This window comes from Pseudomonas sp. PH1b (genome assembly GCF_000633395.1).
Classification (GTDB): domain Bacteria; phylum Pseudomonadota; class Gammaproteobacteria; order Pseudomonadales; family Pseudomonadaceae; genus Aquipseudomonas.
Window position 1 is genome coordinate 508,579 of sequence record NZ_AYMU01000002.1, and the last position, 55,672, is coordinate 564,250.

Annotated in this window: 51 protein-coding genes and 1 pseudogene (2 of these 52 running past the window's edge); 27 read left to right on the forward strand and 25 right to left on the reverse strand. The window is 62.6% G+C overall.

Annotation, left to right across the window (positions count from 1 at the left end; genetic code table 11):
• Window positions 1–209, reverse strand: the start of a protein-coding gene (locus U873_RS0104940; RefSeq protein ID WP_025127175.1) for a PilZ domain-containing protein. The gene continues 226 nt to the left of window position 1, outside the view; 209 of the gene's 435 nt are visible here — the first part of the coding sequence; the start codon lies at window positions 207–209; its stop codon lies off the left edge, out of view.
• On the opposite strand from U873_RS0104940, the gene U873_RS0104945 reads away from it, so the two are divergent.
• The 5 genes from U873_RS0104945 (at window position 208) to cysB (ending at window position 4,168) form a co-directional block, all read left to right on the forward strand.
• Complete coding sequence (locus U873_RS0104945; protein ID WP_025127176.1) at window positions 208–594, forward strand: co-chaperone YbbN; 387 nt, start codon at window positions 208–210, stop codon at window positions 592–594. The genes U873_RS0104940 and U873_RS0104945 overlap by 2 nt on opposite strands.
• Window positions 594–1,550: a putative 2-dehydropantoate 2-reductase gene (locus U873_RS0104950; RefSeq protein ID WP_025127177.1), complete on the forward strand. Its 957-nt coding sequence runs from the start codon at window positions 594–596 to the stop codon at window positions 1,548–1,550. The genes U873_RS0104945 and U873_RS0104950 overlap by 1 nt, the downstream gene beginning before the upstream one ends.
• 30 nt (window positions 1,551–1,580) lie before the next feature.
• Complete coding sequence (locus U873_RS0104955; RefSeq protein ID WP_025127178.1) at window positions 1,581–2,486, forward strand: 5'-nucleotidase; 906 nt, start codon at window positions 1,581–1,583, stop codon at window positions 2,484–2,486.
• Between the two features lie 95 nt (window positions 2,487–2,581).
• On the forward strand, window positions 2,582–3,082 hold the full coding sequence (locus tag U873_RS0104960) for a universal stress protein (protein WP_025127179.1): 501 nt from the start codon (window positions 2,582–2,584) through the stop codon (window positions 3,080–3,082).
• Window positions 3,083–3,193: 111 nt separating this feature from the next.
• Complete coding sequence (gene cysB / locus U873_RS0104965) at window positions 3,194–4,168, forward strand: HTH-type transcriptional regulator CysB (protein WP_007931387.1); 975 nt, start codon at window positions 3,194–3,196, stop codon at window positions 4,166–4,168.
• A 12-nt stretch (window positions 4,169–4,180) separates the two neighbouring features.
• On the opposite strand, the gene U873_RS0104970 is transcribed toward cysB, so the two are convergent.
• Together U873_RS0104970 and U873_RS0104975 are read right to left on the reverse strand one after the other, a co-directional pair.
• A complete protein-coding gene (locus U873_RS0104970; protein WP_025127180.1) occupies window positions 4,181–4,663 on the reverse strand; it encodes a GreA/GreB family elongation factor in 483 nt (160 codons plus the stop codon).
• A 2-nt stretch (window positions 4,664–4,665) separates the two neighbouring features.
• Complete coding sequence (locus U873_RS0104975) at window positions 4,666–5,061, reverse strand: hypothetical protein (RefSeq protein WP_025127181.1); 396 nt, start codon at window positions 5,059–5,061, stop codon at window positions 4,666–4,668.
• A gap of 124 nt (window positions 5,062–5,185) precedes the next feature.
• On the opposite strand from U873_RS0104975, the gene earP reads away from it, so the two are divergent.
• Together earP and U873_RS0104985 are read left to right on the forward strand one after the other, a co-directional pair.
• On the forward strand, window positions 5,186–6,319 hold the full coding sequence (earP, locus tag U873_RS0104980; protein WP_025127182.1) for an elongation factor P maturation arginine rhamnosyltransferase EarP: 1,134 nt from the start codon (window positions 5,186–5,188) through the stop codon (window positions 6,317–6,319).
• Between the two features lie 48 nt (window positions 6,320–6,367).
• A complete protein-coding gene (locus tag U873_RS0104985; RefSeq protein ID WP_025127183.1) occupies window positions 6,368–6,940 on the forward strand; it encodes an elongation factor P in 573 nt (190 codons plus the stop codon).
• Window positions 6,941–7,011: 71 nt separating this feature from the next.
• Here the strand turns inward: U873_RS0104985 and U873_RS0104990 are convergent, their stop codons facing one another.
• From U873_RS0104990 to U873_RS0105000, 3 genes are all read right to left on the reverse strand, one after another.
• Window positions 7,012–7,431, reverse strand: a complete 420-nt coding sequence (locus U873_RS0104990) for an organic hydroperoxide resistance protein (RefSeq protein ID WP_025127184.1) — start codon at window positions 7,429–7,431, stop codon at window positions 7,012–7,014.
• A gap of 216 nt (window positions 7,432–7,647) precedes the next feature.
• Window positions 7,648–8,109 (reverse strand): MarR family winged helix-turn-helix transcriptional regulator, encoded by a 462-nt coding sequence (locus U873_RS0104995; protein ID WP_025127185.1) that lies wholly within the window; start codon window positions 8,107–8,109, stop codon window positions 7,648–7,650.
• 76 nt (window positions 8,110–8,185) lie between these two features.
• A complete protein-coding gene (locus U873_RS0105000) occupies window positions 8,186–9,136 on the reverse strand; it encodes a LysR family transcriptional regulator (RefSeq protein ID WP_025127186.1) in 951 nt (316 codons plus the stop codon).
• A gap of 106 nt (window positions 9,137–9,242) precedes the next feature.
• Between U873_RS0105000 and U873_RS0105005 the strand changes: the two genes are divergently transcribed.
• The gene (locus U873_RS0105005) at window positions 9,243–9,992 is read left to right on the forward strand and encodes a sulfite exporter TauE/SafE family protein (protein ID WP_025127187.1); all 750 of its coding nucleotides are present in this window, start codon (window positions 9,243–9,245) and stop codon (window positions 9,990–9,992) included.
• Here the strand turns inward: U873_RS0105005 and U873_RS0105010 are convergent.
• The gene (locus tag U873_RS0105010) at window positions 9,982–10,836 is read right to left on the reverse strand and encodes a LysR substrate-binding domain-containing protein (protein WP_025127188.1); all 855 of its coding nucleotides are present in this window, start codon (window positions 10,834–10,836) and stop codon (window positions 9,982–9,984) included. The genes U873_RS0105005 and U873_RS0105010 overlap by 11 nt on opposite strands.
• A 78-nt stretch (window positions 10,837–10,914) precedes the next feature.
• Window positions 10,915–11,478, reverse strand: coding sequence for a peroxiredoxin (locus U873_RS0105015; RefSeq protein WP_025127189.1), 564 nt, complete (start codon window positions 11,476–11,478; stop codon window positions 10,915–10,917).
• A gap of 416 nt (window positions 11,479–11,894) precedes the next feature.
• On the opposite strand from U873_RS0105015, the gene U873_RS36890 reads away from it, so the two are divergent.
• From U873_RS36890 to U873_RS0105040, 5 genes are all read left to right on the forward strand, one after another.
• Window positions 11,895–12,062 carry a hypothetical protein gene (locus tag U873_RS36890; RefSeq protein WP_177330230.1) on the forward strand — a complete coding sequence of 56 codons (168 nt, stop codon included), beginning with the start codon at window positions 11,895–11,897 and terminating at the stop codon, window positions 12,060–12,062.
• A 345-nt stretch (window positions 12,063–12,407) separates the two neighbouring features.
• Window positions 12,408–13,967: a hypothetical protein gene (locus U873_RS0105025; protein WP_177330231.1), complete on the forward strand. Its 1,560-nt coding sequence runs from the start codon at window positions 12,408–12,410 to the stop codon at window positions 13,965–13,967.
• On the forward strand, window positions 13,964–14,866 hold the full coding sequence (locus U873_RS0105030; RefSeq protein ID WP_025127191.1) for a hypothetical protein: 903 nt from the start codon (window positions 13,964–13,966) through the stop codon (window positions 14,864–14,866). The genes U873_RS0105025 and U873_RS0105030 overlap by 4 nt, the downstream gene beginning before the upstream one ends.
• Before the next feature lie 130 nt (window positions 14,867–14,996).
• Complete coding sequence (locus tag U873_RS0105035; RefSeq protein WP_025127192.1) at window positions 14,997–15,218, forward strand: DUF1127 domain-containing protein; 222 nt, start codon at window positions 14,997–14,999, stop codon at window positions 15,216–15,218.
• 64 nt (window positions 15,219–15,282) lie between these two features.
• A complete protein-coding gene (locus tag U873_RS0105040; RefSeq protein WP_025127193.1) occupies window positions 15,283–16,497 on the forward strand; it encodes a winged helix-turn-helix domain-containing protein in 1,215 nt (404 codons plus the stop codon).
• Window positions 16,498–16,564: 67 nt separating this feature from the next.
• Here the strand turns inward: U873_RS0105040 and U873_RS0105045 are convergent, their stop codons facing one another.
• On the reverse strand, window positions 16,565–17,911 hold the full coding sequence (locus U873_RS0105045) for a class II 3-deoxy-7-phosphoheptulonate synthase (protein WP_025127194.1): 1,347 nt from the start codon (window positions 17,909–17,911) through the stop codon (window positions 16,565–16,567).
• A 161-nt stretch (window positions 17,912–18,072) separates the two neighbouring features.
• Between U873_RS0105045 and U873_RS0105050 the strand changes: the two genes are divergently transcribed.
• Entirely contained in the window at window positions 18,073–18,828 is a 756-nt protein-coding gene (locus U873_RS0105050; protein WP_025127195.1) for a spermidine synthase, read from the forward strand.
• A gap of 73 nt (window positions 18,829–18,901) precedes the next feature.
• Here the strand turns inward: U873_RS0105050 and U873_RS0105055 are convergent, their stop codons facing one another.
• Complete coding sequence (locus U873_RS0105055) at window positions 18,902–19,693, reverse strand: crotonase/enoyl-CoA hydratase family protein (RefSeq protein WP_025127196.1); 792 nt, start codon at window positions 19,691–19,693, stop codon at window positions 18,902–18,904.
• Between the two features lie 386 nt (window positions 19,694–20,079).
• Between U873_RS0105055 and U873_RS0105060 the strand changes: the two are divergent.
• A pseudogene (locus tag U873_RS0105060) lies at window positions 20,080–21,787 on the forward strand (DEAD/DEAH box helicase).
• A 72-nt stretch (window positions 21,788–21,859) separates the two neighbouring features.
• Here the strand turns inward: U873_RS0105060 and U873_RS0105065 are convergent.
• Window positions 21,860–22,627, reverse strand: coding sequence for a class III extradiol ring-cleavage dioxygenase (locus U873_RS0105065; RefSeq protein ID WP_025127198.1), 768 nt, complete (start codon window positions 22,625–22,627; stop codon window positions 21,860–21,862).
• 102 nt (window positions 22,628–22,729) lie between these two features.
• Between U873_RS0105065 and U873_RS0105070 the strand changes: the two genes are divergently transcribed.
• Window positions 22,730–23,395, forward strand: a complete 666-nt coding sequence (locus tag U873_RS0105070; protein ID WP_025127199.1) for a thiopurine S-methyltransferase — start codon at window positions 22,730–22,732, stop codon at window positions 23,393–23,395.
• Window positions 23,396–23,465: 70 nt separating this feature from the next.
• Here U873_RS0105070 and htpX read toward each other — a convergent pair whose 3' ends face one another.
• Both htpX and U873_RS0105080 read right to left on the reverse strand, forming a co-directional pair.
• Window positions 23,466–24,353 carry a protease HtpX gene (gene htpX / locus U873_RS0105075; RefSeq protein WP_025127200.1) on the reverse strand — a complete coding sequence of 296 codons (888 nt, stop codon included), beginning with the start codon at window positions 24,351–24,353 and terminating at the stop codon, window positions 23,466–23,468.
• A 303-nt stretch (window positions 24,354–24,656) separates the two neighbouring features.
• The gene (locus tag U873_RS0105080; protein WP_025127201.1) at window positions 24,657–25,868 is read right to left on the reverse strand and encodes a pyridoxal phosphate-dependent aminotransferase; all 1,212 of its coding nucleotides are present in this window, start codon (window positions 25,866–25,868) and stop codon (window positions 24,657–24,659) included.
• Between the two features lie 224 nt (window positions 25,869–26,092).
• Between U873_RS0105080 and msrB the strand changes: the two genes are divergently transcribed.
• The 3 genes from msrB to U873_RS0105095 all read left to right on the forward strand — a co-directional run bounded on the left by msrB (window position 26,093) and on the right by U873_RS0105095 (window position 27,531).
• Window positions 26,093–26,485 carry a peptide-methionine (R)-S-oxide reductase MsrB gene (msrB, locus tag U873_RS0105085; protein WP_025127202.1) on the forward strand — a complete coding sequence of 131 codons (393 nt, stop codon included), beginning with the start codon at window positions 26,093–26,095 and terminating at the stop codon, window positions 26,483–26,485.
• Window positions 26,486–26,587: 102 nt separating this feature from the next.
• Entirely contained in the window at window positions 26,588–27,073 is a 486-nt protein-coding gene (locus U873_RS0105090) for a glutathione peroxidase (RefSeq protein ID WP_025127203.1), read from the forward strand.
• The gene (locus U873_RS0105095) at window positions 27,070–27,531 is read left to right on the forward strand and encodes a MarR family winged helix-turn-helix transcriptional regulator (protein ID WP_025127204.1); all 462 of its coding nucleotides are present in this window, start codon (window positions 27,070–27,072) and stop codon (window positions 27,529–27,531) included. Before U873_RS0105090 ends, U873_RS0105095 begins: the two co-directional genes overlap by 4 nt.
• Here U873_RS0105095 and U873_RS0105100 read toward each other — a convergent pair.
• Window positions 27,515–29,836 carry a response regulator gene (locus U873_RS0105100; protein WP_025127205.1) on the reverse strand — a complete coding sequence of 774 codons (2,322 nt, stop codon included), beginning with the start codon at window positions 29,834–29,836 and terminating at the stop codon, window positions 27,515–27,517. The genes U873_RS0105095 and U873_RS0105100 overlap by 17 nt on opposite strands.
• A 165-nt stretch (window positions 29,837–30,001) precedes the next feature.
• Here U873_RS0105100 and U873_RS0105105 point away from each other — a divergent pair, with 165 nt between their 5' ends.
• Window positions 30,002–30,892 (forward strand): ATP-binding protein, encoded by an 891-nt coding sequence (locus U873_RS0105105; protein WP_025127206.1) that lies wholly within the window; start codon window positions 30,002–30,004, stop codon window positions 30,890–30,892.
• On the forward strand, window positions 30,889–31,371 hold the full coding sequence (locus U873_RS0105110; RefSeq protein ID WP_025127207.1) for a GAF domain-containing protein: 483 nt from the start codon (window positions 30,889–30,891) through the stop codon (window positions 31,369–31,371). Before U873_RS0105105 ends, U873_RS0105110 begins: the two co-directional genes overlap by 4 nt.
• A 6-nt stretch (window positions 31,372–31,377) precedes the next feature.
• Here U873_RS0105110 and U873_RS0105115 read toward each other — a convergent pair whose 3' ends face one another.
• From U873_RS0105115 to U873_RS0105160, 10 genes are all read right to left on the reverse strand, one after another.
• Window positions 31,378–34,326: an HD domain-containing phosphohydrolase gene (locus U873_RS0105115; protein ID WP_025127208.1), complete on the reverse strand. Its 2,949-nt coding sequence runs from the start codon at window positions 34,324–34,326 to the stop codon at window positions 31,378–31,380.
• Window positions 34,327–34,506: 180 nt separating this feature from the next.
• Window positions 34,507–36,234 (reverse strand): response regulator, encoded by a 1,728-nt coding sequence (locus U873_RS0105120; protein ID WP_025127209.1) that lies wholly within the window; start codon window positions 36,232–36,234, stop codon window positions 34,507–34,509.
• Window positions 36,235–36,277: 43 nt separating this feature from the next.
• Window positions 36,278–36,904: a response regulator transcription factor gene (locus U873_RS0105125; RefSeq protein ID WP_025127210.1), complete on the reverse strand. Its 627-nt coding sequence runs from the start codon at window positions 36,902–36,904 to the stop codon at window positions 36,278–36,280.
• A gap of 239 nt (window positions 36,905–37,143) precedes the next feature.
• Window positions 37,144–42,102 carry a hemagglutinin repeat-containing protein gene (locus tag U873_RS0105130; RefSeq protein ID WP_025127211.1) on the reverse strand — a complete coding sequence of 1,653 codons (4,959 nt, stop codon included), beginning with the start codon at window positions 42,100–42,102 and terminating at the stop codon, window positions 37,144–37,146.
• 101 nt (window positions 42,103–42,203) lie between these two features.
• Window positions 42,204–43,871 carry a ShlB/FhaC/HecB family hemolysin secretion/activation protein gene (locus U873_RS0105135; RefSeq protein ID WP_256244282.1) on the reverse strand — a complete coding sequence of 556 codons (1,668 nt, stop codon included), beginning with the start codon at window positions 43,869–43,871 and terminating at the stop codon, window positions 42,204–42,206.
• A gap of 806 nt (window positions 43,872–44,677) precedes the next feature.
• Window positions 44,678–46,009, reverse strand: coding sequence for a deoxyguanosinetriphosphate triphosphohydrolase (locus tag U873_RS0105140; RefSeq protein WP_025127213.1), 1,332 nt, complete (start codon window positions 46,007–46,009; stop codon window positions 44,678–44,680).
• 187 nt (window positions 46,010–46,196) lie between these two features.
• The gene (locus U873_RS0105145) at window positions 46,197–47,360 is read right to left on the reverse strand and encodes an EAL domain-containing protein (protein ID WP_025127214.1); all 1,164 of its coding nucleotides are present in this window, start codon (window positions 47,358–47,360) and stop codon (window positions 46,197–46,199) included.
• 156 nt (window positions 47,361–47,516) lie between these two features.
• Entirely contained in the window at window positions 47,517–47,858 is a 342-nt protein-coding gene (locus tag U873_RS0105150; RefSeq protein WP_025127215.1) for a hypothetical protein, read from the reverse strand.
• Window positions 47,855–48,244: a phage holin family protein gene (locus U873_RS0105155; RefSeq protein WP_025127216.1), complete on the reverse strand. Its 390-nt coding sequence runs from the start codon at window positions 48,242–48,244 to the stop codon at window positions 47,855–47,857. The genes U873_RS0105150 and U873_RS0105155 overlap by 4 nt, the downstream gene beginning before the upstream one ends.
• A 1-nt stretch (window position 48,245) precedes the next feature.
• Window positions 48,246–48,560 (reverse strand): YqjD family protein, encoded by a 315-nt coding sequence (locus tag U873_RS0105160; protein WP_011062506.1) that lies wholly within the window; start codon window positions 48,558–48,560, stop codon window positions 48,246–48,248.
• 336 nt (window positions 48,561–48,896) lie between these two features.
• Here U873_RS0105160 and U873_RS0105165 point away from each other — a divergent pair, with 336 nt between their 5' ends.
• Entirely contained in the window at window positions 48,897–50,105 is a 1,209-nt protein-coding gene (locus U873_RS0105165) for an ammonium transporter (protein ID WP_025127217.1), read from the forward strand.
• Between the two features lie 62 nt (window positions 50,106–50,167).
• Here the strand turns inward: U873_RS0105165 and U873_RS0105170 are convergent, their stop codons facing one another.
• Complete coding sequence (locus U873_RS0105170; protein WP_025127218.1) at window positions 50,168–52,123, reverse strand: monovalent cation:proton antiporter-2 (CPA2) family protein; 1,956 nt, start codon at window positions 52,121–52,123, stop codon at window positions 50,168–50,170.
• Window positions 52,124–52,364: 241 nt separating this feature from the next.
• On the opposite strand from U873_RS0105170, the gene U873_RS0105175 reads away from it, so the two are divergent.
• From U873_RS0105175 to U873_RS0105195, 5 genes are all read left to right on the forward strand, one after another.
• The gene (locus U873_RS0105175) at window positions 52,365–53,459 is read left to right on the forward strand and encodes an acyltransferase (RefSeq protein ID WP_025127219.1); all 1,095 of its coding nucleotides are present in this window, start codon (window positions 52,365–52,367) and stop codon (window positions 53,457–53,459) included.
• A 36-nt stretch (window positions 53,460–53,495) separates the two neighbouring features.
• On the forward strand, window positions 53,496–54,467 hold the full coding sequence (locus U873_RS0105180; RefSeq protein ID WP_025127220.1) for an acyltransferase: 972 nt from the start codon (window positions 53,496–53,498) through the stop codon (window positions 54,465–54,467).
• A 70-nt stretch (window positions 54,468–54,537) separates the two neighbouring features.
• Entirely contained in the window at window positions 54,538–54,774 is a 237-nt protein-coding gene (locus U873_RS0105185; RefSeq protein WP_025127221.1) for a glutaredoxin family protein, read from the forward strand.
• Between the two features lie 111 nt (window positions 54,775–54,885).
• Window positions 54,886–55,332: a S24 family peptidase gene (locus tag U873_RS0105190; RefSeq protein ID WP_025127222.1), complete on the forward strand. Its 447-nt coding sequence runs from the start codon at window positions 54,886–54,888 to the stop codon at window positions 55,330–55,332.
• A 41-nt stretch (window positions 55,333–55,373) separates the two neighbouring features.
• Window positions 55,374–55,672 carry the 5' portion of a hypothetical protein gene (locus U873_RS0105195; RefSeq protein ID WP_025127223.1) on the forward strand. Its footprint extends 22 nt past the window's final position, so the window shows 299 of its 321 coding nt (coding positions 1–299); it begins with the start codon at window positions 55,374–55,376; its stop codon lies beyond the right edge, outside the window.

Below are 55,672 nucleotides of genomic sequence, written 5' to 3' on the forward strand. Positions count from 1 at the left end.
CACCAGGCGACATAACCGTTGTAGCGGGCATTCTCGCCCAGCGTCGGCATATAGACCTCCAGCGCCGTGCCGCGGCGCCAGGCCCGATGGTAATTGCATGCCATACCGCCGAGGCTGATAGTGTGCAACCGCTGGTGCGAGATACAGGCGTACTGGCGCAGAGTCAGTTCAACCGGAACATCATCAGGATGAGGCAGAAAACGTCCCATGACCGCAGGCTCCAAGTGTCGTCCAATTGACATTGTCTCCCCCAGTATAGTGGTCGAATTGGAACTGACCGACTTCGATATCGACCAGCAATTGCTGAGCCTGGACGGCGTTTCTCTGGTGGTTTTCACCAGTATTGGCTGTTCCGGCTGTCGTTGGGCGCGGGCGCAACTGCCCGCTCTTGAGCTGCCGGTCGATCGTTTGTGCTGGATCGATGCGGGCGAGAACGGCGGTGCGGTGGAGCGTTATCAGGTATTTCACCTGCCCGCCCTGTTTGTGGTGCGCAATGGCGAGTTTCATGGCGCTCTGCAGTCGCGGTTGACGCAAGTGGAGCTCATTGCAAACTTGCGTCAGGCGCTTAACCGAATACCAGAGGAGTTGCCTTGATGGATGCAGGCCGTAAACCGCGTGTGGGCATTATCGGGACCGGAGCGATCGGAGGTTTTTACGGCGTGATGCTGGCCCGAGCCGGCTTCGATGTGCACTTTCTATTGCGCAGCGAATATTCGACCGTGGTCGAACAGGGCCTGCATCTCAACAGTGCCCAGCATGGGGCGTTGAGCCTGAAGCCGGTGCAGGCCTATGCCCGTGCCGAAGACATGCCGCCCTGTGACTGGCTGTTGGTGGGGGCCAAGACCACCAGCAATGTCGAACTGGCTCCGGCGCTTATCCAGGCAGCGGCCCCCGATGCCAGGATCCTGGTATTGCAAAACGGCCTGGACGTGGAGGACAGCCTGCGTGCGGTGCTTCCCGAGTCGCTGCACCTGTTGGGAGGGCTGTGCTTTATCTGTGTGCATCGCGCCGGTCCGGGGCAGATCGAGCATCAGGCCCTCGGAGCTGTGAACCTGGGCTATCACAGCGGTCCAGCCAGCGCAGAGCCGGGTCTAAGCCAGGCCATTGTCGAGGAGGGCGCGGCACTGTTTCGCGAGGCCGGGATCGCTTCCCAGGCCATGAACAACCTGCATCAGGCTCGTTGGCAGAAGCTGGTGTGGAATGTGCCGTACAACGGTTTGTCGGTGCTGCTCAAGGCCAGCACTACGCCGCTGATGGCTGATCCCGGCAGTCGCGAGTTGATTCAGGACCTTATGGAGGAAGTGCTGCAGGGCGCAGCGGCCTGCGGCTACGAGATCCTGGCGGTGTATGCACAGCAGCTGTTCAAGTCCACCGAACAGATGCCCGACTATTGGCCGAGCATGTACCATGATTTTCTGCACCAGCGGCCCCTGGAGCTGGCGGCTATCTATGCCGCTCCTTTGGCGGCGGCGCGGGCAGCAGGGTGTGAGTTGCCGAAAATCCGGGCGCTGTACCAGGCCTTGAGTTTCATCGACCGGCATCACGCTTGAGCTGAGCTCATCACCTGAAGGGGACGGAATATGGCCAAGGGCCTGGATGGCAAACTGGTGGTGGCGATTTCGTCACGGGCGCTGTTCGACCTGAGCGACAGCCACAAGGTCTATCTAGCCCAGGGGGTCGAGGCCTATCGGCAGTACCAGATCGAACATGAGGAAGAGACACTCGAACCGGGCGATGCATTTCCCCTGGTGAAAAAGCTGCTCAGCCTGAATGCCAGCCTGGGGCGAGCACGGGTCGAGGTGGTGCTGGTGTCGCGCAACAGTGCCGACACCGGCTTGCGGGTTTTCAACTCGATCGAGCACTACGGCCTGGCCATTTCCCGCGCCGCGTTCGTTGGCGGGCGCAGTCCCTACCCTTATCTGGCGGCTTTTGGCTGCGACTTGTTTCTCTCCACGCATGCTGAAGATGTGCGCAGTGCGCTGGAGGCCGGGTTCGCCGCCGCGACCATCCTCTCCGGCGGCGCTCGGCGTGCCGAGAACGGCGAGTTGCGCATTGCCTTCGACGGTGACGCCGTACTGTTCTCCGATGACTCGGAGCGGGTCTACCAGTCGGGCGGCTTGGAAGCCTTCCAGGCCAGTGAGCGGCAAGCCGCTCGGGAGCCATTGCCGGGCGGACCGTTCAAGGGATTCCTGGCGGCGCTCAACCTGCTCCAGGGCGAGTTTCCCAACGACGCCTGCCCGATCCGCACCGCCCTGGTCACCGCGCGCTCGGCACCGGCTCACGAGCGGGTGATCCGCACCTTGCGCGAGTGGGATATCCGCCTCGACGAGTCGCTGTTCCTTGGCGGGCTGGAAAAGGCCGCCTTCCTCGAAGCCTTCGCCGCCGATGTGTTTTTCGACGACCAGGCTGGTCATTGCGAATTGGCGCGCGAGGTAGTCGCCACCGGTCATGTTCCCCACGGCATCAGCAACGAAGCCAGAACCTGAGCCTTCAAGTTCAGGGGCTGGCGTCGAACCTCCCACAGTTCCAGGCACTGCTAAGCTGAATCAATCTCCGCCGTATTGGCAGTTGAGGAGGTCATATGATTCGTTCGATGCTGTATGCCACCGACCTCGGTCTGTATGCGCCTTTTGTAATGCAGCATGCCCTGGAACTGGCTCGAACGTTCAATGCCGACTTACATGTAGTGCACGCCGTGGAACCCATGGGACTGTTCGCCGAATCGGTGCTGCAGAGCTACCTGGATGAGCAATCGCTGAACGAGTTTCATCGCCAGGGGTTGAGCACGGTGATGGCCAATATCGAGCAGCGGGTGCTGGACAGCTTTCGCGAAGAGTTGGGGGAGGGCTTGCAGGACCTGACCTTGATCCAGTCGGTGCGGGTCCTTCAGGGGGATCCGTCCCAGGTGATTCTGGACCAGGCGGCGAAACTCTCGGTGGATTTGCTGATCGTAGGAAGTCACAGCCACGGGGTCGGAGCGCAAACCCCTTTGGGGCGTACGGCAGCGCGGGTTTTGCAGCTGGCCAAAGTGCCGGTTTACCTGGTGCCTCTGGTACAGCGTCGACGCCAGGAGGATGTCTGAAGGCGGAATGGAAAATTCTGAATAAAAGTTCTAGATTTATTCTCCTGACCATTAATATAGTTATATACCGTCGCTGATACCCGTGGCGTCTACCTGCTTTGAGGGATTCATATGAAGCTTCAACAATTGCGCTACATCTGGGAAGTGGCGCACCACGACCTCAACGTCTCCGCTACCGCGCAAAGCCTTTACACCTCGCAACCGGGTATCAGCAAGCAGATCCGTCTGCTGGAGGACGAGCTGGGGGTCGAAGTCTTTGCCCGCAGCGGCAAGCACCTGACCCGCGTGACCCCGGCAGGTGAGCGGATCATCACCACGGCAGGCGAGATCCTGCGCAAAGTCGAGAGCATCAAACAGATTGCCCAGGAGTTCTCCAACGAGAAGAAAGGCACCCTGTCCATCGCCACTACCCACACCCAGGCAAGGTATGCGTTGCCGCCGGTGATCAGCAGCTTCATCAAGCAGTACCCGGACGTGGCCCTGCACATGCATCAGGGCTCGCCGATGCAGATCGCGGAAATGGCCGCCGACGGCACGGTGGATTTCGCCATTGCCACCGAAGCACTGGAACTGTTCGGTGATCTGGTGATGATGCCCTGCTACCGCTGGAATCGTTGCGTGGTGGTGCCTCAAGGCCACCCGCTAACCAAGTTGCCGAAGCTGACTCTGGAAACCCTGGCTGAGTACCCGATCGTCACCTACGTATTCGGTTTCACCGGTCGCTCCAAGCTCGACGAAGCCTTCAGTCATCGCGGCCTGACGCCCAAAGTGGTGTTCACTGCCGCTGACGCCGACGTGATCAAGACCTATGTACGCCTGGGCCTGGGCGTAGGCATCGTGGCCAAGATGGCGGTCGATACCAAGCTCGACAGCGACCTGGTGGTGCTGGATGCCAGTGAGCTGTTCGAGTCGAGCATCACCAAGATCGGTTTCCGTCGCGGTACTTTCCTGCGCGGCTTCATGTGCGACTTCATCGAGAAGTTCGCCCCGCACCTCACCCGCGAAGTCATGGCCAAGGCAATTCAGTGCCATAACAAGCAGGAGCTGGAAGAACTGTTCGACGGTGTCGAACTGCCGGTCCACTGATACTGCCCTCGATTACCGGACCTCGGTGACAGTGAACTGTTGCCGAGTGCCGGCCACCACGATCTCCACCTCATCCTCCTCGAACTTGCCCAGCAGGCTGTTGCCCAGCGGGGAGCGCGGGGTGATGACGGTCACCAGTTGGCCCACCACATGGACTTTCAGTCCTGCTCCATCGGGCCCCAGGAACAGCCATTGCTCGTGGCCGTCTGCATCTTCCAGCCCCAGTAGCGTGCCGACTTGAATCCCGGATCGAGCGTCGTAGGGACGCAGGGGCAGATTTTGCCAAAGATTCAGGGCCAGGCGGATTTCCTCCACCCGCCGAGCCTGGCCTGCCGCCAGGTAGGAAGCTTCCAGTCCTAAGGTGTCGTACTTGTTCTCGGCAATATTCTCTTCGTGAGTGGCGGTTTCGTAGGCGGTCTTGGCGGCGCGCACGGCAATCTCCAGGTCATCCTGAAGCTGTTGCAGAATCAGTTGGCAGACAGACTGTTTATTCATGATCAATTACAGAATTGCAGGACATTGGCCCGGCTCTTGTCGTTGGGTGCCGTCTGGTCCTGCTGCAGCCAGAACTGGCACTTGGGATTGTTCAGGTTGCGCGGGTTGCTGCGGGCGTTCTCCAGAGATTGCGCCTCTTCGTTCTTGCGCAGGTTTTCCTGATACTGCTCGAACAGTCGGTTGGGCGGTTCTGGCGTGGCCACTGGCGGTTTGGCCAATTGCTGCACGGCCTGGGTCACGGGCGCCAATTGCTCGCTGAAGAGAAAATGCATGGCCAGCCAGCAGGTCAGGGCAATTGCCAGAAAGCCCAGCCACAGGCCCAGGGCGATGCTGGCACAGAGCGCCAGGGCATTGAACCTGATGCGCAAGGGGCGACGGGCGGGCGGGCGATGGGGCATGGTTGCCTCCGGGCGGGCAGTAGTGGGCGAGGGCTGATTGTCGCACGAAGATTAATCGAGGTTGGCCCTTCTGCGCAGGCGCATTTATGCGGACAATCGGCGCCTTTGCCAATCGAGGACTGGAATGAAAGCCTCCTGGGACATTTTTTGCAGCGTGGTCGATAACTTCGGTGATATTGGGGTGACCTGGCGTCTGGCTCGTCAACTGGTGGCCGAGCATCAGTGCGTGGTGCGCTTGTGGGTCGATGACCTGCGGGCTTTCGAAAGGATCTGCCCGCAGATCGATGCCCGGCAGGCACGCCAGTTCCAGGATGGCGTCGAGGTGCGGCACTGGCCCGCCGAGTGGCCGGCTGAAGCGGCTGCCGATGTGGTGATCGCCGCTTTTGCCTGCCAGTTGCCCCATGGCTACATGGAGGCAATGGCCGACCGTGAGCGTGCGCCGTTGTGGTTGAACCTGGATTATTTGAGCGCAGAGGACTGGGTTGGCGGGTGTCACGGACTGCCTTCGGTGAAGTTTCGCGGGGTGCAGAAGTACTTCTTCTTTCCCGGATTCAAGGCCGGTACGGGAGGTTTGTTGCGCGAGGCTGGACTGCTCGAGCAGCGGCGGAATTTCCAGGCTGATCGCCAGGCCCAGGTGGACTTTCTCCAGGGGCTGCGGGTCGCGCCCGCCGCCGGTGCACGGCTGATGTCGTTGTTCGCCTATGAAAACGCCGGCCTTGGCAGCTGGCTCCAGGCCCTGGCGAGTGACGTCCAGCCGACTCACCTGCTGGTGCCCGAAGGACGCATCCTGGGTGATGTCCAGCGTTGGCTGGGCGTCGAGTCGCTGGCCGTTGGCAGCCTGCAGGTGCGCCAGTCCCTGACTGTCCAGGTCCTGCCTTTTGTGCGCCAGGAGGATTACGACCGCTTGCTGTGGTGCTGCGATTTCAATGCGGTGCGGGGGGAGGATTCCTTCGTGCGGGCACAATGGGCCGGGCGGCCGATGCTCTGGCATATCTATCGCCAGGACGAAGACACCCACCTGGACAAGCTCGAAGCCTTTCTCGCGCTGTATACCCAGGCTCTTTCGCCCGCTGCCAAGGCCGCGGTTCTGGCCTTGTGGCGGGCCTGGAATACCGAGGCGCAGATGGCCGAAGCCTGGAAAAACCTGCTGCAGCACTGGCCGGAAGTCTCCGCACACGCCGAACAATGGTGTCTGGAACAAGGCTTGCAGGCCGATCTTGCCGCAGCGCTGGTGCAGTTTTACCTAAATTGGATATGATACGCGGCCTAGATTTTTGTAAATCCCATCCAAATTCGGATATTCGCAATGAAAACTGGTAAAGAACTCAAACCCGGTACCGTGATCCGTATCGACAACGATCCTTGGCTGGTTCAGAAAGCTGAATTCACCAAGTCGGGTCGTAACAGCGCGATCATGAAGACCAAGCTGAAGAACCTGCTGACCGGTTACAAGACCGAAACCGTTTACGGTGCGGACGACAAGCTGGACGACGTGATCCTGGATCGCAAAGAAGCGACCCTGTCGTTCATCAGCGGCGACACCTACACGTTCATGGACACCACTGACTACACCATGTACGAGCTGAACGCTGAAGACATCGAAGCGGTTCTGCCGTTCATCGAAGAAGGCATGACTGACGTTTGCGAAGCCGTGTTCTTCGACGACCGTCTGGTTTCCGTTGACCTGCCGACCACCATCGTGCGCCAGGTTGACTACACCGAAGGTTCCGCTCGCGGCGACACTTCGGGCAAGGTCATGAAGCCTGCCAAACTGAAAAACGGTACTGAGCTCAGCGTTGCTGACTTCATCGAGATCGGCGACTGGATCGAGATCGATACCCGCGAAGGCGGTTCCTACAAAGGCCGCGCCAAGGTTTAAACCTGGTTCGCCTTTGCAGATGAAAAAGCCCGACCTTGAGTCGGGCTTTTTTATGCCTGGGATTTGGCCTTTCAGACGCTGACGTGCAGGCGCACCTCGACATTGCCACGGGTGGCATTGGAGTAAGGGCAGACCTGATGCGCCGCATCCACCAGGCTTTGTGCTTCGTCCTGGGCCAGGCCGGGCAGGCTGACATGCAGGTCGATGTCCAGGCCGAAACCGCCAGGAATCTGGCCGATACCAACGTGGGCGGTGATCGAGGCGTCGTCCGGGATCTTGCGTTTGCTCTGGCTGGCGACGAACTTCAGGGCGCCGATGAAGCAGGCCGAGTAGCCGGCGGCGAACAGTTGTTCCGGGTTGGTCGCCTGCCCGCCGGCACCGCCCAGCTCCTTGGGAGTGGCCAGCTTGACGTCGAGGATGTGATCGCTGGAAACCGCGCGGCCGTCACGGCCACCGGTGGCGGTTGCAACTGCGGTGTAGAGAGTCTGCATGGTGGAAAACCTCGTGCTGGTGATTTTTGCGCTAATTGTTTGCGCGCCAAGTAAGTGCGAAATAAATGTATCGCGCTAATATTTAGTGCGCAAGATAAATGATTCGACAAAACTCGCCCTATGCTCAAAATCAAGGCCAGGTCGTTGATTTAAAACAAGATATTTTTTTGTTAAAGACGGCTGTCGTCCCTGGCGGGTGGAGGCGCCAGGGCTACCTCAGAGGCTGTCCTGCAAATGCCTACGCAGTACCTGCAGGTCCGCTTGCAACTGTTGCAGTTGCTCCACGCTCCGGCCGCTGGCGCCCAGGATGCACTGTGGAATATCCCGGGCCTGCTCGCGCAGAGCGCGGCCTTGTTCAGTCAGCTCGACGATCACTACACGCTCGTCCTCACGGCTGCGGGTGCGGCTGAGCAGGCCCTCGGCCTCCAGGCGCTTGAGCAAGGGGGTCAGGGAGCCGGGATCGGTCAACAGGCGCTGGCTGATCTCGCCGACCGTCAGCCTGTCCTGTTCCCAGAGCACCAGCATGGCCAGGTACTGCGGGTAGGTCAGCCCCAGCTTCTGCAGCAGCGGTTTGTACACCTTGGTCATCAGCAGTGAGGTGGAGTGCAGGGCGAAACACACCTGGTTGTCCAGCAACAAGTGATCGCAAGGGGGCTGGGAAGACTGCTCGGTGGTCATGGTAAATGCCTTGATCGTTGATGGTCATGAATCTAGCGGGCGAGTCTTTAATGCGCTAGACAATTTTCGTCCTGGGTTAGCCCATTGCACTCTGCAGTGCCAGGTCCCAGGGCGGAATCGGGCTGAAACGGCTCTTCAGGTATTCCAGCAGCAGACGGCTGCGAGCATTGGGGTGCTGCTCCATGCGCAGCGCATAGATGCCGGCGGTTTCCGGTTTGGGCAGGCCGGCGTCGCAGAACAGCGGTACCAGTTCCCCCCGCAGCAGGTATTCGCTCACCAGCCAGGTGGGCAGGTGGGCGATGCCCAGGCCGGCCAGAGCCCCGGAAAGCAGGGCTTCGGCATTGTTGGCGCCAAGGCGGATGCGTTGCGGGCGATGGCTTTGCACTTGGCCGTCGAGTTCAAAGCGCCAGGCGAACAGAGGGGCCAGGCCGTCCCAGTCGAGGCCATCGTGCTGGCTGAGTTCGGCAGGGTGAGTCGGGGTGCCACGGCTTTTCAGGTAGGACGGGCTGGCGCAGGCGATCCGCACGATGCTGGCTAGGGAGGTGGCGACCATCCGGGTATCTACCCGCTGCCCGGCGCGCAGCACCAGGTCGACCTTGCCCAGGTGGGAGCCCTGCATGTCGACGAAACTGTCGATCAGGTGCAACTGCACATCCAGGCCCGGGTAGAGCGCCAGGAAATCGGCAATGGCCGGCGCCAGGTGGCGGCGGCCGAAGGCGGCCGGGGCGTCGATGCGGATCAGGCCTTCCGGCGCATGGCTCAAGGAGACGGCCTCCGCCCGGGCCAGTTGCAGTTCGGCGACGATGCGCCGGGCTCGTTCGGCAAATGCCTGGCCGGCCGCGGTGGCCACCACGGCGTGGGTGGTGCGCATGAACAGGGTGGTGCCCACGGCGCTTTCCAGGCTGTCGATGCGCCGGGCCACGGCCGAAGGAGTCAGCGGATGACGGCGAGCCGCGGCAGAGAAGCTGCCCGACTCCAGTACATCCAGAAACAGCCCAAGTTGTTCGGTGAGGGTATTGGGGTTCATGGTCAGCTCGCTTGTGCGAAATCGGCAAAGCCATTGTGCGCTGCTGTGCGTTTCCGTGCCAGGGCGGACTGCGTAGCATGCAAGGCCTGAGGTAAGGAGAGCGGCTTTGATCGAGTTGATGATGTATCTGTTGTTGGGCGCGGCCCTGGGCACGGTCGGTGGGTTGTTCGGTATTGGCGGCGGCCTGATCGCGATTCCGGTGCTGGGTGTGCTGTTCGGCCTGGACCAGCAGATTGCCCAGGGCACGGCGCTGGTGATGGTGGTGCCGAATGTGATGCTGGCGCTGTGGCGCTATCACCAGCGCAACCGTATCGAGTTGCGCCATGCCTTGCCCTTGGCGCTGATGGGTTTCTGTTTTGCCTGGCTGGGGTCGATCTGGGCCGTGGGTATCGACGCGCAGAAAATGCGCATCGGTTTTGTCGTCTTTCTGCTGGTGCTGTCCGCCTACAACTTGTTGCGCATGTTCATCGCCAGCGCCCCGGCCAGTGCGCAGATGCGTTATCCCTGGCCGTGGCTCGGGGTGCTTGGCGCTGCGTCCGGGGCCATGGGCGGGCTCTTCGGGGTCGGTGGTGCGGTGGTGGCAACGCCGGTGCTGACCAGTGTTTTCGGTACTTCCCAGGTAGTGGCGCAAGGCTTGTCCCTGGCATTGGCCCTGCCCAGTACCGGCGTGACCCTGGTGACCTATGGCTTTCACCATCAGGTGGACTGGATGATCGGCCTGCCCCTGGCCGCAGGTGGCCTGTTGAGCATCAGTTGGGGAGTGAAGGTCGCCCATGCCTTGCCCGAGCGACTGCTGCGTGCCTTGTTCTGCGGTTTTCTGGCGATCTGTGCGGTGATGCTGGCCTTCAAAGTTTGAAGCCTTCGACAATATGTTCCGCCAGACACTCGGTGATCGGCGAAGGGGTGTTGAGGTTGCGCAGCAGCATGATGCTGGCTTCCGGCAACTGGGGCAGCCCTTCGTTCTCGCCGAGAATGCGCATGTCCGGGGTGATCAGGCTTTCCAGTTGCGCGGTAACCGCCAGCCCAGCGCTGACCACCGCCATGATCGCCGCCAGGCTGGAGCTGTTGTAGGCAATCCGATAGTCGAGGCCGGCGGCGTCCAGGGCATTGCAGGCCCATAGCCGGCAGAAGCAGTCGCTGTTGAACATCGCCAGGGGCAGGGGCGTCTGTTCATGGGGAGTGAAGCACTGGGCCACGGCCCAGACGAAGCGCTCCTTGCGCAGCAGTTGGCCGATTTCGCTGCCCGGCTCGCGGGTGACGATCGACAGGTCCAGGTCCTGGCGCTGCAGCAACTGCTTGCTCGACTCGCAGTGCACCTCGATCTGGATCAGCGGATAGCTCTGGGCAAAACGCGAGAGGATCCCCGGCAGAAAGCGCATCACGTAGTCATCCGGCGTACCGATGCGTACCAGGCCCACCATGTGCGGTTCGCGCAGGGTGTTGAACACCTCGCTGTGCAATTTCAGGATGCGCCGGGCATAGCCCAGCAGCACCTGCCCCTCGGCGGTCAGCTTGACCTGGCGGCCATCGCGCTGGAATAGCTGGCGCTGCAGCACATCCTCCTCCAGGCGCTTCATCTGCATGCTCACCGCTGACTGGGTGCGGTTGACCCGCTCCCCGGCCCGGGTGAATCCACCTTCATCGGCAATGGCGACGAAGGTGCGCAGCACTTCGGTGTCGATGCTGGGGAACTGGGACATTGATCAAATCCTGAGATGCATGAGGTGGAAGGTATTCCTGGGCTTGATCTTATTCCCCGAAGGATCGCCGCGTCACCCTTATCCTTGGGCCTGCAGCCAGGCCAGCACCTGCCGGGCATTCTGGTCCGGTGGAAACACCGGATAGAACAGCTGTTCGACCCGCCCCCTCTTGAGAATGAGGGTCAGGCGTTTCAGAAAGCGGCTTCCGTTCAACTCGAATACCGGCAACGCCAGAGCCTCACTCAGTTGCCCCTGGGCATCGGAGAGCAGGGCGAACGGCAGGTGCAGCCGCTCGACGGCTTCGCGCTGATAGGCGCTGTCCTGGTTTGACAGGCCGAACAACTTGTCCACCCCGGCTGCTGCGAGCTCTTGTGTCAGGTCGCGAAAGCCACAGGATTGCGGAGTGCAACCGCGGGCGCCGGGCGTCATGTCCCAGCCCTCCAGCAGTGGCAAATCCGGCCGTCCCATGCGCGGATAGACATACACCAGGGTTCTGCCGGGCAAGGCCGAAAGGTCGACCGCTGCACCCGAGGTGGAGGGCAGCAACAGCCTGGGTAAGTGCAGGCCTTGCAGGTGGCGGGCTGCACCATCGTCCTGGGGAGCCGGGATACGCGACCAGTCCACGCTCAGCATGTCTCTCATGACGCTTCCTCCTGATCAGTAGCATTGGGCAATTGCAGCAGGGAGTGCTGGATACACAGAGTGTCGGTAGTGCTCATCCAGTTCAAGTAGTGGGGTGGGTAATTGATGCTCTGCCTGCTAATGAATGATCTCAGGTTTATTGGTTTGCTCTCTAACTTTTATTGCGGATGACGTATTGGTAATAAGAGTTATCGGCGATGGCTATAAGTTGTTGGAAAGTTTGCCGGTTGTTGGCTATAGATTGCCGATTGCTAATTTCGCTGCGCGATAAGAATGCCTGAATATCCCATATGCCGATTAATGGTCAACTTTATGGTTGTTTGAGTTTGCCTAAAGAAACTTCCGATACTAGTGTTGCGTTTGCCATGTACAGATGGTCTGTACTGGGATTGTGACCAACTTTGGAGGGTCCTTTCATGAACGTGAAAGCGGAACACAGTGAGCCAACCACCGCCGAGCTGACACAGCTCAAGACCAAGCTCAAAGCCGGCAAGCTGGCGCCTGAAGACCTCAAGGCGCTGGTAGGCCTGGTGGAGCGCACGGAGAAGGCGGCGAAGCAACTTAGGGCAGCCATCGTCGAGTAAATAACGCTAATACTTTGGAGGGCAGGATCAGAAATGGACCTCACTACTCGAACTAATCATATCGATATATCTGAACCGTTGCGCAGCCCTCCATTTTTAGCGCGTAGTACTATCGGTAACCACTCGATACTGCTGCTGGGGTGTCTGGAAGCCCCCGTTTCGACACTCAGTGATAACGCTTTCATTGTCGAGCGCATAGCCCAGAGTCTCAACTTGTCGACACTGGGAAGCCAATTTACGGCGGAGGAAGTTATCTTTCTGCTGAACGAGCAATATACCGCCGCAGAAGAGTTTGTTTATGGTCACCCGATCTGGAGAAAGATAAGAGAGGGCGATCAAGCCGCGTTGTATGCCTATATCCTGGAAACCCGGCATTACCTGGCTGCCGCGGCGTCGAGGATGTGCCCCTCGGTCAGTCCGGGCATAGGGTTGTCGCCGATTTCCCTGATGCTGTCCAAGCATGCGCTGGAGGAGTGGGACCATGCGCAGTTCTTCAATGAAGCCCTGGACCTGATCGGCTGTTCCGGCGACATGGTCAGGCTGGCTCGGCCCTTGCCCGCGACCCTGGAATGGATTCACCTGTCCCGGCAGATCGCGGCCATGGGCGAGCTGGTGTCGGCGGCCTGCTCCGGTTTCATGGAGCATTCCTCGGTGGAACAGGAGGCGGTGCTGGGCTGGCATGAACTGCTGGTGGGCCACAACCTGTTGAGCCGCAAGGCCACGGACAAGGTCCTGGGCCATTTCGCCACCGACCTCGAGTACGGGCATTCGGACAACTGGAAGAAGGCAGTGCGCACCCAGGATTGTCACCCCGCGCCGGCGGTGGCCACTGTGCTTAATGCCGTCTGCAGCCTGAGCGAGATGATCTACCGTTGGCTGTCCGCGCTGGAGCAGGGGTGTGCCAGCTCCATCGTCACCGCCGCGCAACTGGTGGCCGAGGAGGGGCTAGACCCGCTGTTGCACGCTGTCGATTCACCCCAGGAGGTGGAGATTTTCCAGGGCTTGCCAGTCTGGCCCTCCAGCGTGATGAGCCTGATCAACGGCGAGCGGTCCGGCGATGACAACCCGGCGGATACCGTCGTCGCGTCCTGCTATGCCCTGGGGCAGCGGATGTCGCAACTGGTCATGAGCCCGACGCCTTTTGGCGCGCTGATCAGCCAGGTCCATGAGCAGTTGCTCAACGGCCAGAGCTTCGGCGCCGACAGTGTACTGGCCATCGAGCAGATGACCACCGACTGGCTGGTGTCGGTGGACGGCCACGCCCTCTGGCAGCAGATGACCGATGGCTGCACGGATGAGCTGATCATTGGCTACATGCTGGAGAACTATCACTACCTGGCTTCGGCTACCCGGCATGTCAGCCCGGCCATCGCCGCCTGCCAGGATGCGCGAATCCGCCAGAACCTGTTGCAGCACTTGCAGGATGAGCTGACCCACTGCGATATCCTCAAGCCCAGGTTGCGCGAGCTGGGAGTTCGGCGCCCGCAAGCGATGCGGCCCTTGCCGACCACCACGGCCTTTGTCGGTTATCTCAGCGACCTGGCACGGCATGACTGGAAGGGCTACCTGATCGGTTCGACCTACCTGCAAAAGAGCCTGAGCGAATGCCGTGGCGATGATCGTCACTTGCGTTTCTACTCCCAGGTTTCCGCCAACAACCCGCGTTGCGCAGCGTTGCTGCGGGCCATGGCAGCCCATGATGAACTGGATGACGAACTGGGCCACGATCAGCGGCCGTCGCTCAATATCGAGTACCTGCTGGCGCGGGGCGAGGTGGGCCACGACTCGGTGGCCCGCGCGGCCATGTTGCCATCGCTGGCCTGGAGCTTTCTGGATGGCATTCGCCAGCACTATTGCACCGGCAAGGACGCGGTGCTGCAACGCCAGGGCTGGAGCGCAACATGAACCAGCCCTATTTCCAGAGCCTGGAGCCCCTGGCGCCGTTGCACCAATTGCTGTTCGAACGTGATGACTTCGAGGCCCTGGCCCGACGCTTGCCGGAACCCAGGATGGCCCTGGAGAAATGGCGCGATGTACTGCACAGCGAGCTCCTGTCGCTGTTTCGCTGGGGGCTGATTCGCGCCAAGGAGAGCCTGGATGACCAGGGGGCGGTCCACGGCTATGGCCAGGAAGTCCTGTGCCTGCTGCCCTATTACGGCTTTTGCCTGCATGCAATCCGCCGTGCCGCGCCCTTTGCCTTGATGGGCATACCCACCACGGTGTCGGTGCGTGACGACCGTTATCAAGAGGCCAGTGCAGTGATTGCCGAGTTGGCGGCCGTGCTTGGCGTACAGGACTGGCTGCGGGTCAGCGAGGAATCCTCGGCAGAGCTGGTGCGGCAGTTTCATGGGCGCGATGGCCTGATTGTGCTCACCGGCAAGCAGTCCACCTACACCAGCCTGCGAAACCACTACCCGAATGCGCGGATCATTGCTGCAACCGGTTGTTGCGGGGTGGTCCTGTCGGTGGAGGAGCAGCCGGCCCGAGTCATCGAGGAACAGCGCCAGGAACACCGATTGCCGGTCAGTTGCAGCAACCATGGCTACACCGTCCTTGCCGAAGCCCTGACCCCGCAGGCGGCGGTGCTGGCCATCAACGGCGCCCGGCCCGCAGTCAGCAGCACGGTGCAAGAGTTGCTCGGGCAACTGCACCCGTCCATTGTGCTGACCCCTCCTTCGGCTCTGCCGCTACCCGATGATCTTGGCGGCTACAGCCTGCTGGCCTGTGAAGAGTCGGCGGCGGCCAGCCTCGATGGTTTCGGTCGCGACCCACTGGGCGGCTGGCCGGGGGATTACCGGATCTGAAAGCGCACCCTGGAAACGTCGGCGAGGAATCAAGGCATCAAAACCTGAGATGTATTGCATAAGAAACATTCGTTGGATTGATCCTTGTTCGGGGAAGAGACTGTGTTCATCCCCACTGGAGGACAGGATCATGAAAGCGCAAAAGGGTTATCTGCTGGTTCACAAACTGCCAATTCAGGCGTTGTCGTTACGTGCACTATGGCGCCAGGTGGTCCGCTGGCACGCGTTGGCGCAGGAGCGCCGGATGCTTGCCGGCCTGAGCGATTCGGCCCTGCATGACCTGGGGCTGAGCCGGGCGGATGTGGAGCATGAAGCGGTCCGCCCGTTCTGGGACGACCCAATGCACAAATAACCCGTTGGCCACTACACAAGCCGGGCCAGGGTGCGCTAGCGTGCGGGCAGACAAGGAGACGCCCATGCCCGCACTACCTTCTTTCTCGCTCAAGCAGGCACGCCGGCTGGCGCTGGCCGCCCAAGGCTTCGGCGGGCGCCAGCCGCCGGCCTCTATCAAGGCCTCCCGACTCAATCAGCAGATCGAGCGCCTGGGCTTGTTGCAGATCGATTCGGTCAACGCCCTGGTGCGCGCCCATTACTTGCCGCTGTTTTCCCGTCTTGGCAGTTATCCACAGCAGTTGCTCGATCAGGCCGCCTGGAGCCAGGGGCGCCAGCGCACCTTGTTCGAGTACTGGGGGCATGAGGCCTCGCTGCTGCCGATGTCCATGTACCCCTTGATGCGCTGGCGCATGCAGCGCGCACGCCAGGGGCAGGGTATCTACTCGCAACTGGCGCGTTTCGGCCAGGAACGCCAGGCCACTCTGCGCCGGGTGCTGGCGGCCGTGGAGGAGCAGGGCGCGCTGGGGGCCGGCAGCCTTTCCACCCGCGAACAACGGGCCGGCCCATGGTGGGACTGGAGCGATGAAAAGCATGCCCTGGAATGGCTGTTCGCCGCCGGTGAGGTGACGGTGTCCGGCCGTCGCGGTTTCGAGCGCCTGTATGACTTGCCGGAACGGGTGATCCCGGCGGCGATCCTCCAGCAGATGCCGTTGGAGGAAGCCCAGGCCCAGCGCCGGTTGCTGCTGCAGGCGGCCGGGGCATTGGGGGTGGCCACGGAAAAGGACCTGCGGGACTACTTTCGCCTCGATCCCGGCGATAGTCGCGCGCGGCTTGCCGAGTTGTGCGAGTCCGGCGAACTGATGCGTTGTGAGGTCCAGGGCTGGAAGCAAAGTGCCTATTGCCTGCCCGAGGCGCGGGTGCCGCGCAAGGTCGAAGCCAGCGCGCTGTTGTCACCTTTCGATTCCCTGATCTGGGAGCGCAGCCGCACCGAGCGGCTGTTCGATTTCCGCTACCGCCTGGAGATCTACACGCCTCAGCACAAGCGGGTCTATGGCTATTACGTGCTGCCGTTTTTGCACAACGAGCGGATTGCCGCCCGGGTCGACCTGCGGGCGGAGCGGACCCAGGGGCGTCTGGCGGTGCATGCGGTGCATGAAGAGCCATTCGGTCTGGACGAAGAGGGCGTCCGGGCATTGGCCCTGCAATTGCGAAAGATGGCCGACTGGCTGGGGTTGGAACAGATTCAGCTCAATTGCCAGCGTGATGGTGCGCAACGCCTGCGTGAGGTGCTGGGGTGAAGAGCGTTGCGGGCAAGCCCGCTCCTACATCCGCCTGGTAGGAGCGGGCTTGCCGGCGAAAGCGTGCTTAGCGCTTGACCTGTTTCAGGGTCTCGGCAATCAGGAACGCCAGTTCCAGCGACTGATCGGCATTCATCCGCGGGTCGCAGTGGGTGTGATAGCGGTCCGACAGGCCGTCTTCGGTAATAGGTCGCGCCCCGCCGATGCACTCGGTGACGTTCTGCCCGGTCATCTCGATATGGATACCGCCGGCATAACTGCCTTCGGCCTGGTGCACCTGGAAGAACTGCTTCACCTCGGTGAGGATCTGCGCGAAGTCCCGGGTCTTGTAGCCGCTGCTGGCCTTGATGGTGTTGCCGTGCATCGGGTCCGAACTCCAGAGCACTTGCTTGCCCTCGCTTTCCACCGCACGGATCAGTCGCGGCAGATGATCGCCCACCTTGTTGGCGCCCATGCGCACGATCAGGTTGAGGCGGCCTGGGTCGTTGCTCGGGTTGAGGATGTCGATCAGGCGGATCAGTTCCTCGGTGTTCATGCTTGGGCCGACCTTGACCCCGATCGGGTTGTGCACCCCTCGCAGGAACTCCACATGGGCGCCGTCCAACTGCCGGGTACGGTCGCCGATCCAGAGCATGTGGGCGGAGCAGTCGTAATAGTCGTTGGTCAGGCTGTCACGGCGGACAAAGGCCTCCTCGTAGTTGAGCAGCAGCGCTTCGTGAGCCGTGAAGAAGCTGGTCTCGCGCAGTTGCGGCGCAGTGTCCAGGCCGCAGGCGCGCATGAAGGCCAGAGTCTCGTCGATACGGTCGGCCAGTTGGCTGTACTTTTCCGCCAGGGCCGAGTTGGCGATGAAGTCCAGGTTCCACTTGTGCACCTGGTGCAGGTCGGCGAAACCGCCCTGGGCGAAGGCCCGCAGCAGGTTGAGGGTGGCGGTGGCCTGGTGGTAGGACTGCAGCAGGCGGTCCGGGTCCGGCCCCCGGCTTTTCTCATCGAAACCGATACCGTTGACGATGTCGCCGCGGTAGGCCGGCAGAGTCACGCCGTTGATGGTTTCGTCGTTGGCCGAGCGCGGCTTGGCGAACTGACCGGCCATGCGGCCAACCTTGACCACTGGGCAGCCGGCGGCAAAGGTCATGACAATGGCCATTTGCAGCAGCACCTTGAAGGTGTCGCGGATCTTTGCCGCGGAAAACTCGGCGAAGCTCTCGGCGCAATCGCCGCCTTGCAACAGGAAGGCGCGGCCCTGGGTCACCTCGGCGAACTGACGGCGCAACTCTCGGGCTTCCCCGGCAAACACCAGGGGCGGATAGCTGGCCAGGGCCTGCTCGACCTGTAGAAGGTGCGCTGCGTCGGGGTAGTGGGGTTGTTGCTGGATCGGCAGGGCGCGCCAGCTGTCAGGGCTCCAGGGTTGGCTCATCACGGACTCGAGTGCTTTACGGTGGGAGGGGCATGTTAGCAGTAAATTAGTACGTGACCTGCTCCTCTTGCTTGGCCGACAATCGCGCCTTTCCCGCTCGCTGCCGAGTGGTTGGTTTCTCGCGCCGGCAAGGTTCTTGGCTTGCGCGACTAGGAGATGAAATGACTGAGGAGCGCGTCGAGCGTGTGCTCGCCGAAGTTCACGACGAGTTCGGCATGATCCGGGTATTGGAAGTGGCGGATTACCGCTTTCTCGAATTCGGCGATGCCATCGAGCAAAGCTGCGTGTTCACCGCCGACCCCAGTTGGCTGGAGTACGACTACACCCGGGCGATGCTGATCGGGGCCTTGTGCCATGAGGCCCCGGACAGCGCGCTGTTTCTCGGTCTGGGGGCCGGGACCCTGACCCAGGCCTGCCTGAAGTTCCTGCCCCTGGAAGATGTCGAGGCCATCGAGTTGCGTCCGGATGTGCCGCGCCTGGCCATCCAATACCTGGGGCTGGATGACGATCCACGGCTCTATATAAGAGTCGGCGATGCCCTGGAGTTGCTGGACAGTGCCGAATCCGCCGACCTGATCTTCGTCGACCTGTACACCGATGTCGGTCCGGGGGTCGGGCATCTGGCCTGGGGCTTCCTGGAAAACTGCCAGAAACGCCTCAACCCCGGCGGTTGGCTGGTGATCAACCAATGGGCCACCGATGACGGCAAGCCCCTGGGCGCGGCGTTGTTGCGCGGGCTCTTTCACCGCCATTACTGGGAGCTGCCGGTAAAGGAGGGCAACGTGATCCTGATCATCCCGGCCGACCTGGACCAGGAGCTGGACCTGCCGGCGCTGATTGATCGCGCCGAGACGCTGGCACCGCGCCTGGGGTATTCGCTGCAGCCGCTGATCAAGGCGCTGCGCCCGGCGACCTGAGCCTTTGCAAGCCTGTTGCCGCCCGATTCCGGCGTCGGCGGCAGGCGATGGGGGCAACCGGCTAGCCGCTGGCTCAGCAGCCCTTGAACTCCCCCGGGCGTTTTTCCTGCATGGCCCGCACACCTTCCCTGGCGTCGTCGCTGTTCATCAGCTTGTGCACCAGCGCTGGCAGGCCCTGAGCCGCCACGGTTTCCCCCTCCAGCCGCGCCTGGCGTGCCGACTGCAGCGTGGCCTGGACCCCAAGTGGCGCCTGCCGGGCAATGCGCTCGGCCAGTTCGATGGCTCGCGGCAGCAGGTCTTCGCTGGCCATGACTTCCTGCACCAGCCCCAGGCGCAGTGCCTCATGGGCATCGAACTCATCGCCGGTGAGCAGCCAGCGCATGGCGTTGCCCCAGCCTGCCAGTTGGTGCAGGCGCAAGGTTGCGCCGCCGAAGGGAAAGATCCCGCGCTGCACTTCCATCTGGGCAAAGCGGGTGTTGCTGGCGCAGAGGTTGATGTCGGCGGCCAGCATCAATTCGATACCGATGGTCAGGCAGTAGCCCTGCGCCGCGACGATCACCGGCTTGCTCACCCGTGGCCCGGCGAACACGCCCCAGGGATCGCAACCGCCGGGTGGTGCCTGCCAGCCCTGGGCCAGGGCGGCGCCGACATTGGCCAGGTCCAGTCCGGCGGTAAAGTGCTCGCCATGGGCGAACACCACTGCCACCCGCGCTTGGGGGCTGGCTTCGAATTCGCCGTAGGCCAGGCTCAGTTGATTCAGCAGTTCAAGATCGAAGGCGTTGCGCTTGGCGACCCGGTCCAGGCCAATGAGAAACAGATGACCGAGTGCTTGGCGACTGACACAGTTGGCATTGGGCGGATTCATTGAGACTGTCCTCGGCTAGCAAAGGGGGCGTTTGCAGGAGCGGTTTCGAGAATAAAGGTGAACCGTTTAAGCGTTCTGACCCGCAGTGCCGGGCCTGAGCAAAATAGCGCGCCGCCCAAGTCTCTGCAAAGCCCGTGACAATCGGCTGTTCAGCGGACTTTTCCGATAAAAAAAACTCCCTTTTTTGAGTAATTCCGGTATAGTGCGCGCCGGCCTTTAGCCAGGCCTCGTTTAGGTGATGCAATTCCCCGAAGTCAGCTTCGGCTGCTTGTCCGCTGCGCGGACTATCCTTGACGTTCATTTCTTTCAATCGTTTTCGCAAATCCCCGCCGACAAAGCTGCCAGGGTGACTCTTGAGTCTTACACGGCATGCGCAGCTTTGGAGCATGGGTCTTTGCGGATGCACTTAGAGGCAGACCCATGACCCAGGAAATCGGCGGCTTCGCCGCTCTTGAACTTCATCCCAATATTGTCGCTGCAGTAGTCGCTACCGGCTATGAAGAGCCTTCGGCCATTCAGCAGCAGTCGATCCCGATCATCCTTGCCGGTCACGATATGATTGGCCAGGCGCAAACCGGTACCGGTAAGACCGCTGCCTTTGCCCTGCCTATCCTGCACCGCATCGATCCGTCCAAGCGCGAGCCGCAAGCTCTGATCCTGGCCCCAACCCGTGAGTTGGCGCTACAAGTTGCAACCGCTTTCGAAACCTACGCCAAGCAAATGCCGGGCGTGACTGTTGTGGCTGTCTACGGCGGCGCGCCGATGGGCCCGCAACTGAAAGCAATCCGTAATGGCGCACAGATCGTTGTCGCCACTCCGGGCCGTCTGTGCGACCACCTGCGTCGCGACGAAAAAGTCCTGGCCACCGTGAACCACCTGGTTCTCGACGAAGCCGACGAAATGCTCAAGCTGGGCTTCATGGATGACCTGGAAGTCATCTTCAAGGCCATGCCTGAGTCGCGTCAGACCGTACTGTTCTCGGCGACCCTGCCGCAGTCGATCCGCGCCATCGCCGAGCGTCACCTGAAAGACCCGAAACACGTCAAGATCCAGAGCAAGACCCAGACCGTCACCGCGATCGAGCAGGCTCACCTGCTGGTTCACGCCGACCAGAAGACCTCTGCCGTTCTGAGCCTGCTGGAAGTTGAAGATTTCGACGCCCTGATCATGTTCGTGCGCACCAAGCAAGCGACCCTGGACCTGGCCAGCGCCCTGGAAGCCAAAGGCTACAAAGCCGCTGCGCTGAACGGCGACATCGCCCAGAACCAGCGTGAGCGCGTGATCGACTCCCTCAAGGATGGCCGTCTGGACATCGTTGTGGCGACCGACGTAGCCGCCCGTGGCCTGGACGTACCGCGCATCACCCACGTGTTCAACGTGGACATGCCGTACGACCCGGAATCCTACGTGCACCGTATCGGCCGTACCGGCCGCGCCGGTCGCGAAGGCCGTGCGCTGCTGCTGGTGACTCCACGTGAGCGCCGCATGCTGCAAGTGATCGAGCGTGTAACCGGTCAGAAGGTTGCCGAAGTTCGCCTGCCGGACGCCCAAGCCGTTCTCGATGCGCGCATCAAGAAGCTGACCAACAGCCTGTCGCCGCTGGTGGCTGACGCCGAAGCGACCCACGGTGATCTGCTGGATCGTCTGACTGCCGACATCGGTTGCAGCCCGCGTGCCCTGGCCGCGGCCCTGCTGCGCAAGGCCACCAACGGCCAGGCGCTGAACCTGGCGGCGATCGAGAAAGAGCGTCCACTGGTGCCGAACAGCGCCCCGCGTGGCGATCGTCCAGAGCGTTCCGGTGATCGTCCTGATCGTGGTGACCGTGAGCGTCGTGCGCCAATGCCGCTGGGCGAAGGCCGTGCGCGTTGCCGCACTGCCCTGGGTGCCCGTGACGGTATCGCTGCCAAGAACCTTCTGGGGGCGATCCTCAACGAAGGCGGCCTGGCCCGTGAAGCGATCGGTCGCATCCAGGTGCGTGATAGCTTCTCCCTGGTAGAGCTGCCGGAAGATGGCCTGGAGAAACTCCTGGCCAAGCTGAAGGACACTCGTGTTGCCGGTAAGCAGTTGAAGCTGCGTCGCTATCGCGAAGATTGATCGGCCCTCGGGCTGATTGATCAGGCATAAAAAATCCCCGACTGGTTCGGGGATTTTTTTGCCTGCGATATTTCAGTCGAAGCGATAGATGTCCATGCCCAACGCGCCCAGGGTGAAGCCCTGGTGGGCGACGCTGAAGTCCCCACCCGCTCCCCGGGCGAAGTACAACGGCAGCAGGTGTTCATCGCTGGGGTGGCTGCGCACGGCGTGGGGTGCCTGGTGGCGATAGTCGTGCAGGGCTGGCTCATCGTTGGCCGCCAGTTTTTCGATCATCCAGTCACGAAAGGCCTTGGCCCAGGGCTCGACGCTCTCCGGGCCGGCGTGCCAGTCCAGTTCTCGCAGGTTGTGGGTGATGCTGCCGGAGCCGATCAGCAACACACCCTGTTCCCGCAGGCTGGCCAGGGCGTGGCCGATGCGGGTCTGCAGGGCTGGCCCCTGGCGGCTGGGCAGTGACAGCTGAACGACCGGGATGTCCGCCTGCGGGTACATCAGTGACAACGGCACCCAGGTGCCATGATCGAAAGGCCGTTGGTTGTCGAGTTGTGCCGGCAGGCCGTCGGCCTTGAGCAGTTGCACCACCTGCGCCGCCAGGTCGGGGTTTCCCGGGGCTGGGTATTGCACGGCGAACAGGGCCGGCGGAAAACCGCCGAAGTCGTGCCAGGTTTGCGGGTGTGGGTGGGCGCTGACCCGCAGATCCTGGCTTTCCCAGTGGGCCGAAACCACTAGGATCGCCTTGGGGCGGGGCAGTTGCGCTGCCAGGCGAGCCAGTGCCGGGCCGCTTTCACCGGGTTCCAGGGCCAGCATGGGAGAACCATGGGAAATGAACAGGCTAGGGAGCATGAAGGGCGTCCTGAAGGTTAAGATGCGCCATCTTCAATCAGATCATTGATCTAAATCTAATATAAGTTTTAGCGCTTTTTGATCGAAATTTAAGGACAACTCATGCAAGCGGACTTTTGGCACAAGCGCTGGGAACGCGATCAGATCGGCTTTCACCAGGCAGAGGTGAATCCCTACCTGCAACAGTACTGGCCGGCTCTCGGCCTAGCGGCGAATAGCCGGGTGCTGGTGCCCTTGTGCGGCAAGAGCCTGGATCTGCTCTGGCTCGCCGACCAGGGGTTCAGGGTGCTGGGCATCGAGTTGGCGGAAAAGGCCGTAGAGGATTTCTTTCTTGAGCACGGTCTGCAGCCACGGATCAGCCAGCAAGGGGTCTTCAAGGTCTACGCCCATGGTCGAATCCAGCTTTGGTGTGGCGATTTCTTTGCCTTGACCGCCGAGGACATTGCCGATTGCACGGCGCTGTACGATCGTGCGGCGATGATTGCCTTGCCGCCAGACATGCGCCAGCGCTACGCCGCCCATGTGAATAGCCTGCTGCCCGAAGGCAGCCAGGGGCTGTTGATCGTTCTGGACTACGATCAATCCAGGCTGGACGGACCGCCGTTTGCAGTGCTCGACGATGAGGTCGAGCGGCAATTTGGCACTCATTGGCAGCTGACTGTCGAGGTTGAGCGCGACATTCTCGACGAGAGCTGGAAGTCTCTTCAGGCCGGGCTCACGCGACTGGTGGAGCGGGTCTATCGGCTGGGTAGGAAAGGCGTCCGCTAAGCGTACGTTTATCCGTGGCCATGCAAAAGGGCGACTCGCGTCGCCCTTTTGGGTGTTGCCTTATGGCTGGTCAACCGCGACGACGCAGGGCGTCGATACGCTCTTCCAGCGGCGGGTGGCTCATGAACATGCGAGCCAGGCCCTGCTTGATGCCACCGTTGATGCCGAAGGCATTCAGGGTGTCGGGCATGTGTACCGGCAGGCCCTGTTCCGAACGCAGGCGCTGCAGGGCGCCGATCATCGCGTTGGTGCCGGCCAGGCGGGCACCGGCTTCGTCGGCACGGAACTCGCGTTTGCGCGAGAACCACATGACGATGGCGCTGGCGAGGATGCCCAGGACCAGTTCGGCGAAGATGGTCGCTACGTAGTAGGCCATGCCCTGGCCTTCTTCGTTCTTGAAGATCACCTTGTCGACGAAGTTGCCGATGATCCGCGCGAAGAACATCACGAAGGTGTTCACCACGCCCTGGATCAGCGCCAGGGTCACCATGTCGCCGTTGGCGACGTGGCCGATCTCGTGAGCCAGCACCGCTTTCACTTCATCGGGTGAGAAGCGCTCCAGCAGGCCCTGGCTGACCGCCACCAGGGCGTCGTTCTTGTTCCAGCCGGTGGCAAAGGCGTTGGCCTCGTAGGCTGGGAAAATGCCCACCTCGGGCATCTTGATCCCGGCTTCGCGGGACAGTTGCTCAACGGTTTGCAACAACCACTGCTCATGGCGGGTGCGCGGTTGAGTGATGATCTGCGTGCTGGTGCTCATCTTCGCCATCCACTTGGAGATGAACAGCGAGAACAGCGAACCGGCAAAACCAAAGACCGCACAGAAAATCAGCAGCTGATTGAGGTTCAGATCAACCCCATTGGCCGCCATGAACCCGTTGAAGCCGAAGAGGCTCAGGGTAATGCTGGCAATCAGCACGACCGCAAGGTTAGTGGCCAAAAACAGCAGGATTCGCATCATGGTTGTAGAAATCTCCTCAAGCTAAAGATGTCGCGTACTGCGGGGTATATAAGGTGCGGCAACGGGCTATTCAATACGGCTTCTATTTCAAACTGTGTCGCATAGGCCGAGTCTAGACGCTTGCATTGCAGCGTCATGACCAATCGCGAGACGCCGTCATCCCCTGGCTGCCGTGCAGACCTTGTGACAGTGGGGTGGACGGAAAGTGCAAGCTTATAGAAGGGGGCTGGGGCAGGGCAGCGAAGATGTGTTGCTGAATTAATCGCAGTGCGATCGTTCAAGGATCGCACTGCGATATCGGGGCTATTGGCGGTAGGACTTGAGGAAGCTGCCGATCCGGCCGATGGCCTGCTCCAGGTCATCCACCCGCGGCAGGGTGACCACGCGGAAGTGGTCCGGCCACGGCCAGTTGAAGGCGGTGCCCTGTACCACCAGGAGTTTTTCCGACAGCAGCAGGTCAAGGACGAATTTCTCGTCGTTGTGGATCGGACAGACCTTCGGATCGATCCGCGGGAAGGCATACAGCGCGCCCATGGGTTTCACGCAGCTGACGCCGGGAATGTCGTTGAGCAACTCCCAGGTGCGGTTGCGTTGCTCCAGCAGCCGGCCGGGCGGCAGCACCAGGTCGTTGATGCTCTGGTAGCCGCCCAGTGCAGTCTGGATTGCATGCTGGCTCGGCACGTTGGCGCACAGGCGCATGTTGGCCAGCATGTCGATGCCTTCGATGTAGCTCTGGGCGTGGTGCTTGGGACCGGAGATCGCCACCCAGCCGGAACGGAAACCGGCCACTCGATAGGACTTGGACAGGCCGTTGAAGGTCAGGCACAGCAGGTCCGGGGCCAGGGAGGCGGTGCAGATATGCACGGCGTCATCGTAGAGGATCTTGTCGTAGATCTCGTCCGAGAACACCACCAGGTTGTGCTGGCGGGCCAGTTCCAGCATGCCCAGCAGCACTTCCTTGGGGTACACCGCACCGGTGGGGTTGTTCGGGTTGATGATCACCAGGGCCTTGGTGTTCGGGGTGATCTTGGCCTTGATGTCGGCCAGGTCCGGCCACCAGTTGGCCTGCTCGTCGCACAGGTAGTGCACCGGGTTGCCGCCGGCCAGGCTCACTGCCGCGGTCCACAGCGGGTAGTCGGGGGCCGGGACCAGCACTTCGTCGCCATTGTTGAGCAGGGCCTGCATGGCCATCACGATCAGCTCGGAGACGCCGTTGCCCAGGTAGATGTCTTCAATGCCGATGCCTTCCACCTGCTTTTGCTGGTAGTACTGCATCACGGCCTTGCGCGCACTGAACAGGCCCTTGGAGTCGCTGTAGCCCTGGGCGGTAGGCAGGTTGCGGATCACGTCCTGGAGAATCTCGTCCGGCGCTTCGAAACCAAAAGGCGCCGGATTGCCGATGTTCAGCTTGAGGATGCGATGGCCTTCCTCTTCCAGGCGTTTGGCGTGCTTGAGCACTGGGCCGCGAATGTCATAACAGACGTTGGCGAGCTTGTTCGATTTGCTGACCTGCATGGCAATGTGTTCCCGAAAATGAACGATCCAGGCGGAGGATGAACTACCGTACTGGGAATCCTGCCGTGTCACACCGGCGTGTAGCCCGCACCGGCTGCGGCAAAATCCGTTTGAATGGGTGTAACGCGGCTGCCAGACTGACGTCTGACGAGGCGCAATCATACGTGCCGCCCGATCCGTGGAAAAGACACAGATCGGGCTTTTTCCGTTGCAGAGGAAGGACCATGGAAAAGCTGGAAAAAACCCTGGAAGAATGGCGGGCGATGCTCGATCCGGAGCAGTACAACGTCTGCCGGCTCAAGGGCACCGAACGGCCCTTCTCGGGCAAGTACAACGGCACCAAGACCGATGGGGTCTATCACTGCATCTGCTGCAATGAGCCGTTGTTCGACTCCTCGGCCAAGTTTGACTCGGGCTGCGGCTGGCCGAGCTTCTACCAGCCCATTGCCGACAGCGCGATGATCGAGATCCGCGACATCAGCCACGGGATGATCCGTACCGAAGTGGTCTGCGCCAAATGTGATGCCCACCTGGGCCACGTATTCCCCGATGGCCCGCCACCCACCGGCTTGCGCTACTGCATCAACTCGGTGTGCCTGGACCTGGTGCCTCGCTGAGGCGGAGGCGACTCTTGGGAGTCGCCTTTCGTCCATTTAAATTGCACACAATCTAATTGGGCGCTATTTTTGTTGCCTCTTTCCACGAATGGAGCCGCTGCCATGACCGATGCCCTGCTGACTATTCCCTGCACCACCATCAAGGGTGAGCACAAGACCCTCGCGGACTTCGCCGGCAAGGCGGTGCTGGTGGTCAATACCGCCAGCAAATGCGGCTTTACCCCTCAATACAAGGGGCTTGAAGAACTCTGGCAGACCTACAAGGACCAGGGACTGGTGGTGCTGGGCTTCCCCTGCAACCAGTTCGGCAAGCAGGAACCGGGCAATGAAGGGGCGATCTCCGAATTCTGCGAACTGAACTACGGCGTGAGTTTCCCGCTGTTCAAGAAGGTCGAGGTCAATGGCAGCGATGCCCACCCATTGTTCGTCCAGTTGAAGAAGCGTGCCCCCGGGGTCCTGGGCTCCCAGGGCATCAAGTGGAATTTCACCAAGTTCCTGATCGGCCGGGACGGCCAGCTGGTCAAGCGCTTCGCTCCGGCCACCAAGCCTCAGGACCTGAGCCGCGAGATCGAAGCCCTGCTCAAATGAACAGCGTGTCCGTGGATGCCCTGAAGCTCGATTCCCAGCTGTGCTTCAAGCTGTACGCTGCCTCGCGGGCGGTGGTCCGGGGCTACAAGCCGATGCTCGATCGCCTGGGCCTGACCTACCCGCAATACCTGGTGATGCTGGTGCTCTGGGAGTGGCAGGCAGCGCCGCCGACGCTGCCTACGGTCAAGGCCCTGGGCGAGCGCCTGGCCCTGGACTCCGGCACCTTGACGCCCTTGCTCAAGCGCCTGGAACAGCTGCAGTTGGTGCAGCGCCGGCGTTCCGGGCGCGATGAGCGCGAGGTGCACCTGAGCCTGAGTGATGCCGGCCTGGCCCTGCGCGATCAGGTGCCGCCGCTCAAGGCGGCGCTGCTGTGCGAAAGCGGGGTCGACCTGAACAGCCTGGACCAGTTGCGTGACGGTCTCGATCACCTGTTGCAACAGATCAGAGCCTTGTCGTAGTCGGCACCCACAGGTCCAGCAAGGCAATCAGCTCTTCACGGCGAAAGGGCTTGGCCAGGTAGTCGCTCATGCCGGCGGCGCGGCAGCGCTCGCGCTCTTCGGGCATGGCGTTGGCGGTCAGGGCAATGATCGGCAGGTCCGGCCAGCGTCCACTGCGGCGGATCTGCCGGCTGGCCTCGTATCCGTCCATGACCGGCATGTTGCAGTCCATCAGCACCAGGTCGAAGCCATGCTGCTCCAGCTGATTGAGGGCCTCTGCACCATGGGCGGCGACGGTCACCGCGCAACCGAGCTTGCTCAGCATGCCCTTGGCCACCAGTTGGTTCACCGGGTTGTCCTCCACCAGCAGGATGTTCGCCCGACGCAGCGGCGTCGGCATCTCCAGCTGCGCGTCGTTGAGGGTCACGGTCTGTCCCAGCAGCGAGCGCCGCAGGGTCTGGTACAGGGCGTTGCGCGCCAAAGGGCGGGCCTGCTGCTGCAACGGTGCCAGGGCGCTGGCTTCTTCGCTGGGCAGGAAACTGCCATAGGCGGTCACCAGCAGGATCGGCGCGGCGATGGCCGGGCGCAGGCCGAACAGGCACTCCGGGCAATCGGTGATCAGCAGGTCGGGGTTGATTCCGGCCAGGGAGTCTTCAATGTCGCAGCGCTGATAGTCGAGGCCCCAGCTGGGCAGCAGGCTGGCCAGCAGTTCGGCCAGGCCGCTGCCCACGTCAGTGATGGCGATGACCTTGCCGGACAGGGCAGGCGGGCTGGCCGCGGGGGTGTGGCACGGCAGGGGCAGGTCGGCGCAGAACTGGCTGCCAAAGCCGACTTCCGAACTGATGCTCAAGCGGCCGTTCATGGCTTCGCAGAGATTGTAGGTCAAGGCCAGGCCCAGGCCGGTGCCACCGTATTGGCGGGTGATGCCGGCGCCCGCCTGGGTATAAGGCTGGAAGATTCTGACCTGGGCCTCCTGGGCAATGCCGATGCCGGTGTCGCAGATCTCGATGCGCACGCCGTCGCCCAGGGTGCTCAGACGCACGTCGACGCGGCCGAAGCGGGTGAACTTGAGGGCGTTGGACAGCAGGTTGCTGACGATTTGCCGCACCCGCATCGGGTCGCCCAGCACCAGTGCGGGAAAGTCCGGGGCGATCAGGCAGGTCAGCTCGACACTGGCTGCGGCGTTTTGCGAGAGCAGGTTGGCGGTGTCCTCCACCAGCACCCCGAGGTCGAAGGGGATGCGCTCCAGCTCCAGCTGCCCGGCATCGAACTTGGACATGTCGAGAATATCGTTGAGCAGCTCCACCAGGACCTTGCCGGAGTCGTGGGCGATGGACAGCTGCTGGCGTTGCTCGGGGTTCAGCGGGCTGTCCAGGGACAGGGCGATCATTCCCAGCAGGCCGTTGAGCGGGGTGCGGATCTCGTGGCTCATGTTGGCCAGGAAGGCGGCACGGGCCTGGGCCATGTCGAGGGCGGTGCGTCGGGCGATTTCCAGTTCCTCGTTGGACTGGCTGAGCCGGGCATTGCTGGCCTTGAGTTCGGTGGTGCGGGCCGAGACGATGTTCTCCAGCTGCCCGAGGTACTCGGTCAGGCGGTTCTCGGCGTTGCGCCGCTGCTGGATTTCCGTGGCCATGATGTCGAACTGTTGGTTGGCGACCTTGACCAGCACCCCGACCTCGTCGTTTTCGTGGCCGGGGGGACAGTCCAGCTTGGCCTGTTGCGGGCTGCGCGGGTCACGACTGCTGAGTTCGCGGATCACCCCCACCAGGGGCTTGGTCAGCATCACGTAGAACAGCGCCAGAAGAATCCCGGTGAGGATCAGGCTGCGGGCGAAGCCGTTGATCAGGGTGATTTCGGCACGTTTGAGAAAGCGGCTGCCAAAGGCGTAGGTGTCGACATCCAGGTGCAGGGTGCCAAGGGACTCTTCAGGCAGGTGGCTCAGATACAGGCGGTCTTCGAATTGCCGGTCGGCGCCGAACAGGAAGTCGCTGATGGCGCGGTAGCGGCTTTGCTGCGCGGGCCGTTCGACATTGGCCAGCAGGGTATTGTTGTTGTCGATCAGTTGCGCGCGAATGATCGCCGGGGAGCGCAGCAGGCCCAGGGTCAGTTCCTGAGCCAGCTCGGAGTCGATGTTGTAGGCAATGCGCGAGGCCGGGTTGTGGCTGATTTCCAGCAATGAGTGGATTTCACGATTGATGGAGGCGTCTTCGCTGGCATAATCGATGCCGATTTGCAGCAGACTGAGCGCGGTCCCCAGAATGAAACCCACCAGCACGGTGAGCCGGGCCTGTTTATAGGACAGGCGGTTGGTGAACTTGATATCCATGGGGGGCTGAACCACTTTCGTTTCCCTTCGCTGCGCAAGCATAGCTGATCATCTTTGGTTGCCGGCCTGGCCTGGCAGCAGCTGATAAGGCGATAGACCCTGGGATCAGGACTGCGTTTCGTCTGTGTGCCGCATCATTACCCTGAACGTGCCTGAGGAAAAGTCGTGGATGCCCGATTGATTGCATTTCTTGAACGTGCCGATGCGGTCCTGGCCCGGATCGAACCCCTGTTGCCTACCCAGCGCCAGACCATCGACTGGGACCAGTGCCTGGCTGCCCGCTGGCAGCGTGAGGGGCGCAACGGCTTCCTGTTGCCTCTGGAAGTCAGCCTGGACATGCGCCTGAGCGACCTGATCGGGGTCGACAAGCAGCGCGAGCAACTGGCACGCAACACTCAACAGTTCCTCGACGGCATGCCGGCCAACCATGCCTTGCTCTGGGGCTCGCGTGGCACCGGTAAATCCTCCCTGGTGCGCGCCTTGCTGGCCGAGCATGCCAAGGGCGGCCTGCGCCTGATCGAGATCGAGCGTGACCACCTGGCGGACCTGCCGCGGGTGGTGGAGCAACTGGTCAAGCTGCCCCAGCGTTTCGTGCTGTTCTGCGACGACCTGTCCTTCGAGTCCGGCGAGGGCGATTACCGGGTACTCAAGAGCGTGCTCGACGGTTCCCTGGAGCAGGCACCGGAGAATGTGCTGCTGTACGCCACCTCGAACCGTCGGCACCTGGTACCGGAGAAGGAGAGCGACAACGAGAACTGGAAGCGTGTCGACGGCGAACTGCACCCCAGTGAGGCAGTAGAAGACAAGATTGCCCTTTCGGACCGTTTCGGCCTGTGGCTGTCGTTCTATCCCTTCACCCAGGAACACTTCCTCAACGTGGTCGAGCACTGGATCGGCGAGCTGGCGAGCAAGGCCGGCCTGAGCTGGCAGCGTGACGAGGCGCTGGACATCCTGGCAGTGCGCTGGGCCACCGGGCGCGGCAACCGCAATGGCCGGTGTGCCTATCAATTTGCCCGCTACTGGGTGGGCCTGCAGTTGTTGGAGCAAAAAGCATGATCGATCTGAAACACGCCGGCCAAGGTCTGGACGGCTACGGGCTGCTGTGTGCCCAGCTGGAGTCGCTGTTGGCCGACGAGCGCGACTTCATCGCCAATGCCGCGCAGTTCTCGGCCTTCCTGTTCAGCCAACTGGATCACCTGAACTGGGCCGGGTTCTACCTCAACCGCAACCAGGAACTGGTGCTCGGCCCCTTCCAGGGGCAGATTGCCTGCGTGCGGATCCCCTTCGGCCGTGGGGTTTGCGGCACGGCCGCGGCCACTCTGCAGACACAGCGGGTGGACGACGTGCATGCCTTTGCCGGGCACATAGCCTGTGACAGTGCGTCCAACAGCGAACTGGTGGTGCCGCTGGTCAAGGACGGTCGCTTGATTGGCGTGCTGGACCTGGACAGCCCGGAGCTGGCCCGCTTCAGCGAAGTGGACCAGGCCGGGATCGAACAGTTGGCGGCGATCTTCCTGCGCTTGAGCGATTGCTGAGTCCCTTCAGGTGGTCAGTCCGGCCTTTTTCAGCAGCGCTTGCTGATCCACCGGATCGATCTGTTGTGGCGTCAGGAAGCCCTCGGCGTAGCGCTGGTAGATCCGCTGCTCGATGAACAGCGCGAACAGTTGCGGATCGATGTGGGCGTCGCGGCACATCATGGCCATGATGTTCAGCGCTTCGCTCAGGGTCTTGCCCTTCTTGTAGGGGCGGTCCGCGGCGGTCAGGGCCTCGAAGATGTCGGCGATGGCCATCATCCGCGCCGGCAGGCTCATCTGCTCGCGCTTGAGCTGTTTCGGGTAGCCGCTGCCGTCCATTTTCTCGTGATGGCCGCCGGCGATCTCCGCCACGCTCTGCAAGTGGCTGGGGAAGGGCAGGTGTTCGAGCATGATGATGGTCTGCACGATGTGGTGGTTGATCACATAACGCTCTTCGGCGGTGAGTGTGCCGCGAGGGATGCTCAGGTTGTAGAGCTCACCGCGGTTGTACTTGTGCACCGGCACCTGGAGCTTGAAGCCCCAGGGGTTGTCGGGGGCGAGGACGTCCACGGCGCTGCGCTCCAGCAAGTGCTCGGGCCTGTCGGCCAGTAACGGTTCGAGTACCGGCAGGCTCGGTGCCGGGGTGCGTTGCTGGCGCTGATGTTCTTCCCAGGAAACCCCCAGGCGATCATCCAGGGTGCGGCTCCAGGTACGCCGGGCGATGCTCTGCAAGCGCTGCAGGTCGGCCTCGGCCATGAACTCCGTCCCCAGGTTGCAACGGGCGACAAAGGCAAAATCCTCATCCAGGGCCTGCAGGCGCGCCGTACGCTCGGCCGCCTGCTGCTCTTCCTCGGCGCCTTGGGCCAGGGCCTGCCAGTAGTCGATCCAGACGTCGCGCTTGAGCACCTCGAAGCGAGTGCGGATTTCGTGGATGCGGTCGTTCAGGGTTTCCAGCTTGGTGGCCTTGTCCACCACGTATTCCGGGGTCGTGACCTTGCCGCAATCATGCAGCCAGGAGGCTATGTGCAGGGCTTCCCATTCGTCCTCGGTGGGCTGGTAGTCGGCGAATCCTGGGGCCTGGCTGTCGGCGGCGGCCTGCGCCAGCATCAGCGTCAGGGCCGGTACCCGTTGGCAGTGCCCGCCGGTGTAGGGACTCTTGGCGTCGATGGCCCCGGCCAGCAACTGAATGAAGGAGTCGAGCAACTGCTTCTGCTTGTTCTGCAGGCGCTGGCTCTCGATGCACAGGGTCGCGGTCGCGGATACCGCCTGGATGAAGGCGATGCGGTCCGGGCTGAGCTTGTCCAGGTCGGCCTCGGCGCCACTGTCCACCAAAAACAGCAGGAGCATGCCCACGGTCTCGTGGTGCCGGTTGCGCAGGCGAATACCCACCAGGTGCGTGCTGGGACTGTCCAGGGCCAGCAGGATGCCTTGCAGGTCGCCAGCCTGGTCGAATCCCAGGGTGGTGACCACGCTGTCGCCACGGGTCAATTGCTGCAACCACTCGGGGGAGTCGCTGCTTGTCAGCCCCAGGGTCTCGATGGCAAAGGCGCTGAGGTCCTGGGGTTGCCCGTCGATGATCAGCCCGTGGGGCTCCAGGTGCGTGCCCTTGCTTTCGCAGAGGTAGATCAGGCCGGCCTGGGCCTGGGCGATCTTCACGGTTTCAAACAGCACCCGTTGCAGCAGCGGATCGAAGCGGGTCTCGGCGGAGAGGCTGGCGTTGATCTCGAAGAAGCTGGCCAGGGTGTCCTTCATCCGGGCCATGGACACACTCAATTGATCCACTTCCAGTACTGGCGAGCGGCGCGATACCGGGTAGTTGAAGTCGAAGCTGCGGATGGCGTCGGCTTCTTGCACCAGGGTGTGCAGCGGCCGCACCAGGATGCGTGAGATCAACCAGCCCAGGGGCAGGCACAGCAGCAGGGTGGCCAGGGTAATCAGCGCGCCTCGCCAGCGCAGCCGGTAGGCGTCGGCCAGCAGTTCGTCCTCGGGCACCAGCAAGGCCAATTGCAATCCGCCAGGACCGCCCTCGGCGATATGAGTGCTGGCAACGATCCAGCTGCGGTCCTGGACCTGCAAGTGGCCGTCCACGGTCTGGTCATGCAACAGCGCCGCGAGCATCGGGTTCAGGTCATTGCCCTTGATCAGGCGCGCGGTACGCTGCTCGGTCAGCAGCCTGCTGCTGTCGGGGTAGGCCACGACGTTGCCCTGATCGTCCAGCAAGGCCACTTCGGTGGTGGGGGTGACCCGGTGCTTGGCCAGGGTGGCGGACAGTTGTTCGAGGGTCAGGTCGGCGGCGAGGACCGCCATCTTGCCGCTGCGTCGGGCCAGGGTCGTGCCGACATTGAGGGTGGAATAGAACACATAGGGGCGGGTCGTGATCTGGTCGGTGTCACCCCGGGCGTTGACGAACCAGTCGCGGGTTCGCGGGTCGTAGCGCTCGTCGGGATGTTCCAGGTGCCCGACCTGCTGCAGGTCGATGTCATAGAACAGCGACTGTGAGTGCACCTGGCCGGTGCTGGCGTCGCGCTCGATGCTCCAGACTTCGAAGGCACTTTTTTCCGGGGCCTGGCGCTTGTCCCTGAGCTGGGCGGTGCGCAGGGGGCGCACCATGAAGAAGTCACCGTCGGCATAGCCTAGGTACAGCGAGGCCAGGTCGGGGTTGTCTGTCAGCGACTGGCTGAAGGGCTTGAGCAGTGCCAGGCGCTCAGCCAGGTTCGGCGCCTGGGCCGGCTGGGCGTGTGCCAGCAGGCTGAGCAGATGACGGATGGGTTCATAGGTGGATTTAAGGTCACTGCGCACATCCTGTTCGATGCGCTGGAAGAGTTTTTCACTGCTGCCGAGGATGATGCGGGTGGTCTGCTGGTAGTTGTAGATGCCCAGCACCACACCCGTCAGGAGCAGCAGCAGGGTGAACATCGCACTGATGTGGATGTGGAGAGGAAAGCGACGTTGTACGGGCGCTGGCGTGCTCGGCATTCCAATTCTCTCCAAAGGCACATGAGGCATGGCTCACGACCCAAGCATAGTTAAGCCAGGCACTCCCTGCCCTGACCTTGACTGGAGGGCAGGCCGGGCAAGCCATGGACGGGAGCTGCGGGGGTGGGGCGTGGCGATCAGATACTGGCCTTTTGATATTGATCTGGCAAGAGGGCCACATCATCCTCGATTGGTGGGGTTGGCGAGCCTTGCCGGGACGGCTTCAGGCAAGGCGCCAGGTACCAGATCGGGCGGTGGATGGGCCTCGATGTGCCGGTGCAGGGACTGGATGAACTGCACCAGGGCCAGGTCCAGCGTGCGGGTTGCGTCATTGATCTGTTCTGCCGCGGCCGGGTCCAGGCAGGCCAGTTCCAGGGATTGGCAGCCACGCTGCAGCGGGCCGGCGCCCACCATCAGTGCCGCCCCCTTGATCTTGTGGGCCAGTGCCGCCAGTTCTCGAGGGCTGTCACGGGGTGTGCGGCCCAGCAATTGTCGATCTTCGTGGCTGCACCTCAGCAGTTCCTCAAGCATGCGCAACCCGAGGGGTGGAACGCCCCGAGTCAGGGTGCGCAGGGCGTCAATGCTGAAACTGTCCGTTCTGGGCAGGGGGGCCAGGGACATCAATTGCTGGCTCAACAAGTGCAGGCCCAGAGGCTTGGACAGGCAGTCGAGCATCCCGGCCTCCCGGCAGCGCTGGACCGTGTGCGCAGCGGAGCAGGCGCTGCACCCTAGCAGGGTGACGGCGGGGCGCTGTTGCAGGTTTTCGCTGCGGCGTATGGCCCTGGCCAGTTGGTAGCCATTCATGATGGGCATGTTGCAATCGATGATCAGCAGGTCGAAGTCGCCGATCTTCCACAGCCGGTATGCGAGCAGCCCGTCCTCGGCACAGGTGACCCGATGCCCGAGCTGTTCCAGTTGTCCCTGCAGCAGCATCCGGTTTGCGGGATGGTCGTCCGCCACCAGGATATTCAGGGGCAGGTGCGGATGCGCCGGCAAGGCTTCCTTGGTGGGGATGGGGGGCATCACCTTGCCGGCCAGCGCCAGCCGGACCCGCGCTTCGCTGCCAGGGCCGTCGCGCCCGTGCAGGCTCAGGCTGCCGCCCATCTTCTGGCACAGGTGATGGCTGATGGGCAGGCCGAGCCCGGTGCTGTCCCGTGGAGACTGGTTTGCCGCATCGACCTGGGCGAAGGGGTGCAACAGAAGGTGGTGTCGCTGCTGCTCGGGGATGCCGATCCCGGTATCCAGCACTTGCAGGAGCAGGCTGAAATACCCTGGGTGTTCCTCGGGCAGCAATTGCAGCCTGATGCACACCTCTCCCTGGCGGGTGAATTTGATCGCGTTGCTCAACAGGTTGGACAGCACCTGTTTGAAGCGCAGGGCGTCCAATAGAACCAGGGGCTCGGGATCAGGCATCTCGAGTTCGAGATCGAGCCGGAGGGCTTTCTGTTGCGCCAGCACCTGGAACCTTTCCATCACCGAGCGGACGCTTTCTCCCAGGCTGGTCCATTCCTGCTTCAGCGACAGTTGCCCCGACTCGATCCGGGTGAGGTCCAGCAGGTCGCCCAGCAGCTCCCGCAGATCCCGGGCGGTGCCCAGGGCCAACTCCAGGGCCGAGCGATCGTCAGCATTCGCCGGGGTGCGTTGCACTACCCGTTCCAGCAGGCCGATGAAGGCATTCAGCGGGGTGCGGATTTCATGGCTGACAGTGCCCAGGAACTGGTTTTTCACTTGGTTGGCCTGCTCGACCTGCTGCTTTCCGGCCTCCAGTGTCTGCAGCACCCGGCGTGCGCTACGCAATGCCCGTTCCTGTTGGCGCAGCTGTCGGTACAGCCAGGCCAGGCCGAGCAAGACGGCCAATAGCGAGGCACACAGAGCGATCATGGCGGGTTGCAGGAAGATGTCCGTCATGACCGGCAGCCCCGGAGCGGCCTGGTGAACAGGGGTGGACCCTTCATATCAGCTCATTGCGCTTGGCCATATCCACCAGGACACTCATGGATGTGGTCGCCAGTTTCTGCATGATGCGCTTCTTGTAAGTACTGACCGTCTTATGGCTGAGAAACATGCCGCTGGCTATTTCCTTATTGGTTTGCCCCATGGCGAAAAGTTGCATGATCATCAACTCTCGATCATTCAGCGAGTTGAACTGGGCCAACTCCAAAGTTGCCCCGGGCGCTGCCCGAGTAGCGTGCAATGCCTGGCTGGGGAAGTAGTTGTAGCCACTGCAGATGGCCTTGATGGCGCTCAGTAACTCACTCAGGTCTTCCTGTTTGCAGACATAGCCGCTGGCCCCGGCGCGCATGCAGCGGTTGGCGAACAGCGCCGCCGACTGAGCCGTCAGGACCAGGGTTCGCAAGGGTTTGGGCATATTGCTGAAACGCTCCAGAAGCTCCATGCCATCGAGCTTGGGAATGCAGATGTCGAGAATGATCAGGTCCGGTTCGCACTCGCGGACCATTTGCAGCGCGTCAACTCCGTTATCGGTTTCTCCGATGATCTTGTATCGCTCGTGTTCCAGCAGAATACGGATGGCCAGACGTATGACGGGATGATCATCAATGATAAATACCGAGTGCATGCGGGCCTCTTGCCAACCGATAGAAAGTTCGAACAGTAGCCCAGCTGTTGGAGAGGAAATAGTTGCGAAAGTACTGATGAGGACAATCTAAGACAGGTCCTACATCGAATAAGGGGAGGTATTACAGTTGGTCGTAATTAATGGAAGTCAATTAAGGCCAGAGGGCTGTTTTCCGTGGACGAGAACCGTCCCGGAAGGGGTTCAACAAAGGCCGCCCTCGGGGGAGGGCGGCCGGGGTCTCATGGAGTTTTCTGGTCGATGCCGGCTTGCAGCAACGGGCTGTCACTGTGGCCGCCGACACGCAGCGGGCCCAGATTGAACAACTGGTCCTTTTGCGTGGCGTCGTCCTGTTTGCGGGTCAGCTCGGCGCCGCTGCCCAGGGCCAGGTTGACCGGTGACTTGGACAGGTTGAGCCCGGCGTCGAGGCGCAGGTCAGAACCGGCCAGGGCCGTGCTGCTGACCTTGGAACCGCCCAGGTCGACCGCGCCCTGGCTGGCGCTGATGCGTGCGCCGGTGAGCCGGGTCTGCCCACCCACTTGCAGGTTGACGCCCTGCTGGCCACTGATGCCCGAGGCCTGTTCCACGCTGTCCTTGCGGGTGTGGCTCAGGTCCAGGTTCAGGGTCGGGGTGTAGGTGGTGTTGCCGCTCTTGTCGCCGAACAGCACGCTTTCAGCGGTGTCGGCCACTTTGCTGCCAGTGGTGTTCTTCTCGCTGACCGAATAGCTGTCGCTGGTCTTTGGCCAGAAACGCTGTTTGAGGTCCGAGAGCCGATTGCCCAGCGCATCGGCCTGGTCGGCCAGGTAGTTCTTGGCCTTGTCCACGCCGCTGCCCAGGGCGCCGCGAGGCTCCGGGTTGACGTCGTAGCTGCCACTGCGGCTGAGCTTTTCCCCCAGGCGTTCCTTGGCGTTGCTGGCCTGGCTGAGCACGCTGTCCTTGGCCGAGCCGAGCTTGTCGACGCCCTTGTCGACCGCGTTTTCCAGCTTCTCCCGATGTTTTTCGAAGCCTTTCTCGGCCTTGGCCTGCAGGTTGTCCTTGAGGGGGCCGGCCGGCTTGGCCAGTTTGCTCACCAGGCCTGGTTGGTTCTTCTCCACATCCAGCTTGGCGTCGATGTTGACCTGGGTATTGCGCAACTGGTCCTGGCGGCTTTCGATGAGCAGGTCGCCACCGATGGTCCCGTCGACCCGTTGCGCGTCGATGCGAGCACCGGCCAGGTGCACATCGGCGGCACTGTTGAGCACCACCTGGTCGGCCTTGATCAGGCTGTTGTGCTGGGTCGTGTCTTGGCGCCGGTCGACGTCGACCTTGGCCCGGGCATTGATCCCGCGGTCGATCTTCGGCGAGTCGTGCTCACCGGCATCGGCCAGGGTGGTCTTGCCCAGGTTGGCCCCGGCACCCAGGGTCAGGCCCCAGTTGTTGTGAGCCTGGGTGGACTGTGCCGATTCCTGGAAGACACCGCCCTGGGCCGCGTCCAGAACCACTTTGCCGGCATCGATCCGTGTGCCCTGCAGGTGAATCGCGCTGTCGCCGCTGGCCTCGCTGCCCAGCAGCACCTGGCCCTGGCTGTAGAGCTGGGCACCGCGTTGGCTCTGGTCCGTTTCGGCGACCCGGCCAATGTTGAAGTTGGCACTGAGGTTGGCTTTCTGGGCACTGCTCTGTTCACTGCTGGTCTTGCCGCCACCGACCGTGAGGCCGCCGCCGAGGTTGCTGCCCTGGCTGCTGTGGGTGTCGCTTGCGGCTTGCAGGTCGAGCTTGCCGCCGGCCTTGAGGCTGATATCGCCAGCGGGGCGCGCGGCGTTGCCGATCTGCGTGCCTTGCAGCGTCAGGTCGCCGCCGCTGTTCAGCTGGATCGGTCCCTGGCCCTGGAGGCTGGCGACTTGCGCCTGGCTGTCCTGCTGGTTGAGGGTCTTGTGGTCCAGTTGCACCCCGGCGCCGACATTGAGATGGGTGCCGCTGGCCCCCGGTGTGCTGGCCAGGCTCAGGGACGCATCGCCGCGCAGGCTGGTGTTGCTGCTGGCTTGACGGTCATTGGCCTGGTTCAGCGCCAGTTCACCGCCGGTCTTGATGCTGATACCGCCCTGGCCGCCATTGAACTGGCTGCCTTCGAAACGGCCGTCGCCTCCGAGCTGGATATCCACCCCCTGGCTGCCGGCGTAACTGCCGACCTGGGCCTTTTCCTGGGTGCTGGTGACGCTGCTGCTGCCGCCTGCACCACTGCCGCGGATGTTCAGGTCTTCACCGGTATTGGTGTAGACCCGCACGCCGGCCTTGGCGTCCAGGGCCTGCTCGCTGCTGCTGTGGGTATTGCTGGCAGCACTGGCCAGCAGGCTGTCGGCGCTGATCTTCACGGCGCCGTCGGTGGCGCGGTACTGGGTGCCCTGGTCGTGCAGTTGCCCGGCGGTCCTGACCTCGACCTTGCCCCCGCTCAACTGGCTGACCACGGCCTTGCTGCTGCTTTCGGCAACCTGGCGATTCTGGTGGCTGACATCCACATCCAGGCCGACATTGGGCTGTTCCAGGGCATCGAGCACCCCGGGTTGATGGAACTTGCGCTGGGCCACGCCTTGGATGGCCTTTTCGATCGGCCGGGTGACGCCCTTGTATTCCACGTTGGCACCGACATCCACTGCCCAGTTGTTCTCACTGTGCTGGCTGCTTTCGCTGTTGCGCGCGGCTTTGTTGTCGATCTCTCCAGCGTTCACCGCAAGCGTGCCGCCGGCCTTGACCTGGGCGCCTTCGGTGCTCAGGCGCTTGCCGGCATTGAGGGTCAGGTTGCCGCTGGCGGCGATGCTGCTGGTTTGCGCAGTCGTCTTGCTGCTGCTGTCCTGGCTGCTGTTGTGGGCCACTTCCACGCCGTTGCCGGCCCGGTCCAGGCCGCCGGTGTAGTAGAAGCCGCCACCGCTGGTGGTGCTGTCGCTGTGTTTTTCCTGGGTGTTGTCGGCCGCCAGCAGCTGGATATTTTTCCCGCTCAGGCTGGCGTCGCCGGCGGTGGCCGCAAGGTCGCTGCCCTCGATGCGCAGGTCGTTGCCAGCGCTGACCGCCAGGCTGCCGCCACTGAGGCTGGACGCCTGCTGCCGAGTGCTGTCGCTGCTGTCGTTGCGCTGCTGGTCCTGGTAGCGCACACCGGCCCGGTACTGGGTGGTGCCTGGCGCATTTTCCTTGGCGTAGGCGTCGAAGCCGCGCTCCTGGGTGCTGGTGCTGCTGTGCTGGGTATCCTGCGCTGCGGCGACCTTCACCGAGCCCTTGGCATTGACGTCCAGATGCCCCTGGGCAGCCACTTGCGAGCCGCTGATGTTCAGGTCCTCGGCGCTCTGCAACTTGAGGTTGCTGTCCGAGCGTACCTGGCTGCCGACGGTGGTGCTGTTCTTGCTCTGCTGGCGGCTCTCGTCCTTGGCGATGCCGAAGAACTTGCTGTCCTTGCTGTGGTTGTTGCTGTGGGACGTATCCTGCACGCCGTCGATGGTCAGCGAACCCTCTTGGCTGATGACGCTGGCCTGGGTCCCGCCACGGGCCTGGCTGCCACTGATGCGCACCCTGTCGGCATGCACGATCAGCTTGCCGTCGGCATTGACCTTGCTGCCCTGGTTCTCAGTCTTGCCCTGGTCGCCGTCGGCATTCTTGCCGAAGAAGCCACCGCCCACCAGGTCGCCGGAGTAGCGCTGGTTGCTCTGGCTTTGCTGGCGACTGGCGCTGTTGATGTCCACATCCTTGGCAGCCAGTTGAATGTCGCCCTTGCTGTGCAGTTCGGCACCCTGCAGTTGCAGTTTGCGCTGGCTGTCGAGCGCCAGTTGCTGTCCGCTCTTGAGCCGGCTGGTGACGCTGCGCTGCTCGCTGCTGGCGGTCTCCCAGTGCTCTTTCCACAGGTGCTTGCGGTGCTGGCCCTGGTCACGCTGGGTGTGGGTCTCGGTGGCAGCGGTCAGGCGCAGGTCGCCGCCGCTGGTGGCTTTCAGGCGATTGCCGGCCTCGATACTGCTGCCCTGGATTTCGGTGTCGGCGCCGGAGTTGAGTTCGGCATCGTGCTGGGCCACCACCTTGTTGCCGTGCTGGCGTGTGTCGCTGTCGGTCTCGGTGCGGTCGTAGGTTTCCCAGGTGATGCCAATGGTGCTGTTTTCCCACTGCTGGCGCTTTTCCTGGAGTTTGCGGCTTTCGATGCTGCTCAGGGTCAGGTTGCGCCCGGCATCGAGCTTGACGTTGACGCCACTGACGTCCGTGGCTGCCAGGGTCAGGTCCCGGGCCCCGTGCAGGTCGATGTCGCCCTCGCTGTGAACCCCGGCGCGCACAGCGTCGAGGCTGTTGTCCAGGGCCTTGCCACGGATGTCCAGGTCACCGGCGGAGTGCAGCTTGACCCCGTCGCGGCCATTCACCTGGACTGCGCCGACTCGTACCCCGGCACCTTCGGCGGTGCTGACGATATTGATCCGCCCGGCCAGCATGGCGCCGAACAGGTTGGCGTCGATGCGTTGTTCCTGGGTACGGCTGGCGGGGTCGACCTTCAGGACCTTGCCGCTGGGGTAGTCGAGCTGGTTGCGGCCGACGGTCAGATTCAACTGGTCGTGGGCCTTGAGCTGGCCCAGGCTGTCGATGCTGGGCGCGATCAGGTTGATCGAGCCCTTTTCATTGAGCAGTCCGCCGCCGTGGATATCCAGCCGGCCTCCGGCGTTCTGGGTATTGAGCCGTTGCAGCTTGTCGCCCTGGAGTTCCGGGCGACCCACCACCAGGCTGGCGTTCGGGGTGTTGATGAAGCTGCCACCGTTGACCGAGATGCCATTGGGGTTGGCCAGCACGAAGTCGGCCGGGGTGCCGAAGATTTCTTGGGCGCCATTGAGTTGCGAGGCATTCTGGCTGATCACTTCGTTGAGGATCACGCTGGCCGCCTGGCCCTGGAACTGCGCGTTGGCCGCCAGTTGTCCGGCCAGTTGCGATGGCCCGTCCCGCAGGGCGTTGTTCAGCACCACGCCCTGCTGCCCGACGTTGTAGTCCAGGAACTGGTTGTGGGACAGGCCGCCGGCATTGGGCGCGACGATATTGACGATGGGCACGCCGCCCTGGTTCAGCAGTTGCGGAGTGCCACCGGGGCCTTCGACCACGGTGATGCCATTGGCGAGGGCCAGGGGCAGGTGGGCCGCCAGCAGCAGGCCGGCGATGGTCCAGCGCAATGTGCCCTGGGGTGAAAGGTGGAACCTATGAGTGTTGTCCGGCATGAGAACCTCGTTCTAAGTGGGTGAGCCGGGCGTTGCTTTATCGGGTGCAACGGCGCGTGGTGCTCAGGTTCATCGGGTACTTCAGGCTAAATGTCGGTGGATCAGATCTGCAGGCTGATCCTGGCCAGCCAGACTTCCGGTTCCGTTCGAAAGCGCTCCGGAGTGTTCAGGCTGCGTTGGTAATCCAGGTCCAACTGGAGGTTTTTCCAGGCCAGGTTGAGCCCTGCGCTGGCGCCGCTCAGGTGCTGGCTCTGGGCACCGTGCCTGGCCTTGATCCAGCCGTCGTCCAGGCCCAGGCGCGGGGTGATCTTCAGCGGCAGGTCGGTGCTCAGGGGCAGGCGCAGGGTGTTGCGCCAGATCCCGCCGATGGCCCCCGAGGCACTGTTGACGCGGTAGCCGCGAACCGCCGAATCATCGGTCCCCAGCAGTTGTTCGATGGCCGGCAACGGGTCGGGGCTGTACTGCAGGTTCAACTGGCTCTGCCACTGCCAGCGCTGCTGGCCCCACTGGCCGTTGCGCCACTGGCTGAGCCCGGCGCGATACTTGCGAAACTGGGCCTGGGGCAGGTTGCGCTGCACTTGCTGCGAGTCGCGGTCGGCACCGAACCAGGTCAGCCCCTGGGCGTAATTGACATCCAGGTTCCATACCGCGCTGTTGAGCCAGAACAGATTGAGCCCGGCCTCGGCCACGGTCAGGGTTGGGCTCTGGATCTGCAGATGAGCCTTTTGCAGGTAGCTGTCGACGTCCTTGTAGGCCAGTTGCAGGTTGGCACTGAGCTGGTGGCTCTGATCGCGCCACAGCACCCGGTCGGCGCGGCCGCTGACCATGTCGGTACGCCCGCTGTTGTACAGGGTGGTGCGTGCCAGCTTGAGAGGGGCACGGTACTCGGCGTGGCTGGCGAACAGGCTGTAGGTCCAGTAGCCGTAGGGCACCGAGTAGAACAGGCTGCTGCTGCGGCTGTAGCGCGGGCCGTGGTTGAGGGTGTCGCTGTAGTTGAGGTTCAGCGCGTCGTTGATTTGCAACGGGCTGTCGAGGTTGAGGTTGATCGACTGGCGATCACGGCCGGTGCCGGCGCTGCCGAGATTGTCCACCCCCAGCCCGAGCCCCCAGCGGGCCGCCTTGCTGCGCGAGCGCAGGATGATCCGCGAGGCGCCGGGCTGGCTGCCCGGGGCGATGTCGGCGGTCAGGTCCACGGAACGCAGGCGGTTCAGCTGGTCCAGGCCCTGCTCCAGGTCGCGCAGGTTCAAGGGGTTGCCGAGCATTCCCGGGAACGCGCCGCGCAACGACACCGGCAGGCTCTGGTCGGCCAGCTCGATGGCTTCGACATAACCTTCCTCTACCAGGATATCCAGGCTGTGGCCGGCCGCCGGGGCACTGGCCAGGTACGGGCGACTGGCGATATAGCCGGCGTCGACATAGAAGCGGGTGATCGCCGCCAGCAGTTGGTTGATCTGATTGACCCCCATGCAGGGCGCCAGGTACGGCTTGAGGTAATCGTTGAGCCGGGCCTTGTTGAACAGGCTGACACCGCCGATGCGGGTACCGCTGAGGGGCCAGCATTGATTGTCGGTGACGCCTTGCTCCGGCAACTGGGGCGTGGCCGGGGCGCCGCCGAAGCTGCCCCGCTGCATCTGCCGCTGGCGCTGTTCCAGTTGCAACTGTTGCAGGTCCCGCTGCTGTTGCTGCTGCAGGCGCAGGGCTTCCTGCCCGGGTTGCAGGTCATCGGCCAACGTCGGCGTCAGGTACGCCAGGCCCAGTACCAGTCCCAGGCAGCCCCAGCCGGTACGGCTGAGAAGGGAACGATCAGTGCGTGATGGATAGGGCACTTGGCATCCTTACTTTAAGAAGAGGAAGTGACGAAAAGCCGACCGCGCAGGCTCAACTAATAGCGTCGCTTCTAGTTCAGTTTTGTGAACCTGAAATACCGTCGACTTGTATGTCGACAGCGAGTGTTCAAGTTCTCGAAAGTGACAGTTCCTGAGTAAGTTCCGAGTCGAGCAGTGCAACGTCAGGTATGACAAAAGTCTTGAGTAAGATGCAATGAAAACGTTACAGCGCAGGGTGCAATTAATTTTTCCGGGGAGGGCCAGCGGGGAAAATTCCTGTTGAAATCGAGACTATCCGAAACCTGAAAACCGATTTGTACGTAAATTGTAAATGCATAGAAGGCTAACAGTTTTTTACTTACGGCCTTGATTGGCAAGGGGTGTGGCGATGAGCGCGAAGATTTCCAGGTAGGAGGCTTATTTGAGGGGCTGCTGAAATGTTCGGTTTCTATGAGCCTGTCCGGCGATACCGGCCAGCCATGAAGAATGTTCTTTGTTAGTTTCAGTTGTTAATCGAGTAGTTGCTCTATTTTGAGTGAGCAAGATTGGCTAAGGGTTTTCCTTATATCGGCCTGCCGGAACTAGTGCTGATCATTCACAAGGCACTGCAGTTGCTCGGCGCCTATTGCCCCGACCTTTCCTGGGCGCTCGGTCCGGAATGCGCGTAGGGGAATCCCTTAGTTGCCGATTGGATGGTGCAAGTCATATCAAGCGCCTGTTACTGCTGGCAGGCGCTTGATCGGCGCGGGTTATTGCGGGCTTGAGCGCCCGGTCATTTCCCGGGCCATTTCACTGGCGTAGCTGTCGGTCATGCCGGCAATGAAGTCGATCATCCGCAGGAACGAGGTATGCAGCGGCCAGTGCGGGTCCGGTGCATTGTTGCCCAGCAGGTCGAGGATCCGCCGGTTCTTGAACGACGGGGTCTTGCCACCGTGTTGCTCCAGCGCCGCGCCGCAGAAGGAGTTGAGCAGGATCTCCAGGGTGGTGTAGGCGCCGATCTCGTGCAGGGTCTTGCGCTTGTCCTGGAAGATCTTGCGGCGCGCCACGTCCTTGGCATTGAGCACGCAACGCTTGGCCGGGCCGTGCATGTGTTCCACCAGGTCGCCATGCAGGGTGCCGGCCAGCAGTGCGTCCTGCTGTTCGACGAAAGCCCGGGCGGCGGCGTTGGTCAGGTGTTCGATGGCCTTGCCCCGAAGGATCGCCAGGCGCCGTCGGCGAGAGTCCCCCGGACCCAGCTGGCGATAGGTTTCCGGCAGGTCGTCGCCCACCAGGCCCAGGAGCAGGGCTTCGACTTCGGCGTACTCCAGCAGGTCCATCTCCAGGCCGTCCTCGAGGTCGATCAGGGCGTAGCAGATGTCGTCCGCGGCCTCCATCAGGTACACCAGCGGGTGGCGGGCCCAGCGCTGTTCTTCGAGCTGTGGCAGGCCCAGTTTGTGGGCGATCTGCTCCAGCAGCGGCAGCTCGCTCTGGTAGCAGCCGAACTTGTGTTTCTTGTAGCCCAGGGAGTCGGCGTGGCGAGCGGTCCAGGGGTACTTGAGGTAGGTGCCGAGGGTGGCGTAGGTCAGCCGGGTGCCGCCGTCGAACTGGTGGTATTCCAGTTGGGTGAGGACCCGGAATCCCTGGGCATTGCCTTCGAAATTGAGGAAGTCCTGGCGCTCGGCCTCGCTCATCGCGTCCAGCCAGCCACGCCCGGCAGCCTGCTGGAACCAGTGGCGGATGGCGTCTTCGCCGGAGTGGCCGAAGGGCGGGTTGCCGATGTCGTGGGCCAGGCAGGCGGACTGCACCACCATTCCCAGGTCGCTGGGTTCGCACCAGTCGGGCAGGGCGCTGCGCAGGGTTTCGCCGACGCGCATGCCCAGGGAACGCCCGACGCAACTGACTTCCAGGGAGTGGGTCAGGCGGGTGTGGATGTGGTCGTTGCTGGACACCGGGTGCACCTGGGTCTTGCGCCCCAGACGGCGGAAGGCGCCGGAGAAGATGATGCGGTCATGGTCTTTGTGGAAAGGGCTACGGCCGAGTTCTTCCGGGCTGTGCACTGGCTTTCCGAGGCGTTCGCGGTTGAGCAGGGTCTGCCAATCCAAGGCGGGTCTCTCCGAAAAAAAACTGAGGCGCCCAGCTTCCGGGTTCCCGGGCAGGGCTGCAAGAGGGGCGCTGCGCCGGACTGCAAGTAATTGCGTCCGCAACGGGCGAGCCGGGTGGCCGGGGCCAGGTGCCGGTGTTGTCAGCGCCTGCGCCAGCCCTCCCGCGAAGGCGATACAGGCTCAAGGGTTACAGGCCGGCGGCATCGATATCGATCAGCAACAGGCGCTGGCCGTTTGCAAAGAACTGCCCGGCCGTCAGGCAGTATTGGTTGCTGGTGGCGTCGCGGTAGGTGCTGGAGAGGATCAGGCGTCGTTCCTCCCAGCCTTCGGCCAGCAAATGATAGAAGTACGGGCGCCACGACCAGTTGTGGCCGACGTAGCTGTTGTCGGCCTGCCAGCCGTTAGGGCGCCATTCCAGGTTGGGTGTCAGTTGGGTGCCATGCCGGTCGCACTGATAGAAGCGCAACAGCCAGGGAAAGGCCTCGACCTCGGGCAACTGGCTGATGGGCGCCTGGGCCTGGGCCCAGGCCTGGAGCAGGCTCATCAGCTGGACCAGTTGCTGGCGCATGCGCATCAGGCGCAGGCGCTCGTCGAGCTTGTGTTGCACATAACGCTGGCGCAACCGAGCAAAGGGCTGGACGAAGGCGTCGCTGGCGAACAGTGGCTCCTGGGCCTGGGCAAACAGGAAACCCTGGACATAGCGCGAACCGCACTCCAGAGCGAAGCTCAGCTCGGACTCGGTTTCCACCCCTTCGGCGATGATCCAGCAGCCGGTCTTTTCCGCCATCTGCGCCAGGGCCCTGACCACGTCGCCGCTGGGACCGCCCCGGGCGGCCGCCTGGAACAGGCGCATGTCGAGCTTGAGGATGTCCGGTTGCAGGGCCAGTACCCGGTCGAGTTGCGAATAGCCGGCGCCGAAGTCGTCGATGGCGATCCGCGCGCCCGCCTGGCGGTAGCGCGCCACCACTTCCGCCAGGCGCTGATTGTCGCCCCCCAGCTCGGTGATTTCGAAGACGACACGCCGTGGATCGACCTGGTGCTGGTGCAATTGCTTGAGGCTCGGCAACGGCTGCCCTGGGCGCAGCCGGCTGATCCAGCGCGGCGAGATGTTCAGGCTCAGGAACCAGTCCGCCGGCGCTTCGTGCAAGCGCCGCAAAGCGTCGGCGCGGACCAGGCGATCAAGGCGGCGCAGGGCGCTGAAGGGGGTTCGCGGATCGCTGAACAGCGGCCCCACGGATTTCAATTGGCCATTGCCCTGGCGCAGCCGGCCAAGGGCCTCGACGCCGGCAATGCGCCCGGTGGCGGTATCGATGAATGGCTGGAAGCAGGCGAGCGGTTGCCCGTCGATCACAGGGCCTCCTTATCAGAGTCTTGTTGGAGTGAGCGCCTGGGTTGCCGGGTGGCCAGGCAGGCGTCGGCCCCTGGGGAGAGGGGCCGAGTCCGGTTGCTTAGCAAGAATGCAGCCACCTGCGCGGCTGATGGAGAAGGAGCGACCGGAGTCGGCCGCTCAGGGTTTGCGCGAAGCGCCTTGCATCGCCAGGCGGATCAGCGGCAGCAGACTGGTGCCCAGGCGCACCAGACGCGTGAGGCTGCTGACGCCACCGCTCTTGGCGCCCTTGCCGGTGATGAATCCCAGCAGGGTCACCACCGCCACGCCCCAGAGCGGTGCGTGCTTGAGGCCAAAACCTTCCTGCCAGCTTTGGCCCAGGCCACGCACCCGTTGCAGGGGCTGCAACAGTTGCTGGGACTCGTGGCGGATTTCCTGGCGGTGCATTTCCATGCGCAGGCGGATCAGGACCTTGCGCATTTCTCGGCGCGAGGTGTTCTGCGGAACTTCAGGCAGCTTCATGGCAGCAGGCGCTCCCGATCATTGGCCAGTTCTTCAAGGGTGGCATGGAAGGGCGAGGACTCGTCGAAGATCGCGGCCTTGAGGCGCAGGCCGCAGAAGATCGCCGCCAGGGTGTAGAACAGGCACAGGCCGATGATCCCCGCCAGGCGGTAGCTGTCCCACAGCAGGATCAGCACCAGTGCCGACAGCCCCACCAGCAACAGCAGGGCAAACACCAGGGCCAGCCCGGCAAACAGCAGCAGGCTCACGGTGCGTGCTTTCTGCTCCTGCAACTCGATGCCGAACAGTTCGACGTGACTGTGCAACAGGCCCAGGACCGCCGCCCCGAGGCGCCGCGAAGAAGCGCTCGGACCGCTGCCGGACGCCGTGGATTCACCGATAGCCATATCAGCGCCGCGTCGCCAGGAGGCCGATCAGGAAGCCCACGCCGGCGGCGATCCCAACCGATTGCCAGGGGTTGCTCTGGACGTAGTCCTCCGCCGCGGTAACGGCCGCCTGGCCGCGCTGGCGCAGGGAGTCTTCGGTCAGTTGCAGGGTTTCCCGGGCCTTGAGCAGGCTGTCGTGGATTTGCTCGCGCAGTTCATCGGCCTGGTCGCCAGCCAGGGTCGCGGTGTGTTCCAGCAGACGCTCCGTGTCACTGACCAGTGCCTGAAAATCCGCCATCAGTACTTCTTGAGCCGTCTTTGCCGTTTTGCTGGCCATGGGTCTATCTCCGTAGTGGCTTGTGAGAGCTATGAGTGTGAGCCTCGGGTGAAGGTTCACTGTAATTGCCTGGTACAGCTTTTGCTTTGTGCTGGTGCGCAGGCTGGCAAGCCTGCGCTGAAAACGAGCGAGGGGCACGCGGTAGACCGCGCAAACCCTGGCCGAAAAAACTCAACCTCAGGTCATTCATGTTCATGCGCTGTCGCGTCCGGGTCCTGGCGCGCCAAAACGGTTCACCGATCGCGCGTGCTGCCACGCCTCGGACCAATTTGGTGCAAGGCCGCCGGCGTGCGTGACGCAGGAATGATGATGGCCGATTCCGGATCTGCCTACTCCATGGAAAATCTGCAAAGCGCTGTAGACACCCTGGTCCACGGTTCCAACACCCTGTTCATCCTGATCGGTGCGGTCATGGTCCTGGCCATGCACGCCGGTTTTGCCTTCCTCGAAGTGGGCACCGTCCGGCAGAAGAACCAGGTCAATGCGCTGTCGAAGATCCTCAGTGACTTCGCGGTCTCGACCCTGGCCTATTTCTTTATAGGCTATTGGATCTCCTACGGCGTCAGCTTCCTGCAGCCGGCGGCGGTGATCAGTGCCGATCATGGCTATGGCCTGGTGAAGTTCTTTTTCCTGCTGACCTTCGCCGCGGCGATCCCGGCGATTATCTCCGGTGGCATCGCCGAGCGCGCGCGTTTTGTGCCGCAATTGTGCGCCACGGTGCTGATCGTGGCCTTCATCTATCCGTTCTTCGAAGGGCTGGCGTGGAACGGCAACTTCGGGCTGCAGGCCTGGCTGGCCCAGCGTTTTGGCGCAGGCTTCCATGATTTCGCCGGGTCGGTGGTGGTGCATGCCATGGGCGGCTGGCTGGCGCTGGCGGCGGTGCTGTTGCTGGGGCCGCGCAACGGCCGGTATCGCGACGGCAAGCTGGTGGCGTTCGCGCCATCGAGCATTCCCTTCCTGGCCCTGGGATCGTGGATCCTGATTGTCGGCTGGTTCGGCTTCAACGTGATGAGCGCCCAGACCTTGCAGGGTGTCAGTGGGCTGGTGGCGGTGAACTCGCTGATGGCCATGGTGGGCGGCACGGTGGCGGCGTTGATTGTCGGGCGCAATGACCCGGGCTTCTTGCACAACGGCCCGCTGGCCGGGCTGGTGGCGATCTGCGCCGGCTCGGACTTGATGCATCCGGTGGGGGCGCTGGTCACCGGGGCGATTGCCGGGGCCCTGTTCGTCTGGTGCTTCATTGCCGCCCAGAGCCAATGGAAGATCGACGACGTGCTCGGGGTCTGGCCGCTGCACGGTTTGTGTGGCGTGTGGGGCGGTATCGCTTGCGGGATCTTTGGCCAGAGTGCCCTGGGCGGGTTGGGCGGTGTCAGCCTGATCAGCCAGTTGATCGGCACCGGCCTGGGGGTGGCGGTGGCGCTGCTGGGAGGCTTTGCCGTGTATGGGGTGATCAAGGCCTGCTGCGGGCTGCGCCTGACCCAGGAGCAGGAGTATTACGGCGCCGACCTGTCGCTGCACAAGATCGGTGCGGTGAGCCAGGACTGACGCTCCACGGTAGGGGCTCAGGGCCCTGGCCGCTTGATGGCCAGGGTCGATGCCGAGGGCGTTCAACCGGCCTGCAGGCGCGTTTCGCAGGCTTCGACGGCCTCCTGTGAGCCGGACACCAGCACCCGGTCGCCGGCCTGCAGGCGCGGGGTCGGGTTCAGGGGCAGGTCGCTGCCATTGCGCTGCACGGCGCGTACGTCCACGCCCAGTTGTTCCAGGGCCAGTTCTTCCAGCAACTGGTTGCAGGCGCGGGCCCCGGCATCGAGTTTCACCGCATGCATCTGCACCGCAGCGGGCTCACTGTTGTCCAGTGGGGTGCTCTGGGCTCCGAGGTAGAAACCATGCAGCAGGCGATAGCGGCTGTGGCGCACTTCATCCACCGTGCGCTGCACCCGCTGCTCCGGCAGGCCCAGCATGATCAGGGCGTGGGAGGCGAGCATCAGGCTCGACTCCAGCAGTTCGGGCACCACTTCATTGGCGCCGGCGGCCTTGAGCTCGGCCAGCTGGCTGTCATCGCGGGTGCGCACCAGGATCGGCACGGTGCGGTCCAGGCGGCGAGCAGCCTTGAGTACATTCAGGGCGATGTCGGTCTTGTCCACCGCGATCACCAGCAGCCGGGCCCGTTCCAGGCCGACGGCCGCCAGCAGGTCGCTGCGCCGGCAGTCGCCATAGTGCACGCAGCTTTCCGCCGCCGAGGCTTCCTGGACCCGGACCGGATCATCGTCCAGGGCGATGTAGCGCAGTTGCTCGTGACGCAGGAAGCGCCCGATGGACTGGCCGACCCGGCCATACCCGCAGATCAGCACATGGCCTTGCAATTGCGCGTTCTGCGCGCTGATTTCCTCCAGTTGCGCGGCCTGGTTGGGCTTGCGGTGCAGGCGCGCGGTGATCAGCGGTGCGGCCCGCAGCAGCAGTGGCGTCAGCAGCATGGAGCAGAAGGTGGCGGCCAGCAGCAGGCTGCTGATCTGTGGTGGAATCATCTGGCTGAGTTGCATTTGCGCCATCAGCGCGAAGCAGAATTCACCGCCCTGGGCCAGGGCCAGGCCGCTGCGCCAGGCAGTCTCGCCGTCGCTGCCGCGCAGCTTGAGCAGGGCGGCCACCACGCTGCCCTTGATCAGCAGCAGGGCCAGGGTCAGGCCGAGAATCAGCAGGCTATGGTCGAGGAACAGTTGCAGGTCGATGAGCATGCCGATGCTGACGAAGAACAAGCCCAGGAGAATGTCGCGGAACGGGCGGATGTCGGCTTCGATCTGGTGCCGGTAGTGGCTTTCCCCCAGCAGCATGCCGGCGAGGAAGGCCCCCAGGGCCGGGGACAGGCCCAGCAGGTGAGTGAGCCAGGCGGTCAGCAGGACGATCACCAGGGCCAGCAACACGAACAGCTCGGCGGAGTGGGAAGCGGCCACTTCGTGGAACAGCCGCGGCAGTAGCCAGCGGCTGGCCAGCAGCAGGCCAACGAACAGCACCAGGGTCTTGCCCAGGGTTGCGGGCAGGGCCCAGTACCAGGCCTGGTCGCTGTGGCCGGCAAAGACCGGGACCAGGGTCAGCAACAGCACGGCCACCACGTCCTGGAACAGCAGCACGCCGATGGCGTTCTGGCCGTGGCTGCTGAAAATCTCGCCGAGGCTGGTCAGCTCCTTGCTGACGATGGCGGTGGAGGACAGGGCCAGGCCCGTGCCGAGCATCAGTGCCGAGGTCAGGGACATGCCGAACAGGGCCAGCAACAGACCGAGGATCAGGCCGCTGCACAGCACCTGCAGGCTGCCCAGGCCAAACACCACGCGGCGCAGGGCGAGCATCTTCGACAGGGAGAATTCCAGGCCCAGGGAGAACAGCAGGAACACCACCCCCAGCTCCGCCAGGTCCGGCAGGTCTTCACTGTCGTTGACCCAGTCCAGGGCGGTGGGCCCGACCATCAGCCCGACGGACAGGTAGCCCAGCACCGGGGGCAGGCTCAGGCGCCGGAACAGCGCGATGACCACCAGGGACGAGGCGAGAATGATCAGTAGATTGGCAAACAACGGGCATCTCCGGACAAGGGGCAGGCAGGGCAAAGACTAGAGGCAAAAAGGCGGGGAGGATTACCCGGGCGACGGAAAACGGCCCTGACTCACGTCATTCTTTATCGAGAATGTCTCATCTTCACGAGCCTTCGCTATGCTCAGGGTCTGTTGAAAAGGCTGTGCTCGAGCAGTTTTCACACAACCTGCCGGGCTGCGGTTTTATCCACAGGACCCTGCCAGTGAGGAGCCGGAGAGGTTTATGGAGCGTCTGTATTCTCTGCAAGGGCTGCGTGGTGCCGCGGTGCTGGGAGTGGTGCTGTTTCACATGATGTCGGTGGAGATCAAGTATTCCGGCGGCGACATCCTGCTGCCGGTATTCCTGAACTTTTTCCAGCTCGGGGTCGACCTGTTCTTCGTCATCAGTGGCTTCGTGATGGTGATCGTCAGTCGCGGGCGCTTTCAGAAAAGCCTCGAGACCCAGCGCTTCCTGTTCAATCGCCTGTCGCGGATCTACCCGACGTACTGGCTGTATTTCTTCATCACCCTGGGGGTCTACCTGTGGCAACCCGGGCTGGTGAACAGCAGTCATGGCGGCTCGAACCTGTGGCTGTCCTTCCTGCTGTTGCCCAATGACCGGGTGTTGCTGGTGATGGTGGCCTGGTCGTTGCTTTTCGAGCTGTGGTTCTACCTGATGTTCACACTGTTCCTGTTCTTCAAGGAAAAGCGCCTGCCGCTGATCCTGCTGTTATGGGCGCTGGGTATCGTGCTGTTCAACCTGGTGCAGAACTGGCAGGACTATTCCCCGGCGTTGAAGATCATGCTGCATCCCTATGCCCTGGAGTTCATCGCCGGTAGCGCACTGGCGCTGTTCTTCTACGGTCCCCACAGCGCCAAGGTGCCCACGGTGCTGGTCTGGGCGGCATTGGCGGCGGTCTTTCTGCTGGGGATTCCGCTGATCTACGCCTACCAGCTGTTCTTCACCGAGGGGTTGCCGAGAATGCTGGCGGTGGGGCTAACCTTCGGCACCCTGGTGCTGTCCCTGGCCTTGCTGGAGCGACGGCAACTGATCCGGATACCAGCGTTTCTTACCGCCACCGGAGACATGTCCTACACCATCTACCTGTCCCACCTGCTGGTGCTGGGGGTGGTGGGGCGAGCCTGGCAGGTGATCGGTTCCTGGCCCGGCAGCTATGTGGACAACCTGGTGTTCTGCCTGCTGATGATGACCGCGGTGGTCTGCTATGGCTGGGTCGGCTATCACTTCTACGAGAAGCCGATCCTCGATCGTGCCACGGCCTACTGCAAGCGGCGCTTCAGTTCTGGCACAAAACGCAAACATTACGACCCGGTGTAATACCCGGATTCTTCCTGTTCATTCGGGTGGTCATCGATGCCGAAAGTCCTCAATGCGAACCTCGACGCCCTGAAGGTCCTGCTGGCGGTAATGGTGGTGCTGCTGCACTGCAAGCTGCTGGGGGGCAATTACACCTGGGCCGGCTACCTGCTGTGCAACGGCCTGTTCCGGGTCGCGGTACCGACGTTTTTCATCATCAATGGCTACTACCTGTACCAGTCCCTGAGCGGCGGTCATTCCTTTGCCCAGTGGTTCAAGCGCTGCCTGTTGATCTACCTGTTCTGGATGCTGGTCTACAGCCCGCAGTACGTGGATCCGGCGACCCTCCTCAGCCTCGGCGGGGTGCTGGGGCTGTTGAAGAAACTGCTGATCGGCTATTTTCACCTGTGGTACCTGCTGGGCATGCTCGGTGGCGGAGTGATGCTGCTGGTGCTGCGCAACTGGCGTTCGAGCGCCCTGATCGGCCTGGTCCTGGTGACGTTCCTGAGCGGTCTGTGCCTGCAGTACGCACGGGTTTACTACGAACTGCCCAACGTGTTTCTCCAGCACTTCAACCAGAACGACTACACCGCACGCAACTTCCTGTTCATGGGGTTTCCGTTCATGGCCATCGGCTTTCTCTGCGCACGCCATCGCCTGGAACAACGCATCAGCCGGCGCAGCCTGTGGTGCTGGCTGATTCTCGGGCTGGGAGCGATCCTGGCTGAGGCCGGGCTGAACTTCGCCCTGCGGGCCGACGTCGAGCAGAACTTCGATTTTCTCGCGTCATTGCTGGTGCTGACCCCGGCGCTGTTTCTGTTGCCGATGGTGTATGTCCGGGGCAGCGAGAGCAATTTCGCCGCGAAACTGTCGTCCGCGGTGTATTACGTGCACCCCTGGTTCATCTTCGCAGCCCTGTCCCTGGGACTGGCCTACGGCAACCTGATGGCGGGGCTGGTACTGGTGCTGGCCTTTGGTGTGGCGCCGTTGCTGATCCTGGCCAGCCGTCGAGTCCGCTTCATTCTGTGAAGGCTGCCTGGTCGACGGCTTTTTCTCACCGGCCTAGAATAATCACCGGTTCTTTTATGGTTGCCCTGTCATGCCCCCTGAATGTCAATTGTTCGGCACCCTTGGTTGCCACCTGTGCGAGCTGGCCGAAGCCGAGTTGATGCCACTGGTGGAGCACGGCCTGATGGTCGAGCTGGTGGACATCGCCGAGAGCCAGGAGCTGTTCGACGCCTACGGCCTGCGCATCCCGGTCTTGTGCCGGGTGGACACCGGCCTCGAGCTGAACTGGCCCTTCGATGCAGAGCAGGTGGTGGCGTTCCTGCGCTGAGACGGGGCCCGGCCCGAAGCGGCCTCCGCCTGTCGCTCGCGACGGGAATTCGTTGGCGAGATCCGTCGATTCGGTTACTGTATGCATATACAGCAATCGAGGAATCTCGCCATGTCTCTCACTTTCCTGACCGGTACCGAACGCTCGCAACCGTTGCCAGCCCGTTTCCTGAATCCGGTCGACAGCGACGGCGTCTCTTTGACCTCAGGCCCCACCGGCAGCGGTTTTTCCCTCGACCGGACCCTGGGGCTGGGCGCTCCGGGCATCCATGGTCTGCTGGTGGATGACGACAACCTGCTGGGGTTCGGCATCTATCCGGGCGATCGGCTGATCGTCGATCGCTCGGCCACGCCGGTGGTGGACCAGTACTTGGTCGTGCGTCCCCGAGGCTGCGACGAATATTCCCTGCGCCTGCTGGCCCCCGATCCACGTGGCGGCCTGCTGCTCAAGGCGGCGCGGCCTTCAATCCCTTCCATTGTTCTGGATGACCTGGGCTCGATCGAGATCTGGGGAGCGGTGCTGTGGGTGGTCAGTTATGTAGGGCGCAAGCAGCCTTGATGGGATGTGGCGGACGATTCAAACCGTTAAAGGAATAAATGATGGTCAATGTCGAACAACTGAAAAACAGCGTGAACAGCATGTCCACCGATGTGGTCCGCGAGGCGGTGCTTGAGCTGCGCCTGGATGGCCTGGTCACCGAGGGCAAGACACCGTTCAACAAGCTGCACTTCAACACCTGCTTTGCCGAGATCGAGGCCTTGTTCCAGCGTGCCGGCTACCACCGGCAGCTGGATGTGGTGGGCTACCAGGGGTTGCTCTATGCACTCTATGATCCGGGCCGCTGGGAGGCCGTGGATGTGTTGCGCTGGCTGAAGGAATTCACCGAGGCGGCGGCCCA

Excerpts from the sequence above, each read along its gene's own strand:
- U873_RS0105090 (WP_025127203.1), top strand. The coding sequence starts at position 26,588 with ATGACCGATGCCCTGCTGACTATTCCCTGCACCACCATCAAGGGTGAG.
- U873_RS0105110 (WP_025127207.1), top strand. The coding sequence starts at position 30,889 with ATGATCGATCTGAAACACGCCGGCCAAGGTCTGGACGGCTACGGGCTG.
- earP (WP_025127182.1), top strand. The coding sequence starts at position 5,186 with ATGAAAGCCTCCTGGGACATTTTTTGCAGCGTGGTCGATAACTTCGGT.
- U873_RS0105015 (WP_025127189.1), bottom strand. The coding sequence starts at position 11,478 with ATGAGAGACATGCTGAGCGTGGACTGGTCGCGTATCCCGGCTCCCCAG.
- U873_RS0104975 (WP_025127181.1), bottom strand. The coding sequence starts at position 5,061 with ATGCCCCATCGCCCGCCCGCCCGTCGCCCCTTGCGCATCAGGTTCAAT.
- U873_RS0104945 (WP_025127176.1), top strand. The coding sequence starts at position 208 with ATGACCGCAGGCTCCAAGTGTCGTCCAATTGACATTGTCTCCCCCAGT.
- U873_RS36890 (WP_177330230.1), top strand. The coding sequence starts at position 11,895 with ATGAACGTGAAAGCGGAACACAGTGAGCCAACCACCGCCGAGCTGACA.
- U873_RS0104985 (WP_025127183.1), top strand. The coding sequence starts at position 6,368 with ATGAAAACTGGTAAAGAACTCAAACCCGGTACCGTGATCCGTATCGAC.
- U873_RS0105190 (WP_025127222.1), top strand. The coding sequence starts at position 54,886 with ATGTCTCTCACTTTCCTGACCGGTACCGAACGCTCGCAACCGTTGCCA.
- U873_RS0104955 (WP_025127178.1), top strand. The coding sequence starts at position 1,581 with ATGGCCAAGGGCCTGGATGGCAAACTGGTGGTGGCGATTTCGTCACGG.
- U873_RS0104950 (WP_025127177.1), top strand. The coding sequence starts at position 594 with ATGGATGCAGGCCGTAAACCGCGTGTGGGCATTATCGGGACCGGAGCG.
- U873_RS0105010 (WP_025127188.1), bottom strand. The coding sequence starts at position 10,836 with ATGTCCCAGTTCCCCAGCATCGACACCGAAGTGCTGCGCACCTTCGTC.
- U873_RS0105045 (WP_025127194.1), bottom strand. The coding sequence starts at position 17,911 with ATGAGCCAACCCTGGAGCCCTGACAGCTGGCGCGCCCTGCCGATCCAG.
- U873_RS0105125 (WP_025127210.1), bottom strand. The coding sequence starts at position 36,904 with ATGCACTCGGTATTTATCATTGATGATCATCCCGTCATACGTCTGGCC.
- msrB (WP_025127202.1), top strand. The coding sequence starts at position 26,093 with ATGGAAAAGCTGGAAAAAACCCTGGAAGAATGGCGGGCGATGCTCGAT.
- cysB (WP_007931387.1), top strand. The coding sequence starts at position 3,194 with ATGAAGCTTCAACAATTGCGCTACATCTGGGAAGTGGCGCACCACGAC.
- U873_RS0105165 (WP_025127217.1), top strand. The coding sequence starts at position 48,897 with ATGGAAAATCTGCAAAGCGCTGTAGACACCCTGGTCCACGGTTCCAAC.
- U873_RS0105000 (WP_025127186.1), bottom strand. The coding sequence starts at position 9,136 with ATGAACCCCAATACCCTCACCGAACAACTTGGGCTGTTTCTGGATGTA.
- U873_RS0104970 (WP_025127180.1), bottom strand. The coding sequence starts at position 4,663 with ATGAATAAACAGTCTGTCTGCCAACTGATTCTGCAACAGCTTCAGGAT.
- U873_RS0105030 (WP_025127191.1), top strand. The coding sequence starts at position 13,964 with ATGAACCAGCCCTATTTCCAGAGCCTGGAGCCCCTGGCGCCGTTGCAC.
- U873_RS0105115 (WP_025127208.1), bottom strand. The coding sequence starts at position 34,326 with ATGCCGAGCACGCCAGCGCCCGTACAACGTCGCTTTCCTCTCCACATC.
- U873_RS0105035 (WP_025127192.1), top strand. The coding sequence starts at position 14,997 with ATGAAAGCGCAAAAGGGTTATCTGCTGGTTCACAAACTGCCAATTCAG.
- U873_RS0105095 (WP_025127204.1), top strand. The coding sequence starts at position 27,070 with ATGAACAGCGTGTCCGTGGATGCCCTGAAGCTCGATTCCCAGCTGTGC.
- htpX (WP_025127200.1), bottom strand. The coding sequence starts at position 24,353 with ATGATGCGAATCCTGCTGTTTTTGGCCACTAACCTTGCGGTCGTGCTG.
- U873_RS0104995 (WP_025127185.1), bottom strand. The coding sequence starts at position 8,109 with ATGACCACCGAGCAGTCTTCCCAGCCCCCTTGCGATCACTTGTTGCTG.
- U873_RS0105130 (WP_025127211.1), bottom strand. The coding sequence starts at position 42,102 with ATGCCGGACAACACTCATAGGTTCCACCTTTCACCCCAGGGCACATTG.
- U873_RS0104960 (WP_025127179.1), top strand. The coding sequence starts at position 2,582 with ATGATTCGTTCGATGCTGTATGCCACCGACCTCGGTCTGTATGCGCCT.
- U873_RS0104990 (WP_025127184.1), bottom strand. The coding sequence starts at position 7,431 with ATGCAGACTCTCTACACCGCAGTTGCAACCGCCACCGGTGGCCGTGAC.
- U873_RS0105155 (WP_025127216.1), bottom strand. The coding sequence starts at position 48,244 with ATGGCTATCGGTGAATCCACGGCGTCCGGCAGCGGTCCGAGCGCTTCT.
- U873_RS0105080 (WP_025127201.1), bottom strand. The coding sequence starts at position 25,868 with ATGCAGGTCAGCAAATCGAACAAGCTCGCCAACGTCTGTTATGACATT.
- U873_RS0105055 (WP_025127196.1), bottom strand. The coding sequence starts at position 19,693 with ATGAATCCGCCCAATGCCAACTGTGTCAGTCGCCAAGCACTCGGTCAT.
- U873_RS0105175 (WP_025127219.1), top strand. The coding sequence starts at position 52,365 with ATGGAGCGTCTGTATTCTCTGCAAGGGCTGCGTGGTGCCGCGGTGCTG.
- U873_RS0105120 (WP_025127209.1), bottom strand. The coding sequence starts at position 36,234 with ATGACGGACATCTTCCTGCAACCCGCCATGATCGCTCTGTGTGCCTCG.
- U873_RS0105070 (WP_025127199.1), top strand. The coding sequence starts at position 22,730 with ATGCAAGCGGACTTTTGGCACAAGCGCTGGGAACGCGATCAGATCGGC.
- U873_RS0105160 (WP_011062506.1), bottom strand. The coding sequence starts at position 48,560 with ATGGCCAGCAAAACGGCAAAGACGGCTCAAGAAGTACTGATGGCGGAT.
- U873_RS0105065 (WP_025127198.1), bottom strand. The coding sequence starts at position 22,627 with ATGCTCCCTAGCCTGTTCATTTCCCATGGTTCTCCCATGCTGGCCCTG.
- U873_RS0105185 (WP_025127221.1), top strand. The coding sequence starts at position 54,538 with ATGCCCCCTGAATGTCAATTGTTCGGCACCCTTGGTTGCCACCTGTGC.
- U873_RS0105050 (WP_025127195.1), top strand. The coding sequence starts at position 18,073 with ATGACTGAGGAGCGCGTCGAGCGTGTGCTCGCCGAAGTTCACGACGAG.
- U873_RS0105040 (WP_025127193.1), top strand. The coding sequence starts at position 15,283 with ATGCCCGCACTACCTTCTTTCTCGCTCAAGCAGGCACGCCGGCTGGCG.
- U873_RS0105100 (WP_025127205.1), bottom strand. The coding sequence starts at position 29,836 with ATGGATATCAAGTTCACCAACCGCCTGTCCTATAAACAGGCCCGGCTC.
- U873_RS0105180 (WP_025127220.1), top strand. The coding sequence starts at position 53,496 with ATGCCGAAAGTCCTCAATGCGAACCTCGACGCCCTGAAGGTCCTGCTG.
- U873_RS0105150 (WP_025127215.1), bottom strand. The coding sequence starts at position 47,858 with ATGAAGCTGCCTGAAGTTCCGCAGAACACCTCGCGCCGAGAAATGCGC.